The following is a 57671-nucleotide window of genomic DNA, read 5'->3' as shown; positions in this document are numbered from 1 at the left end:
CGTTCCTAAAATGATTCCAATGGACTGAGTAAATGAAAGCATTCTTGCCGAAATCAACCCGATTGTAATAATCATAACAGCTGAACTACTTTGCAGAATACATGTAATGAGAATTCCGGCTAGTAGCCCTTTCCAAGGAGCATCAGTTAGTTTCGTTAGCCACATTTTCAATGAATCGCCAGATAAGGCAAATAACCCTGACCTTAACAACGTCATCCCTAAAATAAATACCCCAATTAATAGGATAAAAACAAACAACGCCAAAAAAACCTCACCCCCATTCTATTCTTATGGGGAGAGAGCCTAGGACATGCCTATTGGAATATATTCTACTACCTATTATAATAATAGATCATTAGATTGCCTATGCATCATTGTAAAATACATAATCAATATTTTTTGATTTCACCATTGCCCAAGATGTTTAACGTCTTTGTTTTTATAGCCACAACAAGAACATCGTTGACTAGAAGTAAAATTCTTGGCAACGGTCACTATTTACTTTCCATACCACTTTGCTTTATATTCTATCATGGTTTTGAATTGTGACCAGGATACTTCGCTAACGGCTTTGGCAAGATGGTGATTTTTAATCATATTCGATACCGACAAATCTCCCATTCCGATGATGTCGTGGTTTTTGACGATCTCGGTTGCAATCTTGTTTCAGTAATCTTTTCGTGCGTTTGTCATTTTTTCATGGGTTCGCGCCACTTTGATTTTGGCTTTGTACCAGTTCGCATCGCCTATGGTTCGTCTACTCATGACCCGCTATGCTTTCGCTAACTTTTCTTCTAACGTTCGGAAAAACTTCGGATTTGAATAGATCATTCCATCTGAAAGAATCGCAAAGTTTTTAATCCCCACATCGATCCCAATAGCTGATTTTGTTTTCGGTAATGCTGATACTTGAACTTCTGTTGAGAGGGAAACAAAATATTTACCCGAAGGACTGCGTCTAATCGGAGCGTTCAAAACACTCCCTTCTACTTCACGACTTTTAGCAAAACGAACGTTCCCTAATTTAGGAAGCTTGATATAGCGATCGACCACAGCGATATTTCCGTTTGTATGCTTTGTCATATAAGATTGAACCTGATTCTTTTTCGATTTAAGTGGAGCTCGGATGATTATTTTTTCAAGTTAAGCAAAATGTTCTCGAATAGTCGGACAATTGAGATGACAAAAAGCCATCCCTTGTCCGAAGGCGATTCATCCCCTCCCTACTCATTGGGCTATGCCCTTCATATTCCTTGGGGAAGGGGTATTCTCGCCTATTTCAAATAAAGATAATTGAAAACCCTATCTATTGTAAACTATATAATATACGAGGTTTACATATATATATATTTGACTAATCTAATCCATTATTTTAACCTAGTATATGGTTATAACAGAAAATTATGGTTATACTAAATCTTGATTAAAGATCAAGTACATGATCATTAGGAGGATTGTTTTAAGTGGATCTATACAAAAATATGGAATTTGAAATGAAAAGTAGTTTTATTCCAAACTTTAGTCATTCGGAAACATTAAGAATTCTAGAAGTAACTGACGCTAGCGTGGTCATACAAATGGATAATTCGGAGTGCAGAGGGGTTTTCCCATTAGACCACTTTAACTATTGGATTAAAAAAAGTTCATTGATCCACATAAATGAACATCACGAAAAGACATCTTAAACGAAAAAAGGAACAGCCTCATTGCATTTTATGCAATGAGGCTGTTCCTTTTTTCTTACTTAAACACTTTTTAACTTTTATCAATCACTTTATCATTTCAAAAATTCAACCACTTGTGCAGCAAACTCTTCTGTTTTTTCAATTTGTACCCAGTGACCACATTCAGGGAATACAACAAGTTGAGCATTTGGAAGTGCTCGAGCTAACTTAAAGCTTGTCTCTTCTAATGGAATAACTTGATCATCTCTACCATGAATCACTAACGCTGGAAACTGAATATTTTGCAGTTGATCGATGGTTAAAGCCATTGCACTAACATGTCTTTGTCTTGGCTCTGGGAACATAGCGGAAAATGACTCTTGGAAGCCTTCTTGCATACTGGATTGATAACGCATCTCCACTAAGTCACCATTTTCGGCCATACTTTGATCATAAGCAAAAAGTTTAATGAGATTTTTCATATTTTCAAAGCTTGGTGTATAACCCCAAACCTTATCCAATCCATCTGCAATATAATGATCTGTTCCCATACTACCCATCATAATTAATTTATTGATAAGATCTGGACGACGTTTCGCCATATGTAAAGCAATCGCTCCACCAAAAGAGTTACCGATAATGGATACTTTTTTCTTAATAACCGTATCGATAAAATTAATCATATGTTCTGCCCAAACATCTATAGAATATTGAATATCTTCTGGTCTATCTGTGTAACCAAATCCAACAACATCTGGTGCATAAAGGTGGTATTGCTTAGAAAGTATAGGAAAAACTAAACGCCAGTTAGCCCATGCTGAAACCCCTGGTCCTGATCCATGAATGAGAAGCACTGGTTCTCCTTGTCCATCTTCATGATAATGCGTATTAATCCCTTGTACGTCAACGTATTTACCCTTTTCTACCATTTTAAAATCCCCTCTCATTTTGCTTTAGATTTAATAAATCCATATAATTAATTCGGCCTTGTTAACCTTTTGATTAAAAGGGATCGTGCTGGACTTTTAAGATTAGCACATTAAACATACATGATCGGTTCCAACAAAATCATTAACGAAGCCGCGAATTAAAATAAGTCATTTTTTCATTACTTATTTACTCATATAACTAATATTTGTATCTATAGAATTAATTATTCGACATATATTCGATAAATTCCTTCATTTTTTTCAAATTTTCGTCAAAAAATTTATATTTTAGATTCCCATAGCCTTTTTAATATTTGTTTTGCATCTATACTTCAAATCATAAATCAAACTAAGTTGATATCTTTTTCGCTGTTAATAAAATTTGGGAAAGGTAGTTTTCTTTCTGACTATGAATCCGATGTTCGGGACCCTATATACTTATAGCCGCTACAATATTCCCTAAAAAATCTTTCAAGGGGACCGCCACGCAATATAAACCCACTTCAAATTCTTCATGATCAATTGAATAACCTTGTTTGGCAATCTTTTTTAGTTCAATGATAAATTGGTCATGATGGGTAATCGTAATTTAATGTCCTCATCAGATCAGATGATGAACTGTACTTTTATTCATGTTTAATAACGAGGCAATTTCTGAAACTCCTACTTCAGGGTTTTCCGCTGTAAAGCAGTCGATAATTCTTATAGCATTGTTAACAGAATTAATCATATAAACACCTCAACCGTTATTTTCATAAAATTACTGACGAAGCTATTTAAATACAGATAAAATCTAGTTACTATGTACTTTCGAACCTTCCACGATCATCTAACACAAATGACTATAGTATTAGATGGTTCGTAAATAAAAGTTATCCATAGAGATATAAAACTTTGTTATATTAAAATAACTCTACTGCTATTATAGTATTTCAAATCATGAAATTTATCAAGAGGAATAACGATTTATCACTACAATAAAAATCAGCAGTCCACTGAATAGTTTTTAAACTAAACTGGACTGCTGATTTTGTAAGCTCAACCAAAAAATTAAATTGATTTTGGTTGACTCATTCCCCCTATCCATTTTTCTTATCATAGAATAGCAGCTGAAAATCCTATTTAATCCCTCCATTATCTCGTATATAATTCGCCATTATTGACTAATGTATCAATCCGGCCCCACTTAGATTGAATCATTTTAATTGCAGACTGAATCTGATCAATATTCGTACTATCTACGGTCAAAAATAAAGATCATTTATCAAATTCGCCCCGCCGAATTTGCGCCCGGATTTTTATCGAGCTCGCTCGATCAATGACCTTTAAAAAATCCGAGGCATCCGCCGGAGGCTTAACTTCATTCAATCGGGGTTTGAACCCCCACTGAATCAGAGAGCTTTTTGCATTCATCCCCCACTTACAGAAGTGGAGGACTTCTGCTGAATGAAGTTAAAATTTATAAAGCAAACAAAATCTTTTTTTAGAATTACAACATAGGAAAAGGAAGAAGCAATTATTGTCTCTGGCCAAAATCTACAAGCATAGAAAGTTGACTAGCAATATATTTCTTCTTCCTTATTAAATCTATTATTTTCTTCATCTATTAACTACTTTAGTGAATATCATATAGAATTTCGTATCAGTTTTTGCTCAATACTTTAGAATACTGTTCGAAGACTTCAAGTCCTGCTTCGGCACATTGAACGTCTTCTTCAGCAGAGCCACCAGAGACACCAATTCCTCCAACAATGATATTATTGTGTTTAAGCGGAATTCCACCACCAAAAACAACTAGTTTATTTGTATGAACAATTCCAGTTAATAAAGCTGGTTCATCTTTAATCATTGGATACCATTCATGAGTAGGTGTTCCAAAAGCCGCAGCTGTGTACGCCTTATTTTGAGCAATTTCAATACTAAGCAATGCCGCTTCATCCATTCGAATGAATGCTTTTAAATTAGCTCCTTCATCTACAACAGCAGCGTTTATTTTAATTCCTAGTTCTTCCGCTTTACTTGTAATTGCACCTAGTACTTTCAAAGCTAATGATTGTGTTAACGCATATTTTTGATAAATCATATCAGAACTCATCATTATTTCACCTCTTCCAAACTAGATTCTTTTAATTGTTTTTCATAATCTTCAACTGTGATAATTTCAAGATCACTTTTAGCTGTCATACAACATGCTAGCGCAAAACCATTCTCTAAATCTTCATCAGATAAATCGTCATGTGAACGAACTAATTCTTGATCATATTCTCCACCAAGCACCTTCACCTTACACATCCGCCTCGTGTACATCCTGCTGGAATTGGAATAAATTGCTTAACTGCTGCTGCTAATGGCGTTTCAGTGGGTCCACAAGGATACTCAAACTGTTGACCTCTTGCTTTTAGTGTAACTTTATACACGCTATCCCTCCTTTAGTCTATTTACGTAACTTTATGAACTAAATCGCAGATCAAGTCAACGCTTTAAGAAAGCGGTTACATTTACGTTTTTATTTAAAACCTATTATGAACGACAACTAATATAAATGAATCTGTTTAAAACAAAACTCAATTACTACGAAATATTGTTATTAACCTATTACTATTTATAATGTATATTATAAATAGTAACCTTGTTTATGTAAAACTTTTTTTTCATTATATGAAACTTTAAATAAGTATTTTACGAAATATTTAACCGCTTTTCCACTTATGTTTACTTAACAATCATGACTGGGCACTGCACACGTTTAGCTACTTTATGGCTCACACTTCCTAACACCATTTCTTGAAGGGAATTTAACCCCCTGCTTCCAATTACCACAACATCAAATGGCTGATTATTGGCATATGAAACAATCGTTGGGCCGGGTTCACCATGTAGAATAGTAGACTTGCTCTTGACTCCAGCAGCCTTGAGTTTTCCCTCTGTTAATTGGATACGCTTTTTTCTCTCTTGCTCAATTGTTACAGAATTCATGTTTTGTAATGTATCCCTTTTAGACGTTTCAAAATCAACCACATAGATAATTTCAATTAATGCATCATTTGATGTTGACGCTAATTTGATTGCCTGATCTGCTGCTCGTAATGAATTATTAGATCCATCTGTCGCTAATAAAATATGATTATACATGAATGATTCATACCTCCTAGATTTCTTGTATTCAGATAATGCCTTCCTCTTCATTATATAATATTTAAAGTTAGCTAGCATCTTCTATATATTATTTCTCAGTTAGCTAGCATCTTCTATATATTATTTCTCAATAAGTTTTCATATAAAAAACACGTCGCTTACCAACGTGTTTTTTATATCCTGTATCACATTCTGAAGATAGACATTTGTCGTTACACACCTTCTGATAGAACGGATGCTTGTTTTAAGCGATTGATCCATTCTGTCTTGTAAGCCTCGTCCATGGGTGGACCTAGGATTGTGTAGCGAATAAGAAATAGATGGTCGTTGTAAGCAAAGATGCGAGCAATTTCATGTTGGTCCAGTTCATTCGGATCATTCCCAATCGCAAATTCGTACACGGCATCGCTTTCCGTTAATTCTACTGTCTCAAAAGTAATATCTCCTGTTACGGAAGCTCTTAGAGTTTCTTCCATACTCGCTACATAGTTTTCAACACCTATATTTGTATAACCATCTTCAAAGAAGTGAATAGAAAACAATTCGCTCCACCTATCAATGGTCTCTCCCGCTAATATAAACTCGGCTAATGCATAACCTGCCTCCTCTCCATAATAGGCTTCTTGCCACTGGCGAGTATCAATAAAAAAATTCAACTGCTCCATAATCCCTCTATATACATAGTCAGTGGTTCCTCCCACCTCGATACTTTCATCCATTGGAAAGCCAAACTCATCTAAATACACTGTCGTTTCGACAACAGTTGAAACGATTTTCCATTCGCCATTTTCCGGACGTAACGTATGAACACCTGTTAGTTCATTATTTTTAAATTCTGGGCCAACTAACTTGATTGTCCTTTGTGTGTATACAACTTTTGCCATTTTTTCCGTTTTTTCGATCACCTCTGTTTCGACTAATTCCATGTTTAACGTATATAAGTCCATCAGATATTTAACATCACTTTCAGTCGCATCATATGCTGGAGATTGAGAGTGGATTGTTTTCATATGTGCTTTGAGATCTTTATCATGGAAAGTGTCAATATTTGCTTGCAAAACAGCGATTAATTCTTCATCAGTCGGAATCTCTTTTGTTTCTCTCTCTACTTCTTTTTTTTCTTCCACTACTGTGCTTTTTTTTACTACTTCTTCCTTTTGCATACAACTAGTAAGCATCAGCATGATCATAAAAAAAAGCAGCCCACCGAATATCTTTGAAGCCTTCATTTCTCTCCCCCTCTGATGTACAACATACAGACCAAAAAGAAAGCAAAAAATCTTCATTGTTGCATTATATTTCGACAGAGCTCATCCTAATCCTAAAATCTAAACCAAACAAAAAGCACACCTGCATGATGACAGGCGTGCTCCACAAAACAATCCATCCATTTTATTGTCAGACACTGGTTTTGATGCTTGATTAACCTTTTAAATTCAATAGTTTTTGTTTTAATTCATTTTCCATCGAGATTAATTCTTGTTCAGCTTGTCGGCGTTTTGTTCGGCCATCTGCTTGAATGCGAAGTGTTTCTTCCAAGGTTGAAACCAAGTTTTCTTGGGTTTTCTTTAACGTTTCAATATCAACAATTCCTCGTTCATTTTCTTTCGCTGTTTCAATCGTATTTGTTTTTAACATTTCCGCATTCTTTAACAATAAATTATTCGTTGTTTTCGATACTTGTTTTTGGGCTTCAACCGCAGAACGCTGGCGAATTAAAGTAAGCGCAATCGCAATTTGATTTTTCCAAAGTGGAATCGCCGTCATGATCGAAGATTGGATTTTTTCGACTAATGCTTGATTTGTGTTTTGAATCAGCCTAATTTGCGGTGCACTTTGTGTTGTGATTTGACGACTGAGCTTTAAATCATACATACGTTTTTCGAGACGGTCAGCAAATTGCATCATATCATTCACATCTTGAAAATCCATTTGATCTTGACTCTTTTCAGCCTTTTGCTTTAACTCTGGAATCGTCACTGTTTGTAATTCCTCAAGCTTTATTTCACCCGCAGCAATATAAACATTTAAAGCGAGAAAATACTCTTTATTATTTTCATACAATTGTTCAAGCATCATATTATCGGTCATTAACGCTTTTTTACAATGATCTAGCTTGACCGTAATTCGATCAATTTGCGCTCCTGTTTTCTGATATTTTGATAATATTTCATTAACCGAACTGGAGATTTTTCCAAATAATCTTGAGAAGAAATTACGTTTCTCTGGAACAAGTTCATCTGGATTTACCTGCTCTAGTTTTTTCATTAAATCCCCTAAAATATCCCCAATTTCACCGACATCTTTATTTTGGACATGTTCAAGCATCGAATGGGAAAAGTTCAATAGCTTTGATTGTGCTTGTGTCCCGTAAAGAGTAATGGCTTGATGATTTCGCGGATCAATTTGCTGAGCCAACCCATGCGCTTTCTGCTTATTTTCTTCCGTTAAGGTATCTATCACTCTCATCGGTCTTTCCTGTTCTTTTTGTAGTGAGGCTGTTTGGTTTGTTATATCCAATTCACCAAAAGGATTGTCCAATAAGTCATCTATTTCAGAAATTGGCTTTCGTTCCGTCACGTTTCATCGCCCCCTGTTATCTTTCTCAATTGGATTTTTACTAATCTGCTTCTTAGCAACATCCAACTCAAATTGTAAATGATCAATATCATCTTCTAGTATCGTGTACAAATCTTTCTCTAAAGAGTTATTCAGTTTATTCATCATGATCCGAGTTTCATTTAAAGAATGGGTAAGTTCAGCTGTTTTAGCTGGTTGAGCATGTAAAAGAGCATATTTTTCCGTTAATTCTACAATCGAATCAAGGTTCGTAAAGTAAAAACGCTCTGCCTGATAAAAACGCTTCGGTTCTTTTTTCGTAATCATGTAGATTTTGTTAACTACACGAAGCATTTCAAAGTTTTGTTTCATATTTGTCAGACTTCTCACACGAAATAATGCTTTTTGCAACCGATGAATTTTCAACTTGGCTTCTTTTAAGTTTTTCTTAATATATTGATATTCTCTTCGGGACAGTCCGTTTTCACGTAAAAGCTGAGAACTATTTAGCCATTTTAGGAACAAGTAAATCGCAGACCCACTCAAAAATCCTACTAATAATGAAAATAGGAAGGTTTGATCAAACGCAAGAAAACTAATCAACCATACAAAAACAGAAGTGGAGGCAGCAGCAAATGAGCGAAACAAAAAGTGAAGAAATGATTTCATAATAATCGACTCCTGTCTATCATTCTTGAAGTACTATTTAAAACAATTAGCAAATGGTTTTTAATAAACGTAATCAAATCGTGATCCTTTTTTATACGAAAAAAAAGAAAGAAAGTTTCATTTTCATTTTAAGCGACCTTCTTCATAATTGCTACCTGTTTGCAAAGATTTGGATACTAAGAAGTATTCGATACTACGTCTAGAGGCTGAATTTATTTGAATCCCTACAAATCACCACATTTCCACTCATAGAAAACGAAGCGAACCATCGTTCTATTCTTACAGTACAAAAAATGTTTTTATACAGTTTTCGACTGTTACAATACAATGTTCCAATTATAGGTATAATTATTGGAAATTAAATGGAAACTAAGGTAGAAATCTACATATAGGGGACAACATCATGAGGATTATCGCAGGATTATTTTCCATTCTAATGCCCGGATTTGGACAAATGTATAATAAGCAGTTTCTAAAGGGGGTTGTCTTACTAGCCATTGAACATTACAATAATATAACAGCAAACATAAACAAAGCCATTTTCCTTGATTTTAATGGCTATCATCAGCAAGCAATAGAAGTTACGAATTTCGGATATTTATTATTTTATCCCGGTTTTTATGTATATACCGTATGGGATGCTTGGTATCATGCAAAGACTGGGGTCAATAAAATGACATCCGCTATTCCTTTTATCATTGCTGGTTTTATCGGAGAATTTGGGACGATATTTGCCCCGAAAATACCCTTTCCAACTTTAACAGTCGGGCTTAGTATGATTATTCCGATGATTCTAGGTATGATAATTTTTAGGAATTATTAAATAATTATACAATTTCTAATTAAAATGAAAGCAATCGCAAAATACCGATTGCTTTCATTTTAATGTTTTATCTATATGCAAAACAACTAACCATTAGAAATTATCCTTATTTATGCTTCAACTATTATGTAATTCTATAATTTGCTCATGGATTATTTCTTCAATAATGGGATGATACCCTAAATAAGGACATAGGATAAACTCAGTAACATGATCCTCGCTTATTTCTTCTAATGATTTTTCTATTTTCTTCATTAATATTCCGGTAAAAAAGAGATAAGGAATCACAAAGACTTGTCCCGAACCAGACTGTTTTACCCATTCTAACCCCTCCTGAAAACTTGGTTCAGCAGCAGTTAAAAAACAAACTTCCACCCGCTTGATGACTGATCGTTTCTCTAATAAATTACCGATTATCGTTAAATCTCTTTTTACATCCGGGTCACTACTCCCCCGTCCTACTAATAATACGGTTGCATCATCCTTTAATGGAATACTGGTCTCAGCTATTACTTCTAATAAAAGATCAACCATTTTCTCATTTACTCCAATTGGTTTCCCAAACTTCACTTCTACATAAGGAAAATCCAATTGCAGTTTAGTAAGTTCCTCTGGAATATCTTCTTTCGCATGTGCTGCAGTCAAAAGTAGAATAGGAATAGCTATAATCTTGGTTGCTCCTTTTTTCACACAGCGTTCAAAGCTTTCCGCGATCGTTGGCTCGGACAACTCAAGAAAGCCAATTTCCTGAATGGGAGAATCTACTTTTTTCATTACCTGGTGTATAAAAGAAACCGCTTGCTCACTTGCTTCACTTACTCGACTACCATGACAAATATACAAAATGGCTTCCTTTGTCACTATCCCACCTCTTTTCAATCATGAAAGAAGGAAAAAGAGCAGATTTCATCAGCTCTTTTTCCTTCTTTTTACTTATTCAGTCCCCGCCTTTAACAACGATAGGAGCCTTTTATTCTTCCACTACTTCCAGTTTAGCTCTATTTCATTCTTTACAAATGAATGTTTTTTAAACCATTTATTCCTATATCAGAGCATTCTGTTTTAAATACTGAATGACTTGTTCTACGCTTTCTTCAATTGTCGTACGATCGGTTTCGATGACAATTTCAGGATTTTCTGGTTCTTCATAAGGTGAATTAATTCCTGTAAAGTCTTTGATCAACCCTTGTCTTGCTTTCACATAAAGCCCCTTCGGATCACGTTCTTCACAAGTATCAATGGAACATTTCACATAAACTTCAATAAATTCCTTTTCCTCTAACAAATCACGAACAAGCTTACGATCTGTTTGGAATGGTGAGATAAATGCTGTTAATACGACCTGCCCACTATCCACAAATAGCTTCGATACTTCACCAATTCTTCTAATATTTTCGGTACGGTCTTCTTCCGAAAATCCTAAATCCTTATTCAAACCATGTCGGACGTTATCACCATCTAATACATAGTTTCGGACATTATCACTGAATAGACGGCTCGCTAGCGCATTAGCGAGAGTTGATTTCCCTGAACCTGAGAGGCCAGTAAACCAAATGACAAAGCTATTATGTCCATTTTGCTTTCTGCGAGTTTCCTTTGTTAATGATTGTTCATGCCAAACGACATTTGTACTTTTTTTCAAGACAGACACCCCTTATTCTTTATGATTGGACAGCGTGACGCTTCAAACCTTCAATTAATACTTCAACAACCTCTTTACGACTAAACGTACTTGGTGGAATTTCCTCATTTCTCAACAACTCTCTTACCTTTGTTCCTGATAAAATCACGTGATGTTCTTTATCATGTGGACATGTCTTCGCAGATGCCATATTCTCGCACTTCGTGCAATAAAAACTATGTTCAAAGAATAAGAGTGTAATCCCTAACTCTTCTGTCGTAAACTGGCTAAAGATTTTTTGCGCGTCATATGTACCGTAATAGTTACCTACTCCGGCATGATCGCGGCCAACGATAAAATGAGTGCAGCCATAATTTTTTCGTACCATCGCATGGAAAATGGCTTCCCTTGGTCCTGCATAACGCATCGCTGCTGGAAATACTGCTAAGAATACACGATCAAGTGGATAGTAATTCTTAAGTAGTACTTGATAGCTTTCCATTCTCACATCTGCAGGGATATCATCTGATTTCGTTTCCCCAACGAGTGGATTTAAAAAGAGACCGTCTACCGTTTCGAGAGCTGTTTTTTGAATATATTCATGTGCACGGTGGACAGGATTTCTCGTTTGGAAACCAACAACAGTTTTCCACCCTTTTTCAAGAAATTCCTTTCTTGTTTCAGCTGGATCTAAATAAAAAGTGCTAAATTGTTCACGTTCAATTCGCTTAACAAGTGTTATGCTTCCACCAACGTATACTGTTCCACGATCAAAAAGTTTATTAACGCCAGGGTGCTCACGATCATTTGTTCCATAAACCAACTCGGCTTCTTTTTCTTTATCAGGCACATAAATATCAGATACTGTGATTACTCCATATGTTTTACCAGCAAAGTTTAAACTTACTTCATCACCAACAGAAATCGAACTTGCTTGCTCTTCAGAAATTGGTAGTGTAATTGGAATACTCCATACATGACCTGATGCAAGGCGCATGTTATTAACAACTGATTCATAATCCTTTTGGTTAAGAAAACCTTCAATCGGACTGTATGCTCCCGTTCCAATCAATTCTAAATCACTTAAACTAATAATATCTAACTCTAGAGATTTGTCGAGACCCGAAACGTCATATTGCTCATTCAAACGATTAATTAATGTTCCTCCATGCGGTGTACTTAATGCCATTTTAAATTCCTCCTAATTATAGTAAACCTATTATTTTAGTATGATTTATGGTTAAATTCCTTCACCACTATCATAATAAGAGCGATTTTCTTCTTTGATTGTTTTAATTAAACTTAACACGCCAAATGTAGCAGCACTTACACTCAATAATACAATAACCGTATATAAATCACTGGCAACAAATAACTTCACAAGACCGTAAGATATGACTAACGAAAAAACAGGTGAGACTAGCCACACTTTTACAATTTTGCTAATCACTTGTTTATTGACTTTGTTTTTACCCTTTTTAGCCATACCGATCCCCATAATTGCTGTACTAGTTACTTGGGTGAGCGGAACCGGAATACCGAATATTGATGCAGTAATGACAAGGGTGGAACCTATTCCTGAAATCGTTCCTCCTTCAATTAAACTGAACCTTGTAATCTTTTTTGCGTTTGTTTGAAGCACCCGACCACCAAGAAACATAGCACCGAAAGCAATACAAAAACCGCCAAGTACTGTCCCAGCATTCATCGAGATAAGATTTGCACCCACTAAAGGCCCTATTGCATTTCCGACATTATTCATACCAGCAGAAAAGGCTTCGAAAAAACCTACGATGATCACAAATACTGTGAGTACCTTTTGTGCCTTGTTCTCCTGTAGTTGTGGGTATTTATATTCCACTTTTGTAATGACCTTTCCTAGAATGAATGCCAATGTAAAAGCAACAACTGGCACAACCACCCAAAAAGAAATGATCACGAGAATATTATTAATATAGAGAGCCTGTTGAGCAATCCCAACACCCACAATAGCACCCACTGTAATTTCACTTGTTGAAAGGGGAATCCCTAGTAGATTTGCAATAAACAGCGAAATGGCTGATGCTGATAAAATAATTAAGACGATCTTTGCTGTTAATAATGTTTGCGGAATAATTCCCGAACCAATCGTTTTAACAACTTCGCTCCCACCAATGACAGCTCCTAAAAAGATGGCAATTCCGCATAAAAGTAAGGCTTTTTTTCTACTGTCTATTGCACCTGATCCATATGCTACACTAATCGATGCTGCGGCCCCACTTGCCCCAATATTCATGGCTAAAAAAAGTGCCACAATGCCTGCTAAGTATGTCAATGTCATATTTGGTTACCTCTTCTTCTCTAGCTCCAGCACCTACCCCCTCGAGATCACAAGACCGAGACTGGTCGAGGCACTGGTGCTTTTCTTATTCATGGAGTCCACATTCAACTTTAGTCGTTCCAGTCCATCGTCCAGATCGTAAATCATCTACATTTATCGCAGGTTTCGTACAAGGTTTACAACCAATACTTGGGAATCCATTATCATGTAATGTATTGTAATCAAGCTGCTGTTTATGTGCATACCGCCAAATATCCTTCCAACTCCAATGAATAAGGGGACAAATTTTGACGGATTTAAATCGATTATCCTTATTGATAAACTTGGTATTTTTGCGTGATTCAGACTGATCTCTTCTTAAACCTGACAACCACGCTGTAGCTCCTGATAGAACTTCATTTAACGGGAGGATTTTACGAATTTCACAGCATTGGTTTGGATTGCTTTTCCATAGCTCCTCACCATATTGTTTGGCTTGTTCCTCGAGTGTTAAGCTTGGTTTCTTCAGTTCAATTTGTAAAGAAGGATAACGCGCCTTAACTTTGTCAATCAATTCATACGTTTCGGAAAAATGAAGATCTGTATCTAGAAACACTATTTTTGCTTTCTCATTAACTTTGAAAATTAAATCAATCAACACAATCCCCTCGATGCCAAAGCTACACGCATAGACTAACTGTTCCCCATAGTGGGAATAACTCCATTTTAAAGCTTCAAGCGCTCCCTTTGTTTCATCTTCATGTGAAAATTCAATCAGTGAAGATTCATCGAAATTTTCATAGGTTAATAACTCTGTCATCACGATACCCCCAACAAACTATTTATCTGCGTTTTTACTGTTGTTTGATAGCCCTATTATATGAATAGAAGTGTCCAATTGGAACCATTCAAAAGCTAAACATACTTGTTTGGTCCCTGTTTTTTAACTGCGGCTTTTGTTTTAAGCTATCTTTTTTATTCAAAAAAACAGCTCTAACCGGATAATACATCTTTGGTTAAAACTGCCTCTAGTTTATCTAGTCAGCAATCCTATTTTATCCTTACCTTTTCAACTTTCTCTAATTGAATCACCTTGCCATCTTGCACAATAAGCGTAATCGATCCAAATTTCATTTGATGAAGCATTTGTTGCACTTGCTCAAACATTTTCTCATTTTCCTTTATCTCTACCAAACTAGCTCCTCCCTTCGATTAAAACGGAAACAGGTTAAAATTAATAACCGTTGCGAAAGAAAAAACTTCCACTTGGGAAAGATGGTTTAGATAAACCTTTTCACCTAATCTTCCAAGATGGTTACACATTTGTTGAATTTCATTAAGTCCATTCCCATTGGTGCTTTTGATAAGACTTATTTTTAAAAATTTTAACACAAATCAATCAAATGTCAATAAGTTTTTCTATGAACTTACTCGGAATTAAATTTCTATTTTATAATACCATAATTAACTAGCTTCATACATAGAAATTTGTAAAAAAAACGAAACAAAGAAGATCCTCCAAAATAGACTCCTCTTTGTTTCATTTTTTAATCAAATCGTTACCCTTCAGTCAATTCAGCGATAGGAACTGTTGTCCGTTCTTCTAGTGGTCCTCGTAGGTGAACGGTCACTGTTATTCCATCTTCGTTCAATTGATCAATCCAAACAGATGTGTCATGATATTTCACTTCAACATCAGATTTTGATGAAAGAATCTGTTTAACGCGATTGACATCCATTCTTTATCCCTCCTGTAATTGTCATCAATTTAGATTCTGCTTTTCAAGCCGTTCTTATTCTTGTTCACATCTGAAAAAGTAGTCGTATAACCTTGTCCAACTGAATACAATTTGTACAAGCATGTACTATCAAACGAGGTGAAATCATGGGGATATTTTTAAGTTATCTCTTTTTAGGACTTTCCTTAGCTGCTCCAATTGGTCCTATTAATGCAGCCCAGCTCGACAGAGGAATTAAAAATGGATTTATGCATTCTTGGATGGTTGGAGTAGGTGCCACGGTGGCCGACATGGTCTACATGATCGCTGTCTATATGGGGGTTGTTCAATTTCTCGAAATCCCCATTGTGAAAACGTTTCTATGGCTATTTGGTTTTTTTATCCTTGTTTACACAGGGGTTGAATGTATCGTTGGAGTTGGAAAAATGGTATCTGAATCACGAAAACAGAGAAGAGAATCGATCACGAAATCATTCCTATCTGGTTTCTTCATGTCATTATCAAATCCGTTAACCGTACTCTTCTGGCTTGGTATTTATGGATCTATCCTTGCCAAAACGGTCCATACATATGATACAAATCAGTTGCTATTGTACAGCAGCGCTATTTTTTCTGGGATTATTCTTTGGGACATAACGATGGCCCTACTCGCGAGCACTTTTCGTAAATATTTAACAACCACTATCCTTGCTTGGATTTCGATAGCCTCCGGTCTTTCTCTCATTGGATTCGGCCTTTATTTCGGGTACGAAGCCTTCGAAATATTATTTTTTTAAGAAAATGTATTTTTTTGAAAAAGAGCTGAAGAATAAATTAAGACTTGTCGTCTATAATACAAATAAATAGTTAAATCATGATCTTTCTTACAATTACAATCATTTATCATGATTCACTAAATGAAAATAATCAACCATGAACTACATAAGGAGGTATTTTATGGACCGCAATCAATTGGAACAATTAGGTGAGGAGTTAAGAGGAATTGGGCATAGAAGGCGAGAATTAGCGGAACAAATTTTCCAAGAAGTGCAAGAAGGAGATAATCAAGCTTCTAAAGAGTTATACCAAGAATTAAGTCATATCTCTAATCAAGCGATTGATATTATGACACGTCAAAAGAACATGTTTGATCAAGAAGTGCAAAGATTATAGTGAGAAATTTAGAGCCCTCATCTGGATGTGTAACATTTTCAAGTGACGGCTCTTTTTTACTGCCAATATATTGGACAATTTAGTCTATTTAAATATCCAACCTATTGGGAAGAATCACAAACTGGTCTTACATGTATGATTAGCTATCTGAACCTTCTTTAAAATACCATTGATGATAAACACGTGAAAGATAATTAAAGGTCCATAAAGTAGAAAAGGTCAAATACCAAGTCCAATTTTTATACTTAATGAGCCTTGTATACTTCAAAGCAATCATTTCAAAAAAGGTGATAATAGATGAGAATAAACAATAATAAAGGAATTTGAAGAGTTTACTTTTTTTATCAGGATAATACAAATTAAACAACACGCATATAGCAGGATAAATAAAAAATTCAAAGGTAAAGCTTGATCTGACGGCTTTTTTAAAGAACATTCGATAAGGATAAGAAATTAAATTCCTCTCAACCACCAGTAATCCAAAGAACCAAGTTAGAGCTTGTTTGAACGAAAATATAACCAAGGCTTCCCGAATTCTGTTTCTCGGAACAAATTTAATTAATAGGATAGACATAACGACCCAAGATGAAGTTTCAATTATTTTTTCAGTTTTATTGTTCATAATTGCTCACTCCTTACTTACAGTTAATCTGCTCCAAAATGACTTTTTTCATGTATGAAAGTCCTACTGCAATATAAGGTTCCTTCCTTAGTTACAATACCTATCATTCTTCCCATGCCCGCTACTTTGAGGACTTCTTAAAATTCGTCGAGTATGGGGAATCAATGCCTGAAATTGTCAAAACACAGGTCATTTCGATGGTACAGGAACATTTTTACGAAGAGTATACAGAAGAAAGCGAAGAACGAGAACAGTTTGATACAGAGATGGAAGTGTGGGCAACAAGCCCGAAACGGGAAATATAGGAACGACTCGACACCAATCAAGTCATGGAAGCAGCTGCTCAGATTATCGAGCATACACCTGAAATTTATTTGCGAATGAAGGCTGACCATATCTCAGTGAACGCCCTCCTTTCCGACTTTGGTGAAGCTATTCATATTGCAAAAGTAAACGGGCGCTATGTAACCGTGATTGAATCAGATTCAATCCTATTTGAAAAAGGTTTTTCACCGATTGAGTTTTTGAAACCTGATGAGTTGGAAGCGATGTTGGAGCGGATTCGGATGAAAAGAGTTGGAGAGTAAGGCGTTTATTAGGCAAAGAAATCATGTGACTACTGTTTTGAAAAAATAACGCCTTTCTTAATCTTGTTGAAAGGTTTCCTAATATAATCCCCCACTTCTCGACTCTCTAAAGTGGGGAATTATATTAAGTTTAAGATATTTTAGTCGTTCTAATTTCAGTGCTTTTTTTTGACTTTAAGTTATTTCTCATTTCTGATTGAATATAATCCATAAATTCATTTGCTTTATGAACAGGTGCTTTTGTGAATAGACTAACAACAATAAATAAAACAGTAGAAACGACTAAACCCCAAACACCAGAACCTAAACCAAAGGGTTTATATTTCATAAATTCCAAAGCTAAGACTAATATTCCAGCGACGACCACACTTGATATAACCCCGGCTGATGTTCCTTTTTTCCAAAAAAACGCTCCGAAAATAGCTGGGACTGCCACCGTTAATCCTGCGGATGATGCCACCGACAACACAGCGATTAAGTCTAATTGCATTTGAGCAAAAGCAAAGGCCATGATGGCAATCACCGGCATCACAAATTTACCTACTTTCAGCTGTTGTTTTTCACCCACACCGCTTTTCAAATTCCCATAAACATCACGGGCGAAAAGAGAAGATAGAGTCAACATAATTGAATCAATGGTTGAGATAGCTGCTGCGATAATTGCGATCATCACAATAATTCCAAGAACGGTCGGTACAAGATCTGATGACAATAAACTTGGGGTAGCAATATCAGGATTTTCAAGACCAGGGAACATGATTAAAGCTGAGAATCCCCATAAAACCGAAACCAATGTATAAATAAATCCAAATACTAAAAATCCCATTAACATCCCTCTTAAACTTTTTAACGAAGAAGGCATATATAGTCGCTGACTAACTTGTGGGTTTGATAGACTAAAGAATAACCAAGGAACTGTCATAGATATAAATGTTGCAATACTCCAAAACCCATTTCCTGGTACTGATAATGTTTCAGTATAGCCTAATTCTAAAGTACCAAAAAATTCATTAAATCCACCTAAACCTTGAATAATCAATATGACAACTGTCGTTGATGCGACAATCATCACCAATGCTTGCAAGGAATCTGTCCACATAACAGAACGAATTCCGGCGATAAACGAGAACACGATAGCAAAGATTGTTGCAATAATGACTCCGGTCGTAAAGGAAATCCCCCCATTTGTCATCCCTTCTACTAAGTAACCAACTCCGGCTAACTGAACCGCACTATAGGGAATAAGAAAAACACAACTGGCAATTGAGATAACAACAGCAACCATCTTATTGTCATAACGATCTCCTAACATTTCAGACGGAGTTACATAACCATATTTTTTCCCAACTAACCAAAATCTAGGTCCAAAGAAAGCAACAAGGGTGACTCCAGCAAAATAAATCATTTCAAACCCAAGTGCCCCTACGCCACCACGGTAGGTCAGTCCTGCCAATCCAACCATCATAAAAGCACTATAGGTGGTTGCACTGTAACTCAATGCGGATACAAACCCATTCATTTTGCGGTTGCCAAGAAAGTATCCTGACATGCTCGTTTCCTTTCCTTTTCGAGATAAGTAGGCAATATAAAGAGATATGACCGCATATATAGCAAACCCCAACCAGATTAAACGATTATCCAATTTAAGACCTCCAATTTCTTGTGATAAGAACATTTACTGCAATGATAACCAAGCCAAGTACAACCCAATATAAGAAGCTTCCATACCATTTGAAAACATCCGTTAGAATTGTATATGGAATGAAATAAGCAAGTAGAATAAGTACCACGCTAATCAATACCCAAAATAATTCCTGTTTTCCCATTTGAATCCCTCACTCCCAACACCGCTACTTCTTTACTAAATGATTCGGTGTATATTTTCCTTAATTACTATTTAATAATAATATTCATTTAAAAGAAAGATCATTTTTATATTGCAGATAAAACGATCATCTCTAGTTCTATTCTGTACTAGTTTGAACTTTATGAACCTATGCATGTATACAAATTCATCACTTAAATAAATTAAGATTGAGTCCTTTTATCTACAAGGTCTCAACCTTGACTTATTTTCTTTGATATAAAAACATTCACAATTGAAATAGCAAAAAAATGTTGTCTATTGTGCTAATGTTTTCTTTTGCTAGAGGTTTAAAGTGATAACTTAAAACCATTTCTTTTTTTTAAACCAAAGAAACATAACGATTCCCATAATCCCCATGAATCCAAGAACGAAAAAATAGCCATACTCCCAAGTCAATTCTGGCATATATTCAAAATTCATCCCATAGATTCCTGCCACAAATGTTAATGGTGCAAAAATAGAGGTAATAATTGTGAGTACTTTCATCACATTATTCGTTTGGTGTGAATTCAATGATAAGTAACTATCCCGTATATCTGTCGTTACCTCTCGATTAGACATCACCATTTCCGACAGCTTTAACAGGTGGTCATAAATATCGGAAAAATATGCCCTTCTTTCCCTAACCCCTTTTAAATGATGAGAATTCAACATTCGATAAAGTAAATCACGCATTGGATTAACGGTATGCCTTAAATTCAATAACATACTTCTAATATCGAATAATTCATTCATTAATCGGTCCATTGATTTATTTTGAGGATTACTTTCAAGCCTGTCTAATTCATCTTCAATTTTATAGATGATCGGAAAGTAATTATCTACAATCTTATCCAAAATATCATAGAACACAAAATGGGCATTCCATTGTTCGATATTGTTCTGAGACATTAGTCGATCCCATACGAGACTTACCTCCATTACAGGTTTGCTGTGGAAAGATACAATATAATGATCTCCAACGAAACAGTTTAACTCTTCTTTTTCAATATATCGGTCAAAGTCTTTCACTGTATGTGTCACAAAAAAAGTATATTCATTATAATAATCCAATTTGGGACGTTGAAATCTATAGACACAATCTTCAATGGCAAGTGGATGAAAGTGAAAAGTTTCCTCTAAATGTTTGATCTCTTCATCAGTCGGTTCATTGAAATCAACCCAATACCATTTATAGTTAGAAAAATCGACATTTCGTATGGAAATATTTGTTTCTATTTTATACTCATTCGTGATTCCAATAACCTTTATCATTTTATCAACACCTTTTTCAATTGAACTACCTCAAACTATTTAATGAATCTTTTAATTGTTTTCAATCCATTTTTTCGATTTGGATATCGGAATGGAAAATCAATTCGGGTTGTTTGCTTTAAAATACTTTTTTCATGGGAAAAAGTATCAAAACTACCTTTTCCATGGTAAGTACCGACACCACTTTCTCCAACTCCTCCAAATGGTAAATAGGGAGAACTAAGATGATAGACCGTATCATTCATACACCCTCCACCAAATGAGATATTTTCTAAAATAGTCTGTTGAAACTGATCTCCCTCAGAAAAAACATAAAGTGCGAGTGGTTTGGGCCGTTCATTCATTTCATTAACCACTTTGGACGAATCCTCATAAATTAAAATTGGTAAAATAGGACCAAATATTTCATCCTTCATCACCTCATCTTCCCATGATAGTTTTGTTAAGATCGTAGGTTCAATCATTCGCGTGGATCTTTCTCCTCTTCCTCCATAGTAGACGTTGGAATTTTTTATAAATCCCATTAATCGGTCGAAATGTTTTTCACTTATGATCTTTGTGAATTTCCCACTTTCGAAAACATTTTCTGAATACAGATCTTTAATGGCTTCAGTAAGTAATAGCAAAAATGCCTTTTCTACACTTTGATGAATATATATGTAATCTGGAGCCACACAAGTTTGACCTGCGTTAATAAATTTTCCCCATGCAATTCGTTTTGCTGCCAAACGTAAATTGGCATCATGATGGACGATGCATGGACTTTTTCCACCCAGCTCCAATGTTACTGGGATTAAGTTTTTCGCTGCCGCTTCCATAACTACCTTTCCGACAGGACCACTCCCTGTAAAAAAGATATAATCAACTTTTTCCTTTAAAAGAGCTTGACTTGTTTCCACTCCACCTTGAACAACAGCGATATATTCTTCTGGAAATGCTTTCTCTATTAGTTCTCCCATTAATGTTGAGGTTGCTGGTGTCAATTCAGAGGGTTTCAGGATGGCACAATTTCCAGCAGCTATAGCCCCTATTAACGGAGTAATCGCTAATTGAAAAGGAATCATTCTTTCATTATTATTGAACAATCATTCATTAATATCAAATTAAAAATTTGACTATGAACCGAGAGTTTCAGCCGTAAAAAGTATAAAGACAGTGAGCGATACAAACGCCCACTGTCTTTTAGCTTTTAATGTATATATTGGATTAAGACCTTCTTACACCTCTACATTATGTGTAAAATATCACAGTTCTCTTTTACTACTTCTTCAATCACAAAGAAGGTGTATAGGACTTTTTTATTTATTTTTATAAATTATTATCAAAAAGTGATAGTCATTTACTACTGTCAAAGGATTAGTATGCAGTTTTTTAGATAGATGTAGTTAAAATATCGATGGTTAACGCAAACCAAAACGAGCGTTGAGTTGTCCTTGTATCATTTTGTTTCGTTCTTTTTGTGGGTTTGAGGCTTTCTTCATTTCTTGTTTAATTTCGAATGTCGTTCCACCTTCTTCCAATACATTAGCAATCTTTATTAATGTTTCGACATCATCAAATGAATATTTTCTAGTGCCATTATCTGTACGACCAGGGAAAATAAGACCTCTACTTTCATAATAACGTATTTGCCGTTCAGAAAGATCTGTTAATTGGCTAACAACTCCAATTGTAATTACCTTTTTCCTTTTATAAAAATCTTCTTCCTGCATAAATCCACCTCTACTAATTTTCTTATTAAATTAATTTTTGAGTACAAAAAAAGAGATTAGTGTTCACCAACCTCATCGTTATGACAAATAGATATTGTTACTCTTCTGTCCTTTTGCCTGAGATTGTGAACCCTTCGGTGCTACAACGTATGCATACTCTTCAGAAACTGCTCCTACTATAGTTTACTTATAACCATTAGCCTACTTCATTTTCATTCTTTTCCCTTTGAAGGTCCCTTTTTTGTAATCTAGCCACCTCCTAAACGTTAAAAAGAGGGGTAGTAAAGTAGATCAACTCCCCCTCTTACAAACCTAATTTTCTTAGTATAACTTTCCTTGACGATATAAAACGGTACATATTTTCATAACAGCCTGAATATAGCAATTTTGACGTAAAGGAAATGGATCAGCAAAAAACCGTGGAAGAATGATCGTTAATGTGGATCTCATCTTATCAAAGAGAAGCTTAAATACTTCTTCCTCACTATAAAACTGTGTTTCACGACCTTGTAGCCATTCAAAATAGGAAACAATGACACCACCTGCGTTTGCCAAAATATCGGGGATCAAAATCACCCCTTTATCACTAAGGAATTTATCTGCTTCACCGGTCACTGGTGCGTTTGCCCCTTCTACAATCAATTTGGCTTTCACTTTTCCCATGTTATTTTTATGAATTTGACCTTCTAATGCGGCCAAAACCAATACCTCAGCATCTACTAGATAGAGAACCTCTTCGCGGTCATGGATTTCTGCTTTTACATTACATTGGGCCAATTGTTCTTCCGTATTAGGCAGATCTCCCCCATTTTGCAATTTAAATTCTACTAGTGCTGGAATATCGAGTCCTTTAGAGTTATATAGTGTAACATTTCGATCACTCACAGCAATAACTTCATTTTGTAAAAAAGGACAATGATAAGCTTCTAGAGCCACAACAGAGCCTACATTTCCAAAACCTTGAATAGCGATTTTTAGCGGACGATCCCTAAAAGTTAATGCTGTTTTTGCAAATTTATTGTTACTCTGAGAAAGCACCTTTCCCTGTTCTTTCAAGAAATCATTAACCATGTATCGAAATGTAAAATACACACCTTTACCAGTAGCATCCTTTCGTCCTAATGAACCTCCATTAACAACACTCTTCCCAGTGAAGCTCCCTCTGTATGGCTTACCTAGTCGGATACTTTTATATTCTGCCATCATCCAATCCATTTCCCGCTCACCGGTACCAACGTCAGGTGCAGGGATATCCTTGTCAGTTCCTAAACTATTACTAAAGTAACGAACATATTTTTTGCAGATGGTATGCAGTTCCTTTTCTGAGAAATCTTTAGGATTCATGACAACACCTCCTTTACCTCCGCCAAAAGGCACTTCATGGAGAGCATTTTTAAGTGTCATTAAAGCGGAAAGATTTATCATTTCCTCCTCATTCACAGATTCATGAAATCGTATCCCACCTTTATAAGGTCCTAGTGTATTATTATGCTGAACACGAAAAGCAGGAATGCGAACAACCTTTCCTTTTTCTAAAGGGATTCGTAAAAAAGATTTATGGATATGATTAGGAGTAGAAAGGATAGAGGCTAACGATGTAAATGCTTGTTTTCTAAATTGACCATGTAAACTGGGTAAAAAGGACTTGTCTTCTAACAAAGCATCCAATGACTGTTGGACGATTGCATCTGTCTGGCTTGCCATCATTAAAAGCCCTCCTTTTTAAATCATTAAGGATACTTCATTATAATTAGTGTATGCTACCCTCTCCCAAAAAACGATATATTTTAAATTCTGCGATTGATGGTGATAAAAGCTCCTTCCTTTCGTTCATTTCCACCACATTGACTAGAGCAAGAAGCCTACCTCCCTTCTCAAACTTGTCGTTGCAATCGAAAGAAAAAACTGATATTATTTAATTTAATTAAATTAAATAATTTCTTATTTCAATATTTTTTGAAGTAAGGATAGAGGTGCAAAGACCATAAGTACACAATCAGAGGATAATGAGGTCCTGTGACGTTTGTGAAAAGGGGAATTTGCCGAAGTGGAGAGAATCTCATTTTTCTTGAAGCTGGTTCTGCTATTGAATAAATACAGAACTGTCATATAGGAAGCTATATGGAGGGCTATCTTACGCACTGGAACTTTGTTACCTATTGTTTCTACTGCAACAGCGACCCTCGTTGTTGCTTTTTTGCGTTTACTTACTAATTGCCCTTCTCCCTCTAATTTTTAAAAAATAATTAAAAGGAAGTGGAGAAGTAATGAATTTCGGACAACTTTTAACTGCAATGGTTACTCCATTTGATCAAAATGGTGAGATTGATTACAATGCGACAAAAAAATTAGTCAATTATTTAATTGCCAATGGCTCTGACGGTTTAGTGGTAGCTGGGACAACAGGGGAGTCACCTACATTAACAACAGAAGAGAAAGTGGAATTATTTAAATTTGTGGTTAAGGTTGTTGATGGAAGAGTTCCTGTTATCGCTGGCACTGGTTCCAATAACACAAGAGCTTCCATTAACTTAACAAGTCTTGCAGAAAAAACAGGAGTCGACGGGATAATGCTTGTTGTTCCATACTATAACAAGCCGTCTCAAGAAGGACTATACCAACACTTTAAAGCCATTGCTGAATCAACAGCATTACCGGTCATGCTTTATAATATACCAGGGCGAAGCGTTGTCAATATGTCTGTAGAAACAATCGTTCGTCTCTCAAAGATTCCAAACATTGTTTCACTAAAAGATGCAAGTGGCAATTTAGATGCGATGGCTGAAATTATTAGCCAAACCCCTGATCATTTTACGTTGTACAGTGGAGATGACGGTTTAACTTTACCAGCTTTATCAATTGGCGGAGCAGGCGTTATTTCAGTTGCTTCTCATATTATGGGGAATGAAATGCAAACGATGATTCAACACTTTACTAATGGGAATCACCAAGAGGCTGCTTCACTTCATCGTAACCTCCTCCCAATCATGAAAGCACTATTTGCTGCGCCAAGTCCATCACCAGTCAAAGCAGCATTAAATCTAAATGGAATCTCTGTTGGTAGTGTTCGTTTACCAATGGTTCCTTTAAACGATGAAGAAAAAAGAGTATTACAACAAACTTTACAACTACTAGATGTAAAGGCAAAAGAAGAAGCTAGCTAAGAAAATGGAGTATCGAGGGACAGTTCATCACTGTCCCTGTTTGCTTCTATCCAATTTACAATTTTTAACTTTTTATTATAAAAGTAGCTATATAACTTCCTCCTATATAGCTTATCAAGAAGTTAGAATAAGTAATGGAGAACCAATTCTTTTTTTCGAAATATTCTGTACTCTTTTATTACTACAATACAAAACGGAATTGCTTCAGGCTTATTTCTGACATCAAAATTTATAGGAAATAAATTTATGAACTCCAAAACATTTAACTTAATCAATCAGCTTTCTGGACGTTAATCTCCTATGAGAAAAAGTCATTTTATACTGCTACGTTATGTACACACTGCTCCAATTTCATCTTAAGGTCACGTGATTCTTTTAGTTTCTTTGTGAAGTTCAAAAATAACTCTTCATCCCCTGTATCTAGAGCTTGATCGACCTTAAATTGTAAATAGTTTAACGCTAGTTCAATGTCAATCAAAGATAAAAGTCGTTCATTCAGATAATACCGCTCTAAATCTTCAAGGGCTATATGGAAATTATATTGGTTATTCATCCTAATTAAAAAATACCATCCTTTTTCAATCATAAATTTGCGTTCATTAATGATTTCGATTATATCTTCTTTATGAATGGTTAAAACCTCTGCATGAGTACCATCCGAACAAAAACAGTCCATTTGATGTTCAAACGTTTTTATTGCAATGAAATGCCGAAACATCCTCTTCTCTCCCCTTATATCATATGGTTTTTAAATAAAATCTGGATTTTTAGATTGGTCTATTAATAAGCTTACCCTTTTGATCAGTATAAAAAATTGACATTCAGTTTATTCATTAGTGATAATAATTCTCAATGAAAACGAAAAATTTTTAAGCTATACCATCCCTTTAAGTGCTTTATGGATGGAACACCAAGAACGCTTTGCATAAAAAATAGGGATCGATTGATTTTTAGCTCGCTGTTTCATAACGGTGGACAAATTATGATTCACATAATCTGTTAAAACTAGTATGCAATTTATATTTTCAGGTATCGCTCTTTTAACCATTTTTACTTTTCTCCCATTAATATGTAAGATTTCATCAAATCCAACAGAAGATAACTTGTCCCGAATAACTCCCAAATGATCTGCACCTATAATAAGTAAAGAACTCATGGATATCTCCTCCACCCTTTAAATCGTTCACTTTCAGCTGTTTCTTCATCTTATAAAACACAATGAGGAAAGAAAAATTTATATATATTTAAACATCTCTCATTAAATAAAAATAACGATTATTTAATTAAGTAACATTATAAATGAAAATGATTATCAATGTCAATAAAACAATGTAATATACTTAATAATAAAAAAATAATTAAACCAGCTGACAATCACCATCCAATTTCTAGAGAGTACTGTCATCTAATCTGGATAATTTGTGATGATTGATAATACTTATAAAGAGGCTATGCCAACCCTGCTCCAACTCCAAAAATATAAAGAAGACTTCCACAAAAAGTGTTAGTACAGACGTTGCGACAGGACTTCTCGTCCTTCACATAATTTGATATTAGCGCATAATCAAGATTTTTATTTTTAATTATTGATTTTTTCTCAGGATAATTTTATATATAGCAACGGCCCTAACTCTTAACCGATTTAATTTTTATATTTTTTAAAAATTCAAACATTTATCACCGAAAAAGGTTGTTTCAAATCATCTTATTTGGTAATATTTTTAAAAAAGATAGGTATGGAGGGTAATGTTGGGGAAATTTACAGAATATATGTTGATTAAGCATGTCGAGCGCAAGCTAGGAAAATATGATATTAAGATGGTGCACTTTATCCCTGGACGTATCCGTCTTCAGTCTCCCCGTTGGAAAACGAATACGGATTTGATTGAAAAAATTGTAAACGAGTTACAACTACAACCACTGGTTTTTTCTGTTCAATCAACTCTGGTAACAGGAAGTTTGGTCATTACATATGACGCTTCCTATGACACAAATATAAAAGAGCTAGATTCATGGTTTCGAGTACTTGATCAAGTCTATACAACAGAATATATGAAGTAAGGAGAGATGCAGCATGAAATCTAGCCTTTTGGGGATAGGTGCATCCTTAGTTATTCCAAAAGTGATGTCTCAGTTTCGAGACCAAAAAGTAAAAGTTTTACATGCCATGCCGGGAAGACTACGTTTACAATGTGATAGCTGGAAAAATGATATAGTAGCTAACGCATTAAACAAGAATATAGAAAAGTATCCTTTGATCTTAACCGCTGAAGCCTCGCCTATTACAGGTAGCCTCATATTAAAATTTGTCGTTCCCCATATTAGTCAGCAAGAGTTAGATGAATTAATGCAGTTCATTGTTCAAACTGCATCAGATGCACTTCTTTATACAGATGCTATGCTTATGAGAGGAATGCAACAAACATTAGGGTTCGTAGATAGAGGAATTAAAAAACAAACGAATGGATTTGCTGATTTCGATAGTTTGTTTGCCTTGTTTTTATTAGGAAAAGGCATTCATGCGTTCAGTAGTGCTCCTACATTTTCATCTAGTTTATTCTATTGGGCTTATACGATAATAAAAGGGAAAGGAAGTGACCCGCCGCATGCTTAGTGTGGTTCACTCTTTACCTGGTCGAACCCGTTTTCATCTAAATAGTTCTTTTAGTCCGACGATGATTGAATGTTTTATTCGGTCGCTTCCTCATGTTTACTCAGCTACATACACTCAAGAAACAGGTAATGTGCTCATTCATCACGACACTGCGGTATCCTTTCAAGCGCTGAAAAAGTCTCTTCAACAATTGTTTGCCAAGAAGCAAAAGGGAAAAATCCAATCATTCTCATGGGAAAAACTCGTACCTACGGTGACTTGTACAACTATGTTTCTAGCAAACTGGTATATCCAACGTAGCCCATTTTCTACAGCAGTGAAAAACGCTGGACATTGGGCAGCTGTAATTACCTCTGTTTTTACATCCCTTGACGTTATAAAAGATGGGATTATAAGTCTCTTCAAGAGTCGAAAAGCAAACGCAAACACGTTAACTGCAGCTTCTATTTTTGCCTCTCTCTATATAAGGAATCCAGGTTCTGCACTTATTGTTACCATCATGTCTACTATTAGTGAATGGCTAACAGATTATACTTCTAAAAAAACGAAGGAGTATATCCATTCTGTATTAGAACTTGCTACAACATATGCATGGAGATTAAACGAAAAAGCGGTAGAAGAAAAAGTAGCACTGGATCAAGTGCAAGTAGGTGATACGGTTGTTGTATTTACAGGAGAAAAAATTCCTGTTGATGGAATGGTATCTCGGGGGTATGGAACGGTTGACGAATCCTCTATTACGGGAGAATACATGCCTAAAGAAACAGGAAAAGAGCAACAAGTTTATGCGGGGAGTATCTTACTGAATGGCCAGCTTACCATTCTTGTTGAAAAGGTGGGAGGTGATACGGCCCTTTCCCAGATTGTCAAATTGTTAGAAGAAGCGCAAGAAAAACAAGCTCCTATCCAAAACATGGCTAATACATTAGCCGAAAAAATGGTTCCTGTTTCGTTTGGATTAGCGCTGATTACCTTTTTGTTAACTCGAAATGTAAATCGAGCGATGAATATGTTAGTCATTGATTTTGTCTGTGGAATTAAATTGTCCACAGCTACTGCCCTCTATGCGTCAATCGGAAAAGCAGCAAAACAGGGGGCATTAGTAAAAGGAAGCAATTATATTGAAGAGATGGCTCAAGTAGAAACCATTATTTTGGATAAGACAGGTACCATTACAGAAGGAACACCCGTTGTACAACAAGTCATTTCATGTGATGGTTATGAACAAAAAGAAGTGATCCGGTTGGCGGCAGCTGTAGAAAAGAGTTCGTCTCACCCTATTGCCGATGCAATCATCAAACAGGCAGAAGAATGGAAGATAGAGATACCTGTACGAGATGAGAACGCACAAGTAGACACTGTAATTGGAAAAGGGATTACAACCCTTTTCCAGGGAAAACAAATTGGAGTGGGCAGCCTTCACTTTATGAAAGAACTGAAAGTAAACATGGACCATTTTGTTCATCATTTAGAGAAAGATGAAAATATAATTTATGTAGCGTATGACAGAACCTTATTGGGTGTTATTAGTATCTTTGACCGAATTCGTTCTGGTATGCACCACGCATTGCGCCAGTTACGATACCAAGGAATCCATGACATTATTATGCTAACGGGAGATAAAAGAACAGTAGCAAGAGAGATGGCGCAGCGACTTCACCTCAATTGGTACCATGCAGAAACCTTACCTGAAGATAAAGTAAAGTATATAAAGCAATATAGACGGAACAGTACCGTTATGATGGTGGGAGACGGAATTAATGATGCTCCAGCTTTAGCTCACGCAAATATTGGAGTAACAATGGGGCGAAAAAGAACAGATATCGCTTCCGAAGCAAGTGATATCATCATTACATCCGATCATCCAAAAGTGCTACCGGAATTAGTTCGACTATCGAAAAAAACGATGAATATCATTAAACAAAACTTCATTTTCACATTTTTGATTAATGGAGGAGCTATTTTATTAGGAGCACTTGGTATCATTTCTCCTATTGCAGGAGCAGCCATTCATAATGCCGCTACAATTGGAGTAGTGTTGAATAGTGCCAGAATTTTATGGATAGGAGGCTAGAAGTGTGAGACCTAAATTCTATATCCTACATGATATTCCAGGGCGCCTACGTTTGCATATTCCTTTATTGAGGGAAAACCAGGATTATAAAGCGATTCAATCGATATTTTCCTCTTTAAGGGGCATTCAAGATATACGCATTCAGCCCATTACTGAAACCATGCTGATTCAGTACACATCAGATGAAATCTCACGAAACCATTTATTAAGATATGTATCTTTACTTTTTCATCAACAACCTTTTCATTCACTAAGTAACTTAATGGTTCATGTAAGACCCAATGTACGCAAAGGATTATTTCGTTCTCTCATAGCAGGCGGTTTACTGCTGCTTGCCTACTCCTTTAAACAGCCAACTGTATTGGTATATAGTGCCGTCATCGCAACTGGGTATGCCGTCTTATCACATGGAACCAATAATAAACTTCGCCATCCTGATATCCTCATAGGAATCTTGAGTTTAGGATCATTAGAACCGGCAAACGTGCTACATGGGGCTATGGTGACATGGGCCGTTAATGTATTAGAGTTATTACATGAAATGCGGGACAGTAAAATAGTCTATCCATTATCAGATATATCTTCATACAGATCTGTATGAATTTATATAAAATAAGAAAATAAAGAATTGGGGGAAACAAAAATGGCATTTAACAATGATTTTTTAATGGGATTTTTATCTGGAACGGTGGTAGGTGCAGTAGGCTATCGTTTATATGAGCAAAATGGTGGACAGTTACAGCGCTTAGTCCAACCACAAGGGACTTTTAATCAAACGACATCTTCTTATCAACCTTCTGTAGAAGAGTTAGTATCCCAAAAAGAACGTTTAGAAGACATGATTGCTGAAATGCAGATAAGATAATAAAAAAGGAGAAACAGTTCTGGGCTGTTTCTCCCTTTTTATTGATGTATATAAATAATAGGGGAAATCTTATCGATTTTCATATTTCTCATTCTTTACCCATCCACGGCCAACCTCACCTTTAGCGCTCACTTTCATCTATCTGTATTACTCCTTTAGATGTGCACTTTCAAAAGTTCGTCATTTTATCATTCCTAACATTGTTTATTACACACCCTAATGGGAAATAATAACGAGACGTTTACTTCGAAATCATTACATCATAAGGAGAGAAAAATGGAATCTTTTGACCAATATCGTAAAGAAATGGATCCGTTAGGCCAAGTGATGGTTCCACTAGAATCGTATTATGGAGCTCAAACTCAACGTGCTGTGGAAAACTTTCCAATAAGTGGAATTCGGTTACCTCGATCGTTTATTAAAGCACAAGGAATCATTAAAGCTTCTGCTGCTTTAGCCAATATGGAATTAGGCAAGCTTTCTAACGAGATGGGAAAAGCCATTATAGTAGCATCTGAAGAAGTTATCGAAGGAAAATGGGATGAGCATTTTGTAGTCGATGTGTACCAAGCTGGTGCCGGTACATCGCAAAATATGAATGTGAATGAGATTATTGCAAACCGAGCCTCAGAATTATTAGGTGATTCATTAAACTCTAGCTCTAAACAGGTTCACCCGAATGATCATGTCAACATGTCACAATCGACAAACGATACCTTCCCTGCAGCCATTAATATTTCGACAGCAGAAAATATTATTCAAAGACTCCTCCCTGCCCTTTCACAATTGGAACAGGCACTCTACAGAAAGTCAGACGAGTTGATGCCCATATTGAAATCCGGCCGAACACATTTACACGATGCAGTTCCCATTCGATTGGGTCAAGAATTCTCTGGTTTTGCCGAAACCATTCATTTTGTCTATCATCAGATCGAAGATTGTCTTGAAGCCTTGTATGAAATTGGCTTAGGCGGGAATGCCATTGGAACGAAAATAAACTTACATCCTGAGTATATTCCAAAAATTATGAAGGAGGTCTGTCATCGCACGAATTTACCTTTTCGTGAACCACCAAATATATTTAAATTCATGCAAAATACGAGTGCCCCTATACGAACGATGATGGCACTAAAAGAACTCGCGATTCATTTAATTAAAATAACGAGTGATTTGCGTTTGCTCAGTTCTGGTCCACGAACAGGATTAGCTGAAATTACCCTTCCTTCTGTTCAAGCGGGTTCAACAATTATGCCAGGGAAAGTAAATCCTGCTATTTTAGAAATGACTCATATGGTTTGTTGTCAAATCATCGGCTATGAAACGGCCATTACGACAGCAGGGATAGCGGGTCAATTAGAAATCAATGTCATGATGCCCTTCATCGCTCATACCCTGCTTCAGTCCATCGAATTATTATCAAATGCGATTCCAATACTTGTAACAAAGTGTATTAATGGAATTCAGGCAAATGAACAAAAATGTAAAGACGGGATGGAAGCCAGCCTTGCATTAGTTACAGCCTTAAGTCCCTCTATGGGCTATGATCTCGCGTCCCAGATTGGACAACAAGCAGATGAAGAAAATAAAACATTAAAACAAGTGCTAAAAGAAAAAGGGTTATTAACAGATGAAGTTGAAAAGTTATTAAACCCTAAAGGATTGATCTAGCTTCTAGTAAAGTCATTGTACCTTAATCAAAAATCCATGGTCGTTCTCTATTCTATAAGAGATCCATCATGGATTTTATTTGTATAGATGGTTCTTTATTAGAATTCATTTCTGGAATTGACTCTTACGCATACAGAGGATAGGGAGCATTTGATTGACATTTGACATCTCATCATCTCCATATTTTTATAAGTATGGTGTTATTATCTTCCATTTCCCCCTATTTACTCATCGCCCCGGGAACCATCCAATTTTTGGATAGTGTCTGACACTTATACAAGTCCATGATTTTGTAAATATTGATAGTTGTGAACGAATCTATTAATAAGGAATGATGTCATGATCTCATTAAACGGAAAAACTGCTTTAATTACTGGAGCAGGAAGAGGAATCGGTCGTTCTACTGCGTTCCTTTTAGCAAAAGAAGGTGTGAATCTAGGATTAATTGGATTGAATATGGATAACCTTGAAAAAACAGTGGCAGAACTAGCAGAATGTGATGTGGAAGTTTCAGCGGCAACAGCAGATGTAGCTGATCTTGAATCTGTTCAACATGCCGTAGAGCATATCAAATCAGACTTAGGTTCTATTGATATCCTTATCAACAATGCGGGTATCGCTAAATTTGGCGGTTTTCTTGATTTAACTCCTGAAGAATGGGAAAAGATTATCCAAGTCAATTTAATGGGCGTCTACCATGTCACCAGGGCTATTCTACCTGACATGATCGAAAGAAAATCAGGTGATATTGTGAACATCTCATCCACCGCAGGCCAAAAAGGGGCCCCTGTGACAAGTGCTTATAGTGCGTCTAAATTCGCTGTTTTAGGCCTGACAGAATCACTTATGATGGAGGTAAGAAAGCATAATATCCGAGTAACCGCCTTAACCCCTAGTACCGTTGCAACAGATTTAGCCTTTGAAGCCAACCTTATTTCTGGAAACCCTGAAAATGTCATGCATCCAGAAGATTTAGCAGAAATAATTGTAGCAGGATTAAAACTGAATCCAAGAGTCTTTGTAAAAAATGCCGGCTTATGGTCAACGAACCCTTAAGGCCACAACAGAAAGTTGGGTGGATTCTTCAATACCCTCCACCCTTTTGATTCGAACATATATGAAGGATAAAGTTTATCAGGAAAGAGGGATCGATATGAAATATTTATCACGCGAGCAAATTATTAATGAATTACAACAGTCTCTTCAAGATTATATCGAGCAATACGATATCGATAGTATTGGTATTTTTGAGGAACAAGGTCAAGATCATCAATACTATATGGGCTACACCGTTAATAAAGGAGGAAAAACCTATCATATTCATACCCCCTATACGAAAAACAATCAAGGAGGATTATCCCCTGTTCAAAATGAATGGACAGTAGAATCCGATGAACCACGGAAAGAAGACCTCAGAGGGTATGAGAGTCTAGAAAGTGTATTTCGCGATATTTAGTATTTAAAAAAGGACTATCCAAAGTAGACTTACTTTGGATAGTCCCCTTTCTTTACATGAAAAGAGATACAGTCTGTATATTGGAATTATTTGCGGCGAACATTAGTAGATAAGTTAAAAAAACGAAACAGAGTATCATTCTGTATATATTCTTTAGAATAGTAAAATATATAAGGAATACAATTTAGGAGCTTTTGCTATGAAAAATACGGTCATTAAAGAATTGAATCATTTTCTTGAAGGAAACTTCATGGCGATTCATGCCTATGAAAAATATATTCATCATATAGATGATCTTGATCTAAAACAGACACTCCAAAAAATTCAGCAGGATCATAAACAACATGCTACTATGATTGCAGAAAGAATACAAAATCTCGGAGGTATACCCGTTGATGATGTAGGAATTCAGGGCACTATTGCTGAATTTGTTAAAAATTTTACAGAATCAACGAACGGTACCACACATATTTTGAAAGATGCTTTAGTCGGTGAGAAACGAGGGATAGAAATATCTCAAGAACTTGTGAAGGGTGACTTGGATTCTGAAAGCCTAGAACTTGTTAAAAAGATTTTGAATCACGATGAAAAACATGTTAATCTGTTAGACAAGCTGATCCATTAAAAGGATCGTGACTAATTCTTTAATGATCTCCAACTCAAGCCATCTTTTCATTATCAAACAAGAATGAATTTATTTTCCCTTTTTCATACATAACTATAGTGACTTTTTGATTTTTCTATTATAATTATTCTCAAAATGAGTGTACGGAACACATTCACTCACGGGGAGGGAAATAGAATGAAAGCAACAATTACAGGTGTTGATCCCCTAAGTAAGCGTATCCTATTGGATTTAAACCGAGGGGTAAAGGTTTCTGATATCCCTACTCATTATCCAGTATCAATAGACCAATCGAAGAGGTTATCCCGTTTTAATAACATGTTAAAATTAGCAAAGGAAAATCTAGAAGAAGAACACTATAACCGATTCCAGTTATTAGGCATAAAAGGCTTGCCTCTCGCACCTTTATTTCGACAGTCCGATTGGGGAGGATTACTAGAAATTTTATCTGTTGTTACGGATGAAACAAAAAGAGACGAAATCCAATTTCTAATGAACGCTTTGGATGAAAAAAGAAAAAGAATTCATGAATTTAAAGAAAAAACAGATTTGACTTTATCACAATTAGAGCATACCGAAAAATCATTAATAAAAAAAGAAAAAGAACTTATCAAATTACAACAGAAGATGAATGATCAAATAAAAATATTTCATCAATATCCAGAACCTTTTCGTTCATTTCTAAATGAGTATTTAGGATTATACGAAGAAAGATTAGTTCTAGCAAAACGTCTTCATGTTAAATGGCAACAAAGTTTAAGTAGTGATGGAATCCTCCATTACGATGAAGTGACACGCATCCATTATATAGATGATTTTCATAGGTTTATGGAATCGTTGAAATCAAGGCATAATCGTGGGCTCGAGTATCGATGGAATCCAGGTACAGATATAGATCGATTAAGGAAAGAAACTCCTTGGGAAGAAGTACCACATAATGGAAAGTACCTGATCCCTTCTGTATTTAGTGATCCATTTATTGATTCGATAAATAAAATAAACCAAGAACTACAAGACACCCGAGGGAAAAAAGAAGAAATTCAAAAAGAATTATACAAGATGAAACATAAAACGATTCAATCTTATCTGGAGCTGACCGAAGTATCCGATTATCTCTCAAGCGTAGATTTAAAGCGACATAAAGAATTACAAGAAAAAGCTCTTAAATGGCTTTTTCAACGGGATTATATTGCGATAGCAGACTTCCCTCTTCCCAACGGACAAACAGCTAATATATTCGCTTATAACGAGTCTCAGATTGTAATTGTTAAAATCAAGGTTTCACAAGAAGATTTAATGACTGATCAAAAATGGATCGAATACTTACCCTATTGCCATGACTTTTATTTTTTAACACCTTCTGATCTACAATCCTTGGTAACAGAAGAAATTCAAAATGTGAACTGTGGACAATTTGTAGAAGTAGAAAATAACATAAAATTAATTAAACCTGATGAACGACAAATAAATAAAGTTGATCAAGCGAATGCGTTAAAGTTTTCTGCCACACAGTTATTATCGAGAAAATTCATCTATGGTTATTAAGTTTAAGTGCTAGGTGCCATCCAAAAATTGGATGGCACCTGGCACTTTATTTTATCCTGTTCATCCTTTACAAAATCCCTTATCATGGGAGATAGTAGAATATTTTTCAATTACTGGCAACGAATAGGAGGAGTGACAGTGGGATTACGATTTCGAAAAAGTTTTAAAATTGCCCCAGGGGTTCGTCTAAATGTTGGCAAAAAAAGTGCAGGTCTTAGCTTTGGTGTAAATGGATTACGGCATAGTATCAATAGCTCGGGGAGAAGAATGAGTAGTGTAGGAATTCCAGGAACTGGTCTATCCTATGTGACAACGAAATCAGGTAAGCCTTATAAATCGAAAGCTTATCAAACACATAAAAATTTACAGGCCCAACAAAAACAACTACTTAAAGAACAGGAAAAAGAACAAGCTCAATACGAAGTCGAACTATTTGAAAATCAATGTGAACTTGTAAAATCAATCCATATAGAGTGTGACGACAACGTCGATTGGATGAGTATCCTAAACACTTCTCCTCCCTATCAACTTGGAGAACCGGGTCCGAAAGAAAGAGAAGCCCAATATCAGTATGATCACTATAAACCTGGCTTTTTCGAACGAGTATTCAACAAAGATGAAGAACAATATGCTCTTTTGTCTGAGCAAATCCAACAAGCTAAAGTAGAAGATGAAAAAGCTTATAAGGAATGGGAAGAACTTATTGAGCTTGCGAAATCCGTCCAAACAGGTGATATCGATACGTATTTTAAAGTAATCGAGGAAATGGATCCTTTAGGTGACTTAAGTGAATTTGGTAGTGGCTTTGAGCTTTCAACAGATGCCCCCTCCTACATGGAAGTCGAATTTGATGTTCATTCCAATCACATCATTCCGACTGAGGAAAAGAAATTAACAAAGACAGGAAAGTTATCGGTTAGACAAATGACCAAAACACGATATTATGGCCTTTTGCAGAATTATGTATGTAGTTGTATCCTTCGAATTGCTAGAGACTTATTTGCCTTACTTCCACTACAAACAGTTGTGATCCATGCCTTTGACGAACAATTAAACACAGCAACTGGCCACGAAGAACGCCTATTAATCCTCTCCGTCAAGATCGATCGAGATATCCTAGAGGGATTAAACTTTGAAAACATCGATTGTTCGGATTCTATGAATAACTTTCCACATCATATGAAGTTTAGAAAGACGAAAGGTTTTGACTTAGTTGAAAAAATAAAGGCAAATAACTAATCAGTCTTTTATAGATAAAACTTCACCACTTATATTAAAAAGCACAGCTAAAAGAGCTAGGATTTAAATCCTAGCTCTTTTAAGTTAACTAAAATAAGCAATAGAGGCAATTAGTAAATGACCACTCCACAGATTATTTTACAATTTTAATATGAGAAAGTTTCTTTTCATTCTTTTTGTCAAATTCTTTATAAATTCCTGCCACCATTGACACGATGGTTAGACCAAACAAAATGAAGGCGATTCCAAAAGAAGGCGTTAAACTAACGACATAGTATAAGAACAAGCATAAGATAGAAGTAATGAATAGACCATTCATTTTAGACCCCCTTTTTAAAATATTGGCTGTGTTAATGATGGTTGTTGATAAATGGCCTTTGGTGTATGCGGCCATTTGTTTGATTCAGCATGAATCACGTAATGGACGTGTATACCAAAGACTTATAGAGCAGCACGATTGTTTAACACAGCAAAAATATTAAAACGTATAACTATTACAGCTTTTCAACAATTTATTGTCTAAATTGTGAATTTTATTTGTCTATATTGTAAACCTTGTCCAACAGAATATAAAGAAAATTCATAATATATTTTTCCTCATTCCACGTATTTCTTGTTTTACTACGATGAGTTTAAATTGATCATATTTGATTTGATCATTCACTAGACATTCAGATACATCTATATATTTTTTCATATTTGGAAGGAATTTAACAATCTTTTGTAGAATTTTGTAAAGAACAAATGTTTTCGAGAGGTGGAAATAGGATGGATCGAATCAGTTGTCTTGCATATCTTCTCTATCAGGTAAATCATGAGGAATTAAAACAAGCCGCTTTACAATTGGTAAGTGGAGAAATTTCCATCAAAGAGCTCCAAAACAATAGCCAATTTCTCCCTTATATTGAAGAAGCCAAAAAAACATTAAAGAAAAACACATTGAATAAAAATGATGTATGCGATTTTGTAGAACAATATTTATATGCCTATTAAGGTCCAAAAAGACTTTATTTATGAAAAATTCTATTGCAGTATACTTGACAAAAAAGATCCAACTCCTAATGGAACTGAACACATTGTGGAAGTCGGGTCTTTTTTTAGTTTATAAGAATCTCACTTTCAACATATTAACTGAAACCTTTATTTCCTATTGAAAAAGCTTTTTCATCATCACCTTTTCAAGTATCTTCCAAGGTAAAATTTTTTTCAAAAGCAGATTCCGCTTAACCCCTTTGCCAATTGGATACCTGAGCTTAGGGGCCTTGGATTGCGTGGCAATGTCGACAACTAATTTCGCTACTTCAAGTGGATCACCATGCTTTGTTTTTCCTGTTTCTATTTCTTTTAAGAGAACAGACAAATAGGCGTGATACGGAGAATCTAGAATACGTTCTGTTCCATCTACACCAGACCATATATTGGTCTTATATGACCCAGGCTCGATGAGGACGACATCAATTCCAAATGGTTTTAATTCAAGTCTCAAACTCTCGCTATAGCCTTCAAGTGCATGCTTGGAGGCTACATAAGGAGATAGTCCTGGAAATCCGAATTTTCCGCTAATACTACTCATATTGATAATTCTCCCCTGCCTTTGAGACCGCATAAAGGGAAGAACGGTCTGTGTAACGGCTATGACTCCAAAAAAATTCGTCTCGAATTGTAGACGGAAATCTTCCATAGAAATCTCTTCACTAAATCCTCCAATAGCCGTCCCTGCATTGTTTACAAGTACATCAATCGATGGAAATTCATTCAAATATTCTTTCAACTCGTCGATCGATTCTGCTGAAGTCACATCGAGACAGTGCAAGTGAACTAAATCCAGCATCTTTTCCTTATTGACTTTCTCCAAAAGATGATCTGATTTACTCATATCTCTCATGGTAGCAATCACTTCAAAACCGTTTTTTGCTAACTCTATGGCACATAACAACCCAAATCCACTGGATGCCCCTGTTACAATGGCTATTTTTTTGCTCATTCTATTCACCTTAACCGTTTCATTTTTTCTATTGTAACGCATTTTACTTTTACAAAAAAATAACAAACTAAATATAAAATCTTTAAATTTTGTGTAAAAGAACCTAACAAAAATATGACATTATTATACTAAAGGATTTAAAATATAAATATAAAGATAAGTTTGGAGGCAATTCATATGAGTATCAATGACAAAATTCTGTTCGCAGGAGATGTTTATACGATCATATACGATTATAAAAATGGCCGATTTGAGATTAGGAATGAAAAATCTCCTAGAAAAGTATTCTTAGTTACTGAAAAAGAGATTACTAAAATATAAGTCGGCTTAAGCGAAACAATCCAATTTGTACCTTAAATAGGCATTACTTTCTAAAGTTTAACATATAATCAATTTCTAAAATAACAAGGGCAAGGGTATCCTAAACTTTTTAAAGATAAAAAACACCTTAGAATTCATCTAAGATGTTCAAAATAACTTTGATAAAAACCCAACAATGATGACTACAATGATCGCGCCAATTAGTGCTGGAATTAATGAAAATCCAGCTACAATTGGCCCCCATGTACCAAATAGACCATTACCTAGCCAAGTTCCTACGAATCCAGCAATGATTGCACCCGCCCAGCCTCCAGGCATATCAAACGGAGATAATTTTTCAGCAACAATCCCAATAACCATAGCCATAATAACAGAAAGGATAAAAGCTGATACACTCATTTCGCAAACTCCTTTTTTAATCATGTTATGCTTATCGTTTCACTACTGTTCAATGAAGCATTATTAAACATGAAAAAGAAATGAAAAAAGTGAACAACACCATACTTGATAAATATGCAGAACTTATCCTTATTATTGATTCCCATGAGTCAAAAACTAAGTTAGTAGAAGAAATTCTTTCGAAACATTTAGCGAGCGAGTGAGAGAAGGGAACCACAAACTGGAAAAGGACAACGTCTAGACATTGTCCTTTTCCGATAAAAAATAGTTTCTTTTATTTTTCTCTACAAGCAAGCTAAGACTTACAAAAACCTCTACTCAAAAGTTCCTTTTTATGATCCATTTTTTAAATTTTTGAGTACCGGGGGCATTTTCTTTTCTGCCTCTTTCCCCTTCTGTTGTGAAGACTTATTCGCTTTCACATTACCTGATTGAAATCTTGCTTCATCCATTCCATCAATAATATTAGTCAATACATTCACCCCATATTGTAGTCCAGTCAAAATGGTTATCTATGGAAAATAAAACCTAGTATTTTATAATCCTCCACATGAAGAACGATTATTTTTATTTTTTTGAGAGTTGTCTTCTGTTTCTTTGGAAACAGATTCTAATCCATATCCGGTTGAACTAATCTCTAAAACTTCTTGGTCAGTTTTATGACTTAAACTTTGATTTAAACGATTCTGTTCTTTTTCCATATCCGAACCTCCATACATTCATTTGATGTAACAAGTCTCGCTGTTTGCATCTTTTATCATGCTCTTTTTGGAATAGAAGCATACGAAAAATAATTATTTGTCCAGAAACCTTACCAAAACAAAAAGAACCGTCAACATTGACGGCCCTAGTTACAAGTCTTGCACCTATTTTCGTACAAATGGTACTAATCATATACTTTTTTGATTTTCTTAAAAGAAATGCCTTGATACTTTAATACAAATGATCATTTCCCATTGTTTTCTTTTGCTAACTCATCTCGATCAGCTGCCATTGGTGGCTGTTCTAACCATCTATTATTGATCATGATATTTGAACCATCTTCAGAGTAAAGTTGAACTTCTAAAGATAATCTGTTGTATAAGACACCTAAATCTATCCTAGGACTCTGGGCAATACTTGTTCCATAGTAGCCAACACTTAATGAAATCAAAGATGAGGTAAAAAACATCATGAGTTTATCAGAAAATGTATACGTTGTACTGTTTGTTACTTCCGATGCCCATGTCATAGGGACAGAAAGATTGCTCTCCTCTAGTTTAGCTCCACATAATTTTATATGTTTTTTAGCGATTTCTATCCCTTTAAGAGTGAATTGTTGTACATCCTTATCCTGTGCAACCTGAGTAAACCCAACCAAGGTCGCTGCACCTAAAGCATTCCTCTGGATATTCGCATGTAAATTCGCTATTTCAAATGCTATTAAAGGTCTTTTTTCCCCAAGTACATCTAAAACAAATCCTTGCTTCTTCACAAATTCAACTTGCTCTAGGTTGGGTATATATGGGGACCTAATATACAGACCTTTTGACAATAATACATCCTTTGACATCTTACATAATTGCATCGTCTCAGTAAGGCATTCCATATAATAATCTGTTATGTCTAATCTTACAGATGATGCTACACTAGCTGAATAATTGGTAAGCCCAATCTTCGACATTTGATGGATAAAATTCAATACATAACTATCTGAATATAGCCTAGGAGCTGCTAAATTCACATCTTCCTCTACCTTAAAACCATGAGGGATTCTATTCTTTTCCTTAGCAAGTAGTTCAGTTAATTTTTGTATATGAGATTTCGATAATTGTAAAGCATGCTCTATAATAGGTATAATTTCAGGGTCCTCAGCCTTCTCTAAAAAATAGGTCAGCATACATCTACTTCCACTATCATTTATGTATTGAGACCAAAGTTGAGCCATTTCTGCTGCTGTTAGCCTTATCTGCTTATCTTGATCCATCAGATTACCTCCCTATAACGGATACCTTATTACCATCTTTTCCAAAAGTGAAAATTATATGTAATGGGATTAGGACTTATGTATGTTGAGAAAAATAAAAGTTATAGGTAATGGAATAACCTATAACTGTAAAAAAATGGAGATAATAAGGTATATTATCTCCATTAACTGTTTCTCATATTCGTTTTTATTTCAAAAAATAAATCTCCACGACTACTACTTTTAAAAAAACTAGTTTACCCACTTCATATCAAATTCGCCCCGCCGAATTTGCGCCCGGATTTTTATCGAGCTCGCTCGATAAATGACCTTTAAAAAATCCGAGGCATCCGCCGGAGGCTTAACTTCATTCAGCCGGGGTTTGAACCCCCACTGAATCAGAGAGCTTTTTGCATTCATCCCCCACTTACAGAAGTGGAGGACTTCTGCTGAATGAAGTTAAAATTATTCTTTTCCGCTTACTGCTTCTACTTCATTCATTGGAACACCAAGCGCTTTTGCTACACCTTCACCATAAGCAGGGTCTGCTTTATAGCAGTTGTTAATATGTCTTAGTTGAACTTCTTTTGTAGTTCCTTGCATATTACGAGCTGTATTTTCAAATAATCTTTGCTGTTCTTCAGAAGTCATAAGGTTAAATAATTTACCTGGTTGTTCATAGTAATTATCATCATCTTCACGGAAGTTATAAAAATCAGTGCCTCCCGTAAGATCTAAAACTGGTTCTTGATGTTCTTTTGAATCTTGCCACTCACCATAACTGTTAGGTGAATAAGAAACTTGCCCTTGCGAAGGGTTATAAATTCTCATAGCCCCATCACGATGATAAGGATGGAAATTCTTCGCATTTTTTGGATAGTTTACTGGAATCTGCCAATGGTTTACACCTAAACGGTAGCGTTGAGCATCACCATAAGAAAATAGTCGTCCTTGAAGCATTCTATCAGGTGAAAAACCGATACCAGGTACATGATTCGTAGGAGCAAAGGCAGATTGCTCTACTTCCGCAAAATAATTCTCTGGATTACGGTTCAATTCAACTTCCCCTACTTCAATTAGAGGGAAATCTTTTTTATACCAAACTTTTGTTAAATCAAATGGATTGTATGGCAAATCACTTGCTTGTTCATCTGTCATTACTTGGATATACAATGTCCATTTAGGATAATCACCGCGTTCAATCGCTTCAAATAAATCTCTTTGATGACTTTCACGGTCTTTACCGATCAATTCAGTAGATTCTTGGTCTGTTAAGTTTTTGATTCCTTGTTGAGAAACGAAGTGGAATTTTACCCATACACGTTCATTATTAGCATTAATCATGCTATACGTATGACTTCCAAACATATGCATATGTCTGTAGCTTACTGGAATACCACGTTCACTCATTGTAATGGTCACTTGGTGAAGTGCTTCAGGTAGTGATGACCAGAAGTCCCAATTTGCTTGAGGATTGTGCATATTTGTTTTCGGATCACGTTTTACAACATGGTTCAAATCTGGGAATCTCTTAGGATCTCTGAAAAAGAATACAGGTGTGTTATTACCAACAAGATCCCAGTTCCCTTCTTCTGTATAGAATTTCATCGCTGTACCACGAATATCACGTTCTGCATCTGCTGCACCACGTTCACCAGCAACGGTTGAGAAACGGATAAACATATCCGTCTTCTTGCCAACTTCTGAGAAAAGGTTGGCTTTTGTATACTGGGTAATATCTTTTGTTACAGTGAATGTACCATATGCACCAGATCCTTTCGCGTGCATACGACGTTCTGGAATGACTTCTCTATCAAAATGTGCTAGTTTTTCAAGAAACCATACGTCCTCCATTAGCAATGGACCACGTTTACCTGCTGTTTTAATATCGTCATCATTCGATACAGGAGCACCAAAAGCTGTTGTCATTTTTTTATTCTGATTATTATTTTCATTATTGTTATTGTTGTGGTTATTTTTATTATCCATATTATTTAAATACCTCCTAATGTTTTCATATATTATAATTATTATAATATCATATTTATTACAAAGTACAAGTAAATTGTTTCATATACTTATTATTTAATAACTCCACTCTATAATCTTATTATAACAGATTCATTATTATGTATAATCTAAATAATTATCACCCTTTCCTTCCATTTATATGATCAGAACACTAAAATTCATATTAAAGTTTATTATCATTTACAACTTACAAATGATAATAACAACTATTTTTCAAGCTCAAAATCAAAGTATCTTCTTAATCAATTAAAAAACATCTGTACATCTTACTTGTTGTTGAACATATCACCCAACAACAAGCAAGATATACAGATGCGCGCTCCTTTTATCAATATTCTATTCGATTTAAAAGAGTCAACTATTTCCGATGTTGAAAATATAAACATCACCTACTACTGCCCACATTATAGATTTTTCACTTGGCCATAATTATAAGTATTATAGTTAACATTGGAATGGACAAATCATTATTTTTATTTGCTCTGAATTAATTCTAAAAGACTCGATACCCAAGTTTTATTAAACCTTTGTGGTTTTTTAACCAGCCATAAATTCCTCGTAAGGTTGACTCCGTTCATGTCAATTTCTCTTAACGTTCCCTGTTCTAATTCTCTAGCAACAGTCAACCTTGGTAAAATACTAATTCCAAGTCCTGCCTCAACAGCACTTTTTATCGCTTGAGTACTTCCAATTTCCATATAACTATCAATTTTTTCTAGAATTCCATACTCTCTTAACATATTTTCAACAATTAATCGTGTTCCTGAGAGGGATTCACGCCAAATCATCCTCTCATTTACCAGTTCTTCAATACATACCTTTTCTTCCCACTCGTGGTCAGGTGCACAAACGAGAATCAATTCGTCATCTGCGAATTTCTCAACAATTAAGTCGTTATTTTCAACAATGCCTTCAACCAAAGCCAAATCAATCACATCATTTGTTAAATCCTCCAAAATCCCAGGGGTATTTTTAATGGTAAGCGTTACTTTAATATCTGGTTTTTGTTTTTTGAACCTCCCCAATAAACTTGGCAATAAGTATTCTCCAATAGTGAAAGTAGCCCCTACTTGAAGGCTAGCATTGTATTTACCTATTTCCTGTTGAACAACTTCCTTTGAACGATTAAAATCATTTACAATGGTTTTAGCGTATGGATATAATATTTTGCCTGTTTTGGTTACTTTCAACTTTCCTCCCGTCCTGTCGAATAACAAAGTACCATAAAAATTTTCCAATTGATTAATTTGTCTTGTTACAGCTGGCTGAGATACAAAGCTTAATCTTGCTGCTTGGCTAATACTTCCTTCATCTACTACCAAACAGAACATTTTCAAATTTTCTATATTCAAGTCACAGCCTCCCTATTAATACACGAATAATTCTAAATATTATAATAACATATATTTTCTCAATTAAATCATCTAACCTTACTTAGATATAACAGTTTTTTATGCCCTATGATTTATATAAGTCCAGCTTAATTTTTCGACATAGTATAGAAACGGTCGGCCAACCTCCTTTCACTTCGCTGTTATTACTACGTACATAAAGGCTTGCTCGAGCAGATTGAACAACCGTTTCTTATATCGATTTAATAAATTGGATTTATATAACTAGATTTAAATACATTTAGAAAAACGGATTTTAGGTCTCTATATTAATTTCTATTATAAGGGTTTTGTTTAAAATTTTTTATAAACAGTTTCACGAGTGTTTAATTTTATGTAAATAAATCTTACTATTTGGGAGATATATTCTCTTATCAATTCTTATTAATACAGATAGGTAACGGTTTAAATTTATCGCCTTCTTTTCTCGATTTTTACATATTTCTTACCTTGTAGGGAATTTTATTGGTATCTATGAAAGAAGGAGACGTGTTAATGAACTACAAAGTATTTAAGTCAATTAATCAACTTTCAGGACGTTTTTCTCCAATTGATTTGCTGATGATATTAATATCAAATAAGATTCGTTATGTGTTTATCTTTGTTTTAATTTTCATGTGGTTTAGAAATGATTTTTACAAAAGGTTGTCTTTTAATGCAGTAATATCTGCCGGGATTACTTTGTTTATAAACACCTTGATTAAGTTGTTTTATTTTAAACCACGCCCATTTGTAAAATATCGGGTCGGCATACTCATTCCTTCAAAAATGGATTCTACATTTCCTAGTAAACATACTCTACTTGTGTTTGCCATTTCTACTTCAATCTTTCTTCATAAACGAATCCTAGGATCAATCATGTGGGTATTATCTGTGTTAACAGGCTTCTCACGTATTTGGGTAGGACATCATTATCCATCTGATATTATCGGAAGTGCCTTTATAGCTACCATAACCAGCATCATATTAGACAAAATTTCCCGCTGTGTTAATTATTTCGTCCGTCAATAGTAGCGATAATTTAGTGAATTCATGTATGACTACTATTTGTATTTATACAGTATCAACAGACAAATTGGTTTTAGAGTTTACTAACCCTAATTTCCCCAAATAAAAAATACCCATTTTCATGTGGGTATTTTTTATTTGGCAATCAGTTTTTGGTTGCATCTTTTTATGTAGATGGGGAATCTTTAAAAAGAGTGATTACTAATTTTCAGAACAATCGAAAGGAGATTATTATTATGAATAAACAACGAGCACAAGAAATTGCTGCTTCACCAGTCATGGCTAATGTAACCTTCAATGGAGCTCCCATCTATATTCAAAATGTGGACGAAAATAATGAAACGGCTAGAATTTATCCTCTCGCTGAGCCAGAGAAAGAACAACAGGTTTCTTTATCTAACTTAACAGAACAATAATTTGCTTAAACGGTAGGATCCGCTGGACACTTATGATTGAACTATCAAAGAGGAAAAACAATCAGGAACAGCTTATTATTAATCTGTATACAGGTTATCAAATTGCCGTTAATTCTGATGAAAGGGCCGGTCGCACCTTGGTTCCGTTCTGTTGATAAGAAAAGGCCCTACATGAAGTCTGGTTTGAAGAATATTCTAGAATAAATAGGAGACCCCCATTTTAACGATCTATGATTTTTCATAATGAATGGAGGTGCTGACAAGTGAACACTACTAATTGCGATTTTTCACCAACGAAACAACAATTGTCAGATGGAATACAGCAAATCACTAGTGAACTTCAACACAGTTTGGAAGTACTAGGTAATGAAGACTATTGTCTCTTAAGCAATCTAGAAGCAATAAAGGAAAAATTTATTCAAATGGAATCAGTCGCTGCTTCCTTTTATTTAAACTGTTATTTATCAGCTTTTACAGATAAATATGAAGAACTATCTGTCTGTGTTCAACGTCTGTCCAATCGATATCATGGTGCGTTAATCGTGGTGGAACGCAGTGACCCTCTTGATCCTTTCATCCAAAAAGGAACGACTATAGGAGCTACTTTAAACTCAGTATTGTTAGAGACTATCTTTTTTCCTGGAAACCCTCTTCATGATGGAGCCGTACTCATTCGCGCCAATCAAATCGTTTCAGCTGCGAATGTTCTCCCACTCACAACTGCAGTTATAAGTGGGAGAAAACTAGGTACTCGTCATCGTGCCGCACTAGGTTTAACGGAGAAAAGTGATGCTCTTGTCCTTGTCGTTTCTGAAGAGACAGGCATCATTTCTTTTTCTTTAAATGGAAGACTTTACCCCATTAATACTGCTCAAACTTTACATTAAAAATCCCTGGCAATAACCTAGACTGCTTCGGCTGTCCAATCAGTCCCTAAAATCAAAGTGAGGGCTATCCTAAAATTCAATTTTTATTGACTCTTAGGGTAGCCCTCTACTATTTAATCTCCTTTTAAACCGTTATAGCTTAAATTGACAAACTAATCCATTTAATTCTTCTGCTAGCTTGGAAAGATCATTTGAACTTCATGCTACTTCTTCCATCGAACTACTTGTTTGTTGAACGGATGCGATAATTTGTTCAACTCCAGCTGCAGATTCCTCAATCGTGGCGGCGATATCAGATATTCTATTCAAATAAACTCTTTATTTATTCGGATAGGTTTCATTCAGAAAACGAACTGATTCATTAATTAACTCTTTTAATACTTCAACATCAATATCTTCCACTTTATTGATGTAAACACACCCTTTTCCTGCCGTATGTTTTCCAAAGTCTTTTAACCATTCTTCTCGTTTCCATTCACCTGTCGCAAAATACAAACTAATTTTCGCTTTTCGTGGGGAGAAGCCAACAAGTGGTGCATCTCCTTCATGACCGGATTCATACTTATAATGATACGAACCAAACCCAATAATACTTGACCCCCACATCTTCGCTTGATAACCTGTGGTTTCAGTAAATAAATCTAATAATTGATAAGCACCTTCACGTTTTTTAGGACTTTCAACCTTTTCAATAAATTCGATAACACTATTGTCGGTTTCTTTTGTTTTTAATTCATACATAATGAGAGGTTCCTCCTTTTCTTATATTGGTTAAACATTTGAGGACAGATATTTAAGTTCACTATATTAAACCTTCTATACGAAAGAATTTTTTCCTTCAACAACTGACTTACTGTATAGATGTTCCTAACTGCTTTTAGATCATTAGGATTTCTCGAATGTCTTCATCCGTAAGTGTTGATGATGTTTTCTCCTTAGAATCAATGATTTCTTCAATCAAATGTTTCTTTTTCTCTTGAAGTTCATTCATTTTCTCTTCGATGGTGCCACGAGCAACAAGCTTGATGACCTGTACGACATTTTTCTGACCCATCCGATGGGCACGATCTGCTGCTTGCTCCTCAACCGCAGGATTCCACCAAATATCATAAAGAATAACAGTATCAGCACCCGTCAGGTTAAGACCTGTTCCTCCCGCTTTCAAGGAAATGAGAAATAAATCGCGTTCACCAGTATTAAATCGATTGCAAATTTCTACTCGCTCTTCAGAGGGGGTCTTTCCATCAAGATAGAAAAAAGGCTGGTCTTGATAGGCTAATTCCCTCCCTATCAGCTCCAACATTTTCGTAAACTGTGAGAAAACCAATACTCTTCTTCCTGAAAGCTTTGACTCCTTGACAATCTGCATGAGTTGATCAAACTTGGCCGAACTTCCTTCATAGTCGTCCACAAACAAGGCTGGATGACAACAAATCTGTCGTAATCGAGTCAAACCAGCTAGAATTTTGATGCGATTTTTCCGCAGAGTATCCTTGTCCAGATGCTTCAACGTATCATGTCGCAGCTTTGCCAAATAAGCAGCATACAACTTTTTCTGATCTGGAAGCAACTCAATTGATTCTAGCGACTCCATTTTTTCAGGAAGCTCTGAAAGGACATCCTTTTTCATCCTTCGAAGTAAGAATGGACGGATCCGCCTAGCAATCTTTTCTCTTGAAAGGTTACTGTATTCCTTTAATCCAAGAAATAGTTCGGGAAAGACAACATGAAAAATGGACCATAGTTCCTCAAGCGAATTCTCTACTGGTGTCCCCGTGAGTGCAAAGCGATAATCTGCTTGTATTTTCTTCACGGCTTTTGCTGTTTGTGTAACAGGATTTTTAAAGGCTTGAGCTTCATCAAAAAACACTGTGTGAAAAATTTGTTTCTCATACCATTTTATGTCCTTTCGTAACAATGGGTAGGAGGTAATAACCAAGTCCATGTCCATTACATCCTTTTGTATCTTGAAACGATCTGTTCTATTCCCATCAACGATAACCGCTTGTACATCTGGAGCAAATTTCATGATTTCGTTAAGCCAGTTATAGGTTAAAGAAGAGGGACACACAATAAGGACTGGGAACTTTTTTTCACGGATATTCGGAAGCTCAGATAGAATAAACGCAATGCTTTGTAGCGTTTTCCCAAGTCCCATATCATCTGCTAGAATCCCTCCAAAGCCGTAGTGTGCAATTGTTTTCATCCATTTGTAGCCATGCTTTTGGTAACCTCGCAAGACCTGATCAACGCCTTTAGGCACATCAAAATCCAAACGGTCTGGATGGCGAATGTTTTCCAAAACCTGACGGAACGACTCCTCTATCGTGAAAAGATTCTCATCGTTGACAGCATCAAGAAACTGAATCCCTCGGACAAGGGGTACATTCAAGCCACTTTCCAACTCTTCATGCTGAACCGGAAGTTCATTTAGGAAGCGCTTGATTTCCTCAAACTCTCTCGTCTCTAATGAAAGGAGTGCTCCATTCCGCAAACGATAATATTTCCGTTTTTCCTCAAGAGCCAAAAGAACTTCACGTATATGCTTTTCAGGGATACCATCCATCTCAAATTTGAATTCCAACCAGTTGGTCCTCTCTTTATGAACCTTCACCCTGATCTGCGGACGAGCACTCCCTTTGGAAATCCGATTTCTCACTGCTGTAGTAGCGTATATTTGGACAAGCTTTTGTAGCTTCGGAACGGCATAGGTCAAAAACTCATATTCCAACTCTTCATTATGCAAAAAATATCCGCTGTCCGTCTTAGAAAACGAGCTATCCTCCATGATCTCTAGGATCGCATCCTCCTTCTCCACATCCCTTATCAGCATGGAGCTTGACCGAAGTTCCCGACCCTCCAATGGATTGATCACCATATGTTCATAATGGAACTCAAGTCCAGCAAGCAAACGATTTTTCACACGGTCTAAGTACAGTTTAGCAACCAATGGTGTCTTCAAAAACTGATTACGCATACTTCCAGCTATTTGTACATCGCCTAGTTTTTTTAAACCAGGAACAATCTTTTCTAGAAAAAAGGTAACCTGATCATGTGGAATTGAAATTTGATTCGTTCCTGAAACATCAAGCATTTTTTTCAAATCTGAGAGACGTTTGCAATCCTCCTTTCCCAATTGTATTAGTTTCCCTTCAGAGAGGACGGAACGATATGAATCCAACACAAGCATTCGATTCATCCCCTTGATCTTTAATTGATAGCCTTTGCTCGCATCTTTTGCAAAGTCAAATTGTAAAGAAAGTGGTCCTTTCATTAATAAGAGACCATCATACATGTTCCCGTCATACACCAACTTCTTCAATGGAGCTCTCTCCAATATTGGAAGGAGTCTGTCCCAAGAAGACGGGGGAATCAGTAATAGATATTGATTGCTAGCATATTCTAATTTGTCTGGCAATGCTTTCATGTACACCTTTTCATCTTGAATAACTTGAATGAGTTGCTGAATCACAGCATCTGTTTCTCTTTGAAAGCAATGAAGATTTGGATCGTACGTGAAAGAAATAGAGAGCACACTAGGATGTCCATCTCTCACATTCTCTAGAAAATCGCGGATATTTTTGACAAGAGTAGAACCTATTTTCATTTCGACTCCGAACATTTTTCGCCCCTTGCCTATTGTGATCGGTTTATATGTAAACTCTACATCAAGCACTTTTCTTTTTTCAAAATGAAGTTGCTGACCGCTTGATCTTACAGGAGAATCATTGAAAAGGCTCATCACCCCCTCGGTTAGCACCTGACTAGTTGAAGAGTCTGAGTAATGCTCACTTGGTCGTGTGGGTATGATTCCTTGACGCTGATGTTCGTAAAGCAGCAGTAAAACAGCTGCAACATGCTGACAGTCCTTTTGAAATGAAGCTAGTTTTGGGCAGCTACACGTCGTTCGGATTCTACCACTCTCATCCTTTTCAATGATGACATGGAAGTCTTCTGACCCTGTAACCGTTGCTTCACAAACTTCAGAACGATTCTTTTTAACGATTACTTTATTAGCACGAAAAAAAGCGTCTCCTCGTTTGAAGGAGACAATTCCGCACATGTCTTTAATGATTTTTTGATTTAGCTTGATATTCAACTGTCTGCTCCTTCCTGAGGATATTTCGCTTTTGTTAGCATCATTTATTTATCTAAAATACGATTTTATATGATTTGTATCAGTAAATAACTTTTTTATTATATCATACCGAAAAAAGGAACCCTTTCAAAGGAAGTCAGTAATAGAGGATGACTCCTTAAATGTCAAAATATATTTGTAATATTTAAAATATAAATACAATAAATTATGAATAAGTTTGACAGAATAATAAAGGTGTTAACCAAGCATCTCTAAAAGGGATCATCATTTGAATGGTTGATTTCATATTGGATAGGCTCGTTACCTATTCTCAAATCTCTTATTACTTTTCTTTTTATAAATTTATTTTTGTTAATTGCATTCATTTTTCTACCAAAGGAGGGATCATTATTATGTATACATTTTTGGTGGGAATCGCTCTTTTAATGATTGGATATTTTACTTATGGCAAATTTGTTGAAAACGTATTTGGCGTAAAAAAATATCGAGCAACACCAGCCTATGTCAATAGTGACAGTGTTGATTATGTACCGATGAGTACTCCTAAAAATTCGTTAATTCAATTATTGAATATTGCTGGTACAGGCCCTATTTTTGGTCCCATCATGGGAGCACTCTACGGACCCATTGCTTTTATTTGGATCGTGATTGGTTGTATTTTTGCCGGAGCTGTTCACGATTATTTAACAGGAATGATTTCGATCCGGAACCGTGGTGCCCACTTACCCGAACTGGCAAGCAGATTTTTAGGAAAAATCATGAAACATGTTGTGAATGCATTTTCAGTTCTTCTTCTTTTATTGGTGGGAACTGTATTTGTTATAACACCTGCAAGCCTATTGCATGTACTAACGGATGGTAAAGTAGTAATCAGCTTTATTATCGCTTGTATTTTTCTCTATTACACGTTAGCTACACTACTATCGGTCGATAAAATCATTGGTCGCCTTTATCCCTATTTTGGAGCATTACTTTTGCTTAGTGCTCTTGGAGTTGGAATTGGATTAGTCGTAAAGGGTGCCCCTATTCCTGAACTTTCTTTTACCAATTTCCATCCCGATCATGTCCCAGTATTCCCTTTACTATTCCTTACGATTTCTTGTGGAGCTCTTTCAGGTTTCCATGCCACCCAAACACCTATTATTTCACGAACAACCCAAAATGAAAGACAAGGGCGCAAGATTTTCTACGGAATGATGATAACAGAAGGAAGTATTGCGATGATTTGGGCTGCCGCAGCCATGAGCTTATTTCATGGCTACAATGGTTTGAATGAAATACTAGCAGCTGGTGGACCCGGAGCCATTGTCAGTGAAGCATCGACAGCGCTTCTTGGTGCAATTGGCGGGACACTTGCCGTGCTCGGTGTAGTTGTTTTACCCATTACTTCTGGCGATACAGCGTTCCGAAGTGCACGTATGATTATTGCTGAATATCTTAAAGTTACTCAGAAGAAATTTTCGAACCGCTTATGGATTGCCATTCCATTGTTCGCCATTTCAGCCGTATTAACACAAATCGATTTTCATCTTTTATGGAGATACTTCAACTGGGCTAATCAATCAACAGCTGTTATCGCACTCTTTATCGGAAGCATGTATTTATATGTTGCTAAGAAAAACTATTTCATTGCACTCATACCAGGAACATTCATGTTAGTAATAATCCTAACCTATATTTTAAATGCTCAAATTGGGTTCGGATTGCCTATGAATATTTCGTGGATTGGTGGATTGATCGGTACTGCACTACTTGTTGACATATTCTTTCATGCTGCCCAAAAAGCACGAGCAAACAAACTTCCACTTGAAGAAGATATATCAGATTGGAATAGAGGCGCCTGAAATGAGCCGTTCTCTATTCTGAACTATTTTAATCAAGAAAAAAGTCCTTCAATACGTATATTCGATCTCTTGTTGGCCATATCCTATAAGAAATATGGATAAAAATGTATTGGAGGTAATGTCCATGCCTATAAGTCAAGTTCTACAAAAACGTATCATTTTTCAACAATACAGAACATGGTATGTTTTAGATGATACCTTTTCTTGGAACATTGAAGCCTTGTACAATACTATTTTTACACACTTAGATTCCGTTTTTCATATCCCAGTTATTTTTTGTCCTAGACTTGAAGCGAATAAGATCATTAGTGACTTAGGTGATGAAGAAGATGAGTTTATACGATTTGCATCAGGGATTTATTGGAGAGAATTAGAGATTATTTTTATTTTTGATTTTGATGAATACCTTCCCTTAATGGAGACTCTTTTTCATGAATTTCGTCATGTAATGCAAGACCTCGACCCTGATTTTAGACATTATTTCGAATCTGATAAAAGATTACCTTATCAAGAACGAATGACTGAACTGGATGCTTTCCAATTTGCGAAAGAAAAAATAAATGAATATTTAACAGCCATGTGAGAAACTAATCTAAAAAAGGTGACTCCTCCCCTTAGATCAATCTAAGGAATCCTATGTTACTTCTCAACCCTTCAGCAAAACCGCCTATAAAAAGATGTAAAAACTCCTTTTTCAAAAACTTTTCCAAAAAAGGAGTTTTTCTACACTCTGAAATTAACTATAACATCACCTTTTCTACTATTTTACTTGACCAAAATCCAACAAAATTCATTGCAAATCTTATATAATAAAATGAAAAATATAAAAATGAGGAGTAACTATGCAAGAATTAATTTTAATTATAGCGGAAATCATCAATTCCATACATGATATTATTATGGATATGAGTAGTGGCGCAGGTCTAAATTTAACAGATAAGGACTTACATTTATGGGTATTTGGCATCATTGGCATCACAACATTTGGATTTGTTCATGTAGTATTTAAGTTTCTTTCAAAGTATAGCATTACATCTATATCATTTGTCTACACTTTTACAGTTCTGGTTGTTCTTGTATTTGCAATAGAAATTCAGCAAAAAATAACGGGTCGAGGGCAAATGGAATTTGATGATGCCGTTATTGGCCTTTGGGGCTTTCTGTTATTTTTTGCTGCGTTCCTTTTATTAAAGGGGATTTTTAAATTAATTGTTTATTTGTTTAATAGAAATAAAAGTAAAACAAATGATTTTTAACAGAGAAGGAACTGTATCTTTTCATTCAGCTCCTTAGACTTCAGACACTCTTAATGAAAATCGAGTGTGTCTTAGGTCAATCGATAAATTTTTACTTTATTGACCTTACACACTCCATCCTAGTATTTTATCGTCTACTCTTTAGAAATGAGTGTTTTTTCGTAATACTAAAAAGGTTTCATCCCATTGATCATTATGCTCTTCCTTCATGATCTCAATTGTATTTGACACCATTTTTAAAATAGTCCTTATATCTTCACTTTTTCCTTGTCTAATCATCTTCCATCAACAACCTCTTTTAGTATTTCATACGATCGTTTTTGTTTATCGGGAGCGTAAATATAAGACACGGCCATAATTTCGTCGACGTTATATTTCTCTTGAAAATCAATGAATTGTTGTCTTACCGTATCTTTACTTCCCAACAAAGTCACACTTGTCATCGAAGTAGCCATTACTTTTTCCATGGGATCCCAATCCAAATGTTCTACAGGAGGCATTAATGGCCTTTGAGTACTACGTACAATGTTTTGAAAGAATTGCTGCATTGTTGTTGCTAAGAATTCTGCTTCCTTGTCCGTTTCAGCTGCCACAACATTTAAACAGATCATCATATATGGTTTGTCGAGATACTCCGATGGTTGGAATCGTTTACGATAAATCGCTATCGCGTCTTCCATATGTCTTGGTGCAAAGTGGGAAGCAAATACATACGGCAGACCTAAGCTCGCAGCTAAATAAGCAGAGTCTGTGGAAGAACCCAGAATATAAATCGGAACCTTTGTGCCGACACCTGGATAGGCTTTTACATAACTTTGCTGATCTTCTGGGCCAAAATAGGTCAGTAATGCATTTACATCGTCAGGAAATGTATAGACTGAATCACTTTTTGAACGTCTTAAAGCGTTTGCTGTCTTCATATCCGTACCTGGTGCTCGGCCAAGACCGAGTTCAACACGGTTTGGATAAATAGTTGCCATTGTACCAAACTGTTCCGCCACGACTAATGGGGAATGGTTTGGTAACATGATCCCTCCAGACCCAACAAGAATATGTTCTGTGTGCTCTAACGTATGTTTAATTAGAATAGATGTAGCTGAACTAACCAGTGTTGATGTATTATGATGTTCAGCAATCCAATATCTTTTGTATCCCATTTTTTCAGTCTCTTGCGCAAGTTCCACCATCGCTTCAATCGCTTCCTTTTGACCTTGACCCTCGCGTATGGGAGCTAGATTTAAGACTGAAACGGGAATATTTATATTTGTCATTTACATTTTTCCTTTCTATCACTATCTTCATTTATATCGTAACAATTGAAAAAGAGATAACAAACTTTAATGCTTGTGAATCTTATTGTGGAAAAATAATCTAAAATTTGCAATCTCACTAGAAAATCGTATGACAATTTACATAGTTTTTTATTATTGTGTATTTAGCACATAGAGTTATTAGTTAAAATAGGTAAAACGAAAATGAATAAAAAGTAGAATTCAAAAAGCGTTAGACATTTTAGGATTCTACTGAATTTTTCATGTATTCTATTGTATCTTTCTATTTAAATCATAGGAAGGCCCACTTGTTCCTTCCGATAGCCTTTATTACTTTTATTCCTTTACTCGTAATAGTCGTAAACTATTTAATGACACCAATAGAGTAGCTCCCATATCTGCCATAATAGCGATCCAAAGAGTTAACCAGCCTGGCACGACTAAGAGTAGTGCAACTAATTTAATCCCTAGTGAAAAAGTGATATTTTGCTTAATAATATTTAGGGCTTTACGACTTAATTTCACTGTATATGGAAGTTTTCTTAAATCATCTCCCATAAGCTGTCAGACACCTTATGGGACAGTTCCTCGGTTCTCTATGTTATTTCAGGTATGTCTTCACTATATTGTCATTACTTACTATCACGATGATATATGCTACCGTGTCCATGATGGTAACCATGACCTGGATAATACCCACTATGACCATGATGATAGCCATGACCTGGATAATACCCGCTATGACCATGATGATAGCCATGACCTGGATAATAGCCACCGTGTCCATGATGGTAGCCATGACTTGGATAATAGCCACTGTGTCCATGATGAGAGCCAAAACTTCCAGGATATTGTCTTTCCATTTCAAATCCCCTCCTTGTCCTGTTTCATATCAGTGTATGTCACCAAATGCAAAGAGGTATAGGTTCTAAATTAG

Annotated in this window: 62 protein-coding genes, 4 pseudogenes and 1 riboswitch (1 of these 67 running past the window's edge); of the genes and pseudogenes, 25 read left to right on the top strand and 41 right to left on the bottom strand. The window is 35.7% G+C overall.

The annotated features are described in order from the left end of the window. Positions 1–264: the beginning of a Na/Pi symporter gene (locus JMM81_RS15330; RefSeq protein WP_256242435.1), read on the bottom strand. It extends 663 nt beyond the left edge of the window; the window shows 264 of its 927 coding nt (coding positions 1–264); its start codon is at positions 262–264; its stop codon lies off the left edge, out of view. Between the two features lie 153 nt (positions 265–417). After that, positions 418–1113: pseudogene (locus tag JMM81_RS15325) on the bottom strand (RNA-guided endonuclease TnpB family protein); the annotation flags it as partial. A gap of 350 nt (positions 1114–1463) precedes the next feature. Here JMM81_RS15325 and JMM81_RS15320 point away from each other — a divergent pair. Beyond that, on the top strand, positions 1464–1685 hold the full coding sequence (locus JMM81_RS15320; protein ID WP_256242434.1) for a hypothetical protein: 222 nt from the start codon (positions 1464–1466) through the stop codon (positions 1683–1685). Between the two features lie 92 nt (positions 1686–1777). On the opposite strand, the gene JMM81_RS15315 is transcribed toward JMM81_RS15320, so the two are convergent. The 9 genes and pseudogenes from JMM81_RS15315 to JMM81_RS15280 all read right to left on the bottom strand — a co-directional run bounded on the left by JMM81_RS15315 (position 1778) and on the right by JMM81_RS15280 (position 8956). Then, positions 1778–2593: an alpha/beta fold hydrolase gene (locus tag JMM81_RS15315; protein WP_256242432.1), complete on the bottom strand. Its 816-nt coding sequence runs from the start codon at positions 2591–2593 to the stop codon at positions 1778–1780. Positions 2594–3023: 430 nt separating this feature from the next. Next, positions 3024–3176: an IclR family transcriptional regulator domain-containing protein gene (locus JMM81_RS23130; protein ID WP_375162398.1), complete on the bottom strand. Its 153-nt coding sequence runs from the start codon at positions 3174–3176 to the stop codon at positions 3024–3026. Positions 3177–3194: 18 nt separating this feature from the next. Then, positions 3195–3323 (bottom strand): helix-turn-helix domain-containing protein, encoded by a 129-nt coding sequence (locus tag JMM81_RS15310; RefSeq protein ID WP_256242431.1) that lies wholly within the window; start codon positions 3321–3323, stop codon positions 3195–3197. 912 nt (positions 3324–4235) lie between these two features. Beyond that, positions 4236–4691: a GlcG/HbpS family heme-binding protein gene (locus tag JMM81_RS15305; RefSeq protein ID WP_256242430.1), complete on the bottom strand. Its 456-nt coding sequence runs from the start codon at positions 4689–4691 to the stop codon at positions 4236–4238. Then, positions 4691–5010: pseudogene (locus JMM81_RS15300) on the bottom strand (2Fe-2S iron-sulfur cluster-binding protein). The gene JMM81_RS15305 and the pseudogene JMM81_RS15300 overlap by 1 nt, the downstream one beginning before the upstream one ends. A gap of 295 nt (positions 5011–5305) precedes the next feature. Further along, complete coding sequence (locus tag JMM81_RS15295; RefSeq protein WP_256242429.1) at positions 5306–5725, bottom strand: universal stress protein; 420 nt, start codon at positions 5723–5725, stop codon at positions 5306–5308. 215 nt (positions 5726–5940) lie between these two features. Beyond that, a complete protein-coding gene (locus JMM81_RS15290; protein ID WP_256242428.1) occupies positions 5941–6957 on the bottom strand; it encodes a hypothetical protein in 1017 nt (338 codons plus the stop codon). Between the two features lie 193 nt (positions 6958–7150). Beyond that, positions 7151–8308 carry a toxic anion resistance protein gene (locus JMM81_RS15285; protein WP_256242427.1) on the bottom strand — a complete coding sequence of 386 codons (1158 nt, stop codon included), beginning with the start codon at positions 8306–8308 and terminating at the stop codon, positions 7151–7153. Between the two features lie 3 nt (positions 8309–8311). Further along, complete coding sequence (locus JMM81_RS15280) at positions 8312–8956, bottom strand: 5-bromo-4-chloroindolyl phosphate hydrolysis family protein (RefSeq protein ID WP_256242426.1); 645 nt, start codon at positions 8954–8956, stop codon at positions 8312–8314. Positions 8957–9359: 403 nt separating this feature from the next. Between JMM81_RS15280 and JMM81_RS15275 the strand changes: the two genes are divergently transcribed. Beyond that, the gene (locus tag JMM81_RS15275; RefSeq protein ID WP_256242425.1) at positions 9360–9779 is read left to right on the top strand and encodes a hypothetical protein; all 420 of its coding nucleotides are present in this window, start codon (positions 9360–9362) and stop codon (positions 9777–9779) included. Positions 9780–9896: 117 nt separating this feature from the next. Here the strand turns inward: JMM81_RS15275 and JMM81_RS15270 are convergent, their stop codons facing one another. From JMM81_RS15270 to JMM81_RS15240, 7 genes are all read right to left on the bottom strand, one after another. Continuing rightward, positions 9897–10640, bottom strand: coding sequence for a sirohydrochlorin chelatase (locus tag JMM81_RS15270; protein ID WP_256242424.1), 744 nt, complete (start codon positions 10638–10640; stop codon positions 9897–9899). Positions 10641–10821: 181 nt separating this feature from the next. Further along, positions 10822–11421 (bottom strand): adenylyl-sulfate kinase, encoded by a 600-nt coding sequence (gene cysC, locus JMM81_RS15265; RefSeq protein ID WP_256242423.1) that lies wholly within the window; start codon positions 11419–11421, stop codon positions 10822–10824. A gap of 19 nt (positions 11422–11440) precedes the next feature. Then, positions 11441–12589 carry a sulfate adenylyltransferase gene (gene sat, locus JMM81_RS15260; RefSeq protein WP_256242422.1) on the bottom strand — a complete coding sequence of 383 codons (1149 nt, stop codon included), beginning with the start codon at positions 12587–12589 and terminating at the stop codon, positions 11441–11443. 51 nt (positions 12590–12640) lie between these two features. Then, positions 12641–13720 carry a sulfate permease gene (locus JMM81_RS15255; RefSeq protein ID WP_305367818.1) on the bottom strand — a complete coding sequence of 360 codons (1080 nt, stop codon included), beginning with the start codon at positions 13718–13720 and terminating at the stop codon, positions 12641–12643. 85 nt (positions 13721–13805) lie between these two features. Beyond that, positions 13806–14519 carry a phosphoadenylyl-sulfate reductase gene (locus JMM81_RS15250; RefSeq protein ID WP_256242421.1) on the bottom strand — a complete coding sequence of 238 codons (714 nt, stop codon included), beginning with the start codon at positions 14517–14519 and terminating at the stop codon, positions 13806–13808. A 230-nt stretch (positions 14520–14749) separates the two neighbouring features. Next, complete coding sequence (locus JMM81_RS15245) at positions 14750–14866, bottom strand: YezD family protein (protein WP_256242468.1); 117 nt, start codon at positions 14864–14866, stop codon at positions 14750–14752. A 392-nt stretch (positions 14867–15258) separates the two neighbouring features. Next, entirely contained in the window at positions 15259–15438 is a 180-nt protein-coding gene (locus tag JMM81_RS15240; RefSeq protein WP_256242420.1) for an H-type small acid-soluble spore protein, read from the bottom strand. Between the two features lie 146 nt (positions 15439–15584). Between JMM81_RS15240 and JMM81_RS15235 the strand changes: the two genes are divergently transcribed. Beyond that, positions 15585–16214, top strand: coding sequence for a LysE family translocator (locus tag JMM81_RS15235; protein WP_256242419.1), 630 nt, complete (start codon positions 15585–15587; stop codon positions 16212–16214). Positions 16215–16374: 160 nt separating this feature from the next. After that, positions 16375–16590, top strand: a complete 216-nt coding sequence (locus tag JMM81_RS15230; protein WP_256242418.1) for a hypothetical protein — start codon at positions 16375–16377, stop codon at positions 16588–16590. A gap of 139 nt (positions 16591–16729) precedes the next feature. Here JMM81_RS15230 and JMM81_RS15225 read toward each other — a convergent pair whose 3' ends face one another. Further along, positions 16730–17212: a CBO0543 family protein gene (locus tag JMM81_RS15225; RefSeq protein ID WP_256242417.1), complete on the bottom strand. Its 483-nt coding sequence runs from the start codon at positions 17210–17212 to the stop codon at positions 16730–16732. Positions 17213–17313: 101 nt separating this feature from the next. Between JMM81_RS15225 and JMM81_RS15220 the strand changes: the two are divergent. After that, positions 17314–17799, top strand: a pseudogene (locus tag JMM81_RS15220) (DUF3898 domain-containing protein); the annotation flags it as partial. 130 nt (positions 17800–17929) lie between these two features. Here the strand turns inward: JMM81_RS15220 and JMM81_RS15215 are convergent. From JMM81_RS15215 to JMM81_RS15190, 6 genes are all read right to left on the bottom strand, one after another. Next, the gene (locus JMM81_RS15215; protein ID WP_256242416.1) at positions 17930–19441 is read right to left on the bottom strand and encodes a sodium:solute symporter family protein; all 1512 of its coding nucleotides are present in this window, start codon (positions 19439–19441) and stop codon (positions 17930–17932) included. 1 nt (position 19442) lies between these two features. Continuing rightward, entirely contained in the window at positions 19443–19625 is a 183-nt protein-coding gene (locus JMM81_RS15210; RefSeq protein WP_256242415.1) for a hypothetical protein, read from the bottom strand. Positions 19626–19966: 341 nt separating this feature from the next. Beyond that, positions 19967–20920, bottom strand: coding sequence for a magnesium/cobalt transporter CorA (gene corA / locus JMM81_RS15205; RefSeq protein WP_256242414.1), 954 nt, complete (start codon positions 20918–20920; stop codon positions 19967–19969). A 35-nt stretch (positions 20921–20955) separates the two neighbouring features. Then, positions 20956–22005, bottom strand: a complete 1050-nt coding sequence (locus tag JMM81_RS15200) for an aldehyde dehydrogenase family protein (protein ID WP_375162395.1) — start codon at positions 22003–22005, stop codon at positions 20956–20958. Positions 22006–22320: 315 nt separating this feature from the next. Continuing rightward, positions 22321–22632 (bottom strand): MerR family transcriptional regulator, encoded by a 312-nt coding sequence (locus JMM81_RS15195; protein WP_256242413.1) that lies wholly within the window; start codon positions 22630–22632, stop codon positions 22321–22323. Positions 22633–22953: 321 nt separating this feature from the next. Further along, on the bottom strand, positions 22954–24336 hold the full coding sequence (locus tag JMM81_RS15190; RefSeq protein WP_256242467.1) for a Glu/Leu/Phe/Val family dehydrogenase: 1383 nt from the start codon (positions 24334–24336) through the stop codon (positions 22954–22956). A gap of 256 nt (positions 24337–24592) precedes the next feature. Then, a riboswitch (Lysine riboswitch) is annotated at positions 24593–24772 on the top strand. Positions 24773–24899: 127 nt separating this feature from the next. Between JMM81_RS15190 and dapA the strand changes: the two genes are divergently transcribed. Continuing rightward, the gene (dapA, locus tag JMM81_RS15185) at positions 24900–25796 is read left to right on the top strand and encodes a 4-hydroxy-tetrahydrodipicolinate synthase (protein WP_256242412.1); all 897 of its coding nucleotides are present in this window, start codon (positions 24900–24902) and stop codon (positions 25794–25796) included. Positions 25797–26112: 316 nt separating this feature from the next. Here the strand turns inward: dapA and JMM81_RS15180 are convergent, their stop codons facing one another. After that, entirely contained in the window at positions 26113–26514 is a 402-nt protein-coding gene (locus tag JMM81_RS15180; protein ID WP_256242411.1) for an IDEAL domain-containing protein, read from the bottom strand. Between the two features lie 156 nt (positions 26515–26670). Then, positions 26671–26952, bottom strand: a complete 282-nt coding sequence (locus JMM81_RS15175) for a DUF2325 domain-containing protein (RefSeq protein WP_256242410.1) — start codon at positions 26950–26952, stop codon at positions 26671–26673. 590 nt (positions 26953–27542) lie between these two features. Here JMM81_RS15175 and JMM81_RS15170 point away from each other — a divergent pair. From JMM81_RS15170 to JMM81_RS15120, 11 genes are all read left to right on the top strand, one after another. Then, positions 27543–27857, top strand: coding sequence for an HMA2 domain-containing protein (locus tag JMM81_RS15170; protein ID WP_256242409.1), 315 nt, complete (start codon positions 27543–27545; stop codon positions 27855–27857). A gap of 13 nt (positions 27858–27870) precedes the next feature. Beyond that, complete coding sequence (locus JMM81_RS15165) at positions 27871–28410, top strand: HMA2 domain-containing protein (RefSeq protein ID WP_256242408.1); 540 nt, start codon at positions 27871–27873, stop codon at positions 28408–28410. Continuing rightward, positions 28403–30484: a heavy metal translocating P-type ATPase gene (locus JMM81_RS15160; protein ID WP_256242407.1), complete on the top strand. Its 2082-nt coding sequence runs from the start codon at positions 28403–28405 to the stop codon at positions 30482–30484. Before JMM81_RS15165 ends, JMM81_RS15160 begins: the two co-directional genes overlap by 8 nt. A gap of 4 nt (positions 30485–30488) precedes the next feature. Continuing rightward, positions 30489–31085 (top strand): HMA2 domain-containing protein, encoded by a 597-nt coding sequence (locus JMM81_RS15155; RefSeq protein ID WP_256242406.1) that lies wholly within the window; start codon positions 30489–30491, stop codon positions 31083–31085. Positions 31086–31127: 42 nt separating this feature from the next. Further along, positions 31128–31349, top strand: coding sequence for a hypothetical protein (locus tag JMM81_RS15150; protein ID WP_256242405.1), 222 nt, complete (start codon positions 31128–31130; stop codon positions 31347–31349). A gap of 276 nt (positions 31350–31625) precedes the next feature. Continuing rightward, positions 31626–33017, top strand: coding sequence for a class II fumarate hydratase (locus JMM81_RS15145; RefSeq protein ID WP_256242404.1), 1392 nt, complete (start codon positions 31626–31628; stop codon positions 33015–33017). 339 nt (positions 33018–33356) lie between these two features. Further along, positions 33357–34073, top strand: a complete 717-nt coding sequence (locus JMM81_RS15140; protein ID WP_256242403.1) for a 3-ketoacyl-ACP reductase — start codon at positions 33357–33359, stop codon at positions 34071–34073. A 97-nt stretch (positions 34074–34170) separates the two neighbouring features. After that, positions 34171–34473 (top strand): DUF5634 family protein, encoded by a 303-nt coding sequence (locus tag JMM81_RS15135; RefSeq protein ID WP_256242402.1) that lies wholly within the window; start codon positions 34171–34173, stop codon positions 34471–34473. A gap of 199 nt (positions 34474–34672) precedes the next feature. Beyond that, entirely contained in the window at positions 34673–35098 is a 426-nt protein-coding gene (locus tag JMM81_RS15130) for a ferritin-like domain-containing protein (RefSeq protein WP_256242401.1), read from the top strand. Between the two features lie 177 nt (positions 35099–35275). Beyond that, positions 35276–36643 carry an MmcB family DNA repair protein gene (locus tag JMM81_RS15125; protein WP_256242400.1) on the top strand — a complete coding sequence of 456 codons (1368 nt, stop codon included), beginning with the start codon at positions 35276–35278 and terminating at the stop codon, positions 36641–36643. Between the two features lie 138 nt (positions 36644–36781). Continuing rightward, positions 36782–37882 carry a DUF4236 domain-containing protein gene (locus JMM81_RS15120; protein ID WP_256242399.1) on the top strand — a complete coding sequence of 367 codons (1101 nt, stop codon included), beginning with the start codon at positions 36782–36784 and terminating at the stop codon, positions 37880–37882. Positions 37883–38015: 133 nt separating this feature from the next. Here JMM81_RS15120 and JMM81_RS15115 read toward each other — a convergent pair whose 3' ends face one another. Further along, positions 38016–38201 carry a hypothetical protein gene (locus tag JMM81_RS15115; protein WP_256242398.1) on the bottom strand — a complete coding sequence of 62 codons (186 nt, stop codon included), beginning with the start codon at positions 38199–38201 and terminating at the stop codon, positions 38016–38018. Positions 38202–38650: 449 nt separating this feature from the next. Between JMM81_RS15115 and JMM81_RS15110 the strand changes: the two genes are divergently transcribed. After that, complete coding sequence (locus JMM81_RS15110) at positions 38651–38875, top strand: hypothetical protein (RefSeq protein WP_256242397.1); 225 nt, start codon at positions 38651–38653, stop codon at positions 38873–38875. Positions 38876–39029: 154 nt separating this feature from the next. On the opposite strand, the gene JMM81_RS15105 is transcribed toward JMM81_RS15110, so the two are convergent. Continuing rightward, complete coding sequence (locus JMM81_RS15105) at positions 39030–39866, bottom strand: SDR family oxidoreductase (protein WP_256242396.1); 837 nt, start codon at positions 39864–39866, stop codon at positions 39030–39032. A 177-nt stretch (positions 39867–40043) separates the two neighbouring features. Here JMM81_RS15105 and JMM81_RS15100 point away from each other — a divergent pair, with 177 nt between their 5' ends. Beyond that, positions 40044–40187, top strand: a complete 144-nt coding sequence (locus tag JMM81_RS15100; protein ID WP_256242395.1) for a hypothetical protein — start codon at positions 40044–40046, stop codon at positions 40185–40187. 147 nt (positions 40188–40334) lie between these two features. On the opposite strand, the gene JMM81_RS15095 is transcribed toward JMM81_RS15100, so the two are convergent. From JMM81_RS15095 to JMM81_RS15070, 6 genes are all read right to left on the bottom strand, one after another. Beyond that, the gene (locus JMM81_RS15095; protein WP_256242394.1) at positions 40335–40586 is read right to left on the bottom strand and encodes a GlsB/YeaQ/YmgE family stress response membrane protein; all 252 of its coding nucleotides are present in this window, start codon (positions 40584–40586) and stop codon (positions 40335–40337) included. 332 nt (positions 40587–40918) lie between these two features. Further along, positions 40919–41059, bottom strand: a complete 141-nt coding sequence (locus JMM81_RS15090) for a hypothetical protein (RefSeq protein ID WP_256242393.1) — start codon at positions 41057–41059, stop codon at positions 40919–40921. 63 nt (positions 41060–41122) lie between these two features. Then, positions 41123–41287: a hypothetical protein gene (locus JMM81_RS15085; RefSeq protein WP_256242392.1), complete on the bottom strand. Its 165-nt coding sequence runs from the start codon at positions 41285–41287 to the stop codon at positions 41123–41125. Between the two features lie 245 nt (positions 41288–41532). Further along, positions 41533–42552: a DUF3231 family protein gene (locus JMM81_RS15080; RefSeq protein WP_256242391.1), complete on the bottom strand. Its 1020-nt coding sequence runs from the start codon at positions 42550–42552 to the stop codon at positions 41533–41535. A gap of 444 nt (positions 42553–42996) precedes the next feature. Continuing rightward, the gene (locus JMM81_RS15075; RefSeq protein WP_305367817.1) at positions 42997–44520 is read right to left on the bottom strand and encodes a catalase; all 1524 of its coding nucleotides are present in this window, start codon (positions 44518–44520) and stop codon (positions 42997–42999) included. A gap of 515 nt (positions 44521–45035) precedes the next feature. After that, positions 45036–45914 (bottom strand): LysR family transcriptional regulator, encoded by an 879-nt coding sequence (locus tag JMM81_RS15070; protein WP_256242390.1) that lies wholly within the window; start codon positions 45912–45914, stop codon positions 45036–45038. A gap of 534 nt (positions 45915–46448) precedes the next feature. On the opposite strand from JMM81_RS15070, the gene JMM81_RS15065 reads away from it, so the two are divergent. From JMM81_RS15065 to cdaS, 3 genes are all read left to right on the top strand, one after another. Further along, positions 46449–46964 carry an undecaprenyl-diphosphatase gene (locus tag JMM81_RS15065; protein WP_256242389.1) on the top strand — a complete coding sequence of 172 codons (516 nt, stop codon included), beginning with the start codon at positions 46449–46451 and terminating at the stop codon, positions 46962–46964. 233 nt (positions 46965–47197) lie between these two features. Then, positions 47198–47377: a small acid-soluble spore protein H gene (locus JMM81_RS15060; RefSeq protein WP_256242388.1), complete on the top strand. Its 180-nt coding sequence runs from the start codon at positions 47198–47200 to the stop codon at positions 47375–47377. A gap of 263 nt (positions 47378–47640) precedes the next feature. Beyond that, complete coding sequence (gene cdaS, locus JMM81_RS15055; RefSeq protein ID WP_256242387.1) at positions 47641–48264, top strand: sporulation-specific diadenylate cyclase CdaS; 624 nt, start codon at positions 47641–47643, stop codon at positions 48262–48264. A gap of 318 nt (positions 48265–48582) precedes the next feature. Here cdaS and JMM81_RS15050 read toward each other — a convergent pair whose 3' ends face one another. Together JMM81_RS15050 and JMM81_RS15045 are read right to left on the bottom strand one after the other, a co-directional pair. Continuing rightward, positions 48583–49005: a DUF1801 domain-containing protein gene (locus tag JMM81_RS15050; RefSeq protein ID WP_256242386.1), complete on the bottom strand. Its 423-nt coding sequence runs from the start codon at positions 49003–49005 to the stop codon at positions 48583–48585. 136 nt (positions 49006–49141) lie between these two features. Beyond that, positions 49142–52363, bottom strand: coding sequence for a DEAD/DEAH box helicase (locus JMM81_RS15045; RefSeq protein ID WP_256242385.1), 3222 nt, complete (start codon positions 52361–52363; stop codon positions 49142–49144). 392 nt (positions 52364–52755) lie between these two features. Here JMM81_RS15045 and JMM81_RS15040 point away from each other — a divergent pair, with 392 nt between their 5' ends. From JMM81_RS15040 to JMM81_RS15030, 3 genes are all read left to right on the top strand, one after another. Next, positions 52756–54207 (top strand): carbon starvation CstA family protein, encoded by a 1452-nt coding sequence (locus tag JMM81_RS15040; RefSeq protein WP_256242384.1) that lies wholly within the window; start codon positions 52756–52758, stop codon positions 54205–54207. A 124-nt stretch (positions 54208–54331) separates the two neighbouring features. Then, on the top strand, positions 54332–54790 hold the full coding sequence (locus JMM81_RS15035) for a DUF3920 family protein (RefSeq protein ID WP_256242383.1): 459 nt from the start codon (positions 54332–54334) through the stop codon (positions 54788–54790). 259 nt (positions 54791–55049) lie between these two features. Next, positions 55050–55463, top strand: a complete 414-nt coding sequence (locus JMM81_RS15030; protein WP_256242382.1) for a hypothetical protein — start codon at positions 55050–55052, stop codon at positions 55461–55463. Positions 55464–55604: 141 nt separating this feature from the next. On the opposite strand, the gene JMM81_RS15025 is transcribed toward JMM81_RS15030, so the two are convergent. The 4 genes and pseudogenes from JMM81_RS15025 to JMM81_RS15010 all read right to left on the bottom strand — a co-directional run bounded on the left by JMM81_RS15025 (position 55605) and on the right by JMM81_RS15010 (position 57597). Then, on the bottom strand, positions 55605–55742 hold the full coding sequence (locus JMM81_RS15025) for a hypothetical protein (protein ID WP_256242381.1): 138 nt from the start codon (positions 55740–55742) through the stop codon (positions 55605–55607). Further along, a complete protein-coding gene (locus JMM81_RS15020) occupies positions 55739–56734 on the bottom strand; it encodes an LLM class flavin-dependent oxidoreductase (RefSeq protein WP_256242380.1) in 996 nt (331 codons plus the stop codon). The genes JMM81_RS15025 and JMM81_RS15020 overlap by 4 nt, the downstream gene beginning before the upstream one ends. A gap of 336 nt (positions 56735–57070) precedes the next feature. Further along, positions 57071–57295: pseudogene (locus JMM81_RS15015) on the bottom strand (heavy metal translocating P-type ATPase); the annotation flags it as partial. 71 nt (positions 57296–57366) lie between these two features. Beyond that, positions 57367–57597: a hypothetical protein gene (locus tag JMM81_RS15010; protein WP_256242379.1), complete on the bottom strand. Its 231-nt coding sequence runs from the start codon at positions 57595–57597 to the stop codon at positions 57367–57369. Between the last annotated feature and the right edge of the window lie 74 nt (positions 57598–57671).

Source organism: Bacillus sp. V3B, from assembly GCF_024494465.1.
Taxonomy (GTDB): Bacteria; Bacillota; Bacilli; order Bacillales; family Cytobacillaceae; genus Bacillus_BD.
Note: the sequence above shows the minus strand (reverse complement) of the source record. Positions and strands in the feature narration are given on the sequence as shown.

Bases quoted from the DNA above. Each gene is read 5' to 3' on its own strand.
- JMM81_RS15080 (WP_256242391.1), bottom strand. From the start codon at position 42,552: ATGGATCAAGATAAGCAGATAAGGCTAACAGCAGCAGAAATGGCTCAA.
- JMM81_RS15235 (WP_256242419.1), top strand. From the start codon at position 15,585: ATGGGGATATTTTTAAGTTATCTCTTTTTAGGACTTTCCTTAGCTGCT.
- JMM81_RS15095 (WP_256242394.1), bottom strand. From the start codon at position 40,586: ATGAGTGTATCAGCTTTTATCCTTTCTGTTATTATGGCTATGGTTATT.
- JMM81_RS15175 (WP_256242410.1), bottom strand. From the start codon at position 26,952: ATGAGTTCTTTACTTATTATAGGTGCAGATCATTTGGGAGTTATTCGG.
- JMM81_RS15115 (WP_256242398.1), bottom strand. From the start codon at position 38,201: ATGAATGGTCTATTCATTACTTCTATCTTATGCTTGTTCTTATACTAT.
- JMM81_RS15290 (WP_256242428.1), bottom strand. From the start codon at position 6,957: ATGAAGGCTTCAAAGATATTCGGTGGGCTGCTTTTTTTTATGATCATG.
- JMM81_RS15170 (WP_256242409.1), top strand. From the start codon at position 27,543: ATGTTGGGGAAATTTACAGAATATATGTTGATTAAGCATGTCGAGCGC.
- JMM81_RS15135 (WP_256242402.1), top strand. From the start codon at position 34,171: ATGAAATATTTATCACGCGAGCAAATTATTAATGAATTACAACAGTCT.
- JMM81_RS15195 (WP_256242413.1), bottom strand. From the start codon at position 22,632: ATGCAGGAAGAAGATTTTTATAAAAGGAAAAAGGTAATTACAATTGGA.
- JMM81_RS15275 (WP_256242425.1), top strand. From the start codon at position 9,360: ATGAGGATTATCGCAGGATTATTTTCCATTCTAATGCCCGGATTTGGA.
- JMM81_RS15075 (WP_305367817.1), bottom strand. From the start codon at position 44,520: ATGGATAATAAAAATAACCACAACAATAACAATAATGAAAATAATAAT.
- JMM81_RS15255 (WP_305367818.1), bottom strand. From the start codon at position 13,720: ATGACATTGACATACTTAGCAGGCATTGTGGCACTTTTTTTAGCCATG.
- JMM81_RS15145 (WP_256242404.1), top strand. From the start codon at position 31,626: ATGGAATCTTTTGACCAATATCGTAAAGAAATGGATCCGTTAGGCCAA.
- JMM81_RS15165 (WP_256242408.1), top strand. From the start codon at position 27,871: ATGAAATCTAGCCTTTTGGGGATAGGTGCATCCTTAGTTATTCCAAAA.
- JMM81_RS15310 (WP_256242431.1), bottom strand. From the start codon at position 3,323: ATGATTAATTCTGTTAACAATGCTATAAGAATTATCGACTGCTTTACA.
- JMM81_RS15020 (WP_256242380.1), bottom strand. From the start codon at position 56,734: ATGACAAATATAAATATTCCCGTTTCAGTCTTAAATCTAGCTCCCATA.
- JMM81_RS15140 (WP_256242403.1), top strand. From the start codon at position 33,357: ATGATCTCATTAAACGGAAAAACTGCTTTAATTACTGGAGCAGGAAGA.
- JMM81_RS15040 (WP_256242384.1), top strand. From the start codon at position 52,756: ATGTATACATTTTTGGTGGGAATCGCTCTTTTAATGATTGGATATTTT.
- JMM81_RS15230 (WP_256242418.1), top strand. From the start codon at position 16,375: ATGGACCGCAATCAATTGGAACAATTAGGTGAGGAGTTAAGAGGAATT.
- JMM81_RS15190 (WP_256242467.1), bottom strand. From the start codon at position 24,336: ATGGCAAGCCAGACAGATGCAATCGTCCAACAGTCATTGGATGCTTTG.
- corA (WP_256242414.1), bottom strand. From the start codon at position 20,920: ATGATAAAGGTTATTGGAATCACGAATGAGTATAAAATAGAAACAAAT.
- JMM81_RS15295 (WP_256242429.1), bottom strand. From the start codon at position 5,725: ATGTATAATCATATTTTATTAGCGACAGATGGATCTAATAATTCATTA.
- JMM81_RS15225 (WP_256242417.1), bottom strand. From the start codon at position 17,212: ATGAACAATAAAACTGAAAAAATAATTGAAACTTCATCTTGGGTCGTT.
- JMM81_RS15245 (WP_256242468.1), bottom strand. From the start codon at position 14,866: ATGTTTGAGCAAGTGCAACAAATGCTTCATCAAATGAAATTTGGATCG.
- JMM81_RS15035 (WP_256242383.1), top strand. From the start codon at position 54,332: ATGCCTATAAGTCAAGTTCTACAAAAACGTATCATTTTTCAACAATAC.
- dapA (WP_256242412.1), top strand. From the start codon at position 24,900: ATGAATTTCGGACAACTTTTAACTGCAATGGTTACTCCATTTGATCAA.
- JMM81_RS15250 (WP_256242421.1), bottom strand. From the start codon at position 14,519: ATGACAGAGTTATTAACCTATGAAAATTTCGATGAATCTTCACTGATT.
- JMM81_RS15085 (WP_256242392.1), bottom strand. From the start codon at position 41,287: ATGGAAAAAGAACAGAATCGTTTAAATCAAAGTTTAAGTCATAAAACT.
- JMM81_RS15110 (WP_256242397.1), top strand. From the start codon at position 38,651: ATGGATCGAATCAGTTGTCTTGCATATCTTCTCTATCAGGTAAATCAT.
- JMM81_RS15065 (WP_256242389.1), top strand. From the start codon at position 46,449: ATGAACTACAAAGTATTTAAGTCAATTAATCAACTTTCAGGACGTTTT.
- JMM81_RS15060 (WP_256242388.1), top strand. From the start codon at position 47,198: ATGAATAAACAACGAGCACAAGAAATTGCTGCTTCACCAGTCATGGCT.
- JMM81_RS15280 (WP_256242426.1), bottom strand. From the start codon at position 8,956: ATGAAATCATTTCTTCACTTTTTGTTTCGCTCATTTGCTGCTGCCTCC.
- JMM81_RS15130 (WP_256242401.1), top strand. From the start codon at position 34,673: ATGAAAAATACGGTCATTAAAGAATTGAATCATTTTCTTGAAGGAAAC.
- JMM81_RS15125 (WP_256242400.1), top strand. From the start codon at position 35,276: ATGAAAGCAACAATTACAGGTGTTGATCCCCTAAGTAAGCGTATCCTA.
- JMM81_RS15180 (WP_256242411.1), bottom strand. From the start codon at position 26,514: ATGTTTCGGCATTTCATTGCAATAAAAACGTTTGAACATCAAATGGAC.
- sat (WP_256242422.1), bottom strand. From the start codon at position 12,589: ATGGCATTAAGTACACCGCATGGAGGAACATTAATTAATCGTTTGAAT.
- JMM81_RS15210 (WP_256242415.1), bottom strand. From the start codon at position 19,625: ATGGGAAAACAGGAATTATTTTGGGTATTGATTAGCGTGGTACTTATT.
- JMM81_RS15050 (WP_256242386.1), bottom strand. From the start codon at position 49,005: ATGTATGAATTAAAAACAAAAGAAACCGACAATAGTGTTATCGAATTT.
- JMM81_RS15105 (WP_256242396.1), bottom strand. From the start codon at position 39,866: ATGAGCAAAAAAATAGCCATTGTAACAGGGGCATCCAGTGGATTTGGG.
- JMM81_RS15305 (WP_256242430.1), bottom strand. From the start codon at position 4,691: ATGATGAGTTCTGATATGATTTATCAAAAATATGCGTTAACACAATCA.
- JMM81_RS15025 (WP_256242381.1), bottom strand. From the start codon at position 55,742: ATGATTAGACAAGGAAAAAGTGAAGATATAAGGACTATTTTAAAAATG.
- JMM81_RS15160 (WP_256242407.1), top strand. From the start codon at position 28,403: ATGCTTAGTGTGGTTCACTCTTTACCTGGTCGAACCCGTTTTCATCTA.
- JMM81_RS15030 (WP_256242382.1), top strand. From the start codon at position 55,050: ATGCAAGAATTAATTTTAATTATAGCGGAAATCATCAATTCCATACAT.
- JMM81_RS15240 (WP_256242420.1), bottom strand. From the start codon at position 15,438: ATGGATGTCAATCGCGTTAAACAGATTCTTTCATCAAAATCTGATGTT.
- JMM81_RS15010 (WP_256242379.1), bottom strand. From the start codon at position 57,597: ATGGAAAGACAATATCCTGGAAGTTTTGGCTCTCATCATGGACACAGT.
- JMM81_RS15100 (WP_256242395.1), top strand. From the start codon at position 40,044: ATGAGTATCAATGACAAAATTCTGTTCGCAGGAGATGTTTATACGATC.
- JMM81_RS15315 (WP_256242432.1), bottom strand. From the start codon at position 2,593: ATGGTAGAAAAGGGTAAATACGTTGACGTACAAGGGATTAATACGCAT.
- JMM81_RS15150 (WP_256242405.1), top strand. From the start codon at position 31,128: ATGGCATTTAACAATGATTTTTTAATGGGATTTTTATCTGGAACGGTG.